This is a genomic window from Gluconobacter oxydans, from assembly GCF_006539685.1.
Taxonomy (GTDB): Bacteria; Pseudomonadota; Alphaproteobacteria; order Acetobacterales; family Acetobacteraceae; genus Gluconobacter; species Gluconobacter oxydans.
In genome coordinates, this window is sequence record NZ_BJNM01000017.1 from 1 (window position 1) to 56,923 (window position 56,923).

Below are 56,923 nucleotides of genomic sequence, written 5' to 3' on the forward strand. Positions count from 1 at the left end.
AAACACCTAGTCGCCGGCGCCGCAGGCGGAAGCGCCATTGCATCAAGCGCCAAAATGGCTCTGCTGTCCCTATATGGCGCACATACCATCGGTGAATATGGCGGCTTCCCAAGCTGGAGCCGCAGTCAGGAAGAGGAAGCCGATACCCTTGCTGTCGATCTGATGGCAAAGGCCGGATATTCGGTTTCGATGGCGGAAACCTTGCTGGATGCTCTCAATACAGCCGACCAGCGCGATGCGGCGCGGGCCGAACTGAAAGCAAAAGCAGCACAGGAAAAGGCCCGGCAGGAAGCTGAGAAAAACCAGAAAGACAATCTGACGGCCGCAGTGCTGAGCCCCATCCTGACACCCGGCTTCTCACTTCTGGGCTCCGGACTGAACTATGTCGGAAAAGGCATGGTCTACGTCAATCTCGATCATCCTCACGCCGCTGAACGCAAGGCGGAACTGTCACATTACATCAATCGCAATTATGCAGATCTGATCCCGATCCTTCACAAGGCGCCCTTCCAGAAGTGGATCCGAAGCCGGGAAGTGCAGAAATTCCTGCATGAAAGCCAGGCCATCAATGACGTTGCCGATACGGCAGCGACAAAGAACTGGCAGAAAACCCGACAGCTTCTGGCGGGGATCGGCAGTCCGGTGCGCTCAAGCCAGATCTGGCTCTATTTCAACATCCTGACGGAAGCCGGGCTTGGCCAGAACAGACAGGCCATTGCGGATCTTCAGGCCGCCAGCCAGCGTGACGACGTCATTCTGCAAACCGTCTCCATATGGGCCGATTATCTCGACAGCCAGGGCAAGACCGATGACGCCCTTGCCTATCTGGCCCAGGAACAGAAACTGTTCGATGATCCGGCGACACTGCCCCAACAGATCACGATCGCGAAGAAGGCCAAGAAAACGATCACCGTCAATGAGCTGGTAGTGGAATGTCAGATGACTGGTATAGACCGTCTTCAGCAGCAATGCTCAGCCGCGAGCAAGTCCTGAACCAAAATACCGGGGAGAAGACTGATGCTTCTCCCCGGCAGGATATCAGCCCCGGAAATCAGGCAGTTCGTTGACTGTCACGACGCGCCACAGGCAGTCGATGCGCTCCAGAATGGTGATGGACAGGTTCTGGATCGAAAAGCGCAGCGCCGTATCGGGATGAACGCTCAGCGCATGCGCCAGAGCCGCCCGGATGGCGCCGCCATGGCTGACGACAACCATGTCCTGACCTTCATGTGCATTCGCCAGATCCTCAAGCCCATGCCCCACGCGCGCGCAGACATCCAGCATGCTCTCCCCGCCCGGCGGAAGCTCACAGGCGGAAATGGACCAGAACGGATTGGGCGGCAGACGCAGCAGGGACATGAACTCCGAATGCGGCGTGCCATGCCATTTCCCGATCGACTGCTCGATGAAGCGCCCGTCAATCGTCACATCCTGCGAAAACGCCCCGGCTTTACGGATTTCAGCCGCAGTATCCTGCGCCCGCTGCAACGGTGAACTATACCACAGCGCATCCGTCGGCAGACGCCGCGCCAGCGTGGCATAGCCGCCCTGCTGGCTCGCCATCGCTTCACGGCACAGCGGCACGTCGAGCGCGCCATACATCGTCTTTCGCGCACTGGCTTCCACGACCGCATGCCGGATCAGCCAGAACCGGGTGACGCCCTTCGGCAGCTCCGGCGTATCGAGAAAATGCCCGTGCGGGACCGCTTTGTCTGTCTGGGTCATGACAACGGGGCGTAACGGGGGACAGGGTTCGCGTCCAGCAGAACATCCCAGTGCTTCAGGATCAGCTCCAGTTTTCCGAGCACCCGGCGCGCATCCATGCACTCGCGCTGAAGCCGGCGCTCCTCGTCCAGCCCTTCATGCGACGGCTCACCCGACACAAGGCGCGCCCCAGCACACAGACGCAGCGCTCCGGCCGGCCCATCCACCCTCGGATGAGGCACCGGCACCGGCTGCCCCAGCACACAGAGCAGGCTGCCCTCGCCTTCCGTCACCCAGGGTGACAGATCCGCATTCAGCCAGCGATGCAGCCGCCGCGCATCTTCCAGCGCCAGCGGACGGCCGGGCGCATGCGGATCTTCAACAAGAAAGGACAGGATGGTCGGCACCGCATCCCAGCGCCCGTCATCAAAAGGCGTGCCCATCGGCAGCATGGTCAGCGCCGGACGGGCCTTAACCATGGCCACGGCTTCCGTCATGAACCGGGTCAGACGTCCACGAATGACAGGATCGGGCAGCGCAAACAGCGCATCCATTTCCGCCAGTGCTGCATACCAGCGGAGCGCCAGTCCGATATTGTGACCGTTATTGAGGGCTGACGCATCCGCGCCTTCCGGCCATTCATCCCGATTGCCATAGGCCCGCAACCCTTTGGGAAGCGACAGGCACGACAGACGGTTGCGAATTGCAGGAGGAAGGAGAATGGCCCCGCAGAAAGGCGGGCCGGTAAAAAATTTGGAGCCGGTAATCATAACAATGATCCCCCGCTCTACCCATTCCGCCACACGCGACGGGCTCAGCCGCGCCTGACAGACATCAACGACGACGCTGAGCTGATCGCCCAGCTCCGTACACAATTCCCAGACAAGATCCATGTCCGGCGCCGCAAGCCCGGTCTTCGACTGGTCTAGCCGGTGCAGCAGAACATGCCGCCCATCGGCCACTTCCCGCCGCACAAGTTCCGCACATTGCGTGTTGATTTCAGCCACGGGTCGCGCCGTCCCGTCAGCCGCACGGATATCGACACCGATCAACCGCGTCTCGGGCGAGAACCCTTCGATCACCTCACCCTTGCCCACAAGCGTGGCACAGGCACTGTCCGTCGCGAAATGCCGCCCGCAGGCCGCAAGCGGAACCCCGCTGCCCGTCTCATCGGGTGCCAACAGAATGGACGTGACCGGCCGATCCGTTCCCGCCGCAACAAGCGCCAGAACCGCCAGCTCACAATCCGTCCCGGAGGCCGAGAGCAGAACGGCATCTTCCGGCAGACCGAAATGCGCCCCGATCGCCTCGCGCGCCCGGCGCACGACACCTTCCTGCACCAGATCCGGGTCCTGCTTGGCCAGAAGCGCGCTCATCATGCCGCGTCGGGCTGCTTCCGCTCCCCCGAAACCACGCTCGGACAGCGAAGACGCAGTCGATGACCCAAAAGTGATCGCCCAGGGGCGCGGACGATGGGAGCTCGAATACCGGTTCAGCCCGGTATGCGGGTCAACAGCCAGCCGGGAATCCCCGCCGCTGCTCATCAGGCTCTCGGCCGGCGCAAGAACAGGCCACAGACGGGTCAGAACCCCTTCCAGCCGCTCTGCCTCATGCTGTGTGAAAGATGGCAGCTCCGGCAGGAACGCACTCAGTGTCTCCCAGCTCTGCATAAGAGCCGATGCATCCGGCACAGCATCGCTGAAAACCGCAAGCCAGGCCGGAAGCGGCGCAACATCCCCCGTATCGAGCGCATGGAATAACGCCGCCACACGCGCTGCGGCAAAGCTAGCCAGATACGGATTGGCACCCGGCTCCAGCAGGCGCATCAGCTCGATGGCATGCCGCAGGAAAGTCGGCGCCAGACGCGGCGCCTCAAGACACGGACTGCCCAGTTTGAGCGTCGCCGCCTGAAGGCAGAAAGGCTGCCCCGGTTCAAGCGCTCCCTCGATCCTGAAAGGCAGGGGCAGTAACACATCCAGGATCGGAACCAGCCCGTCCGCAATCACCCGAAGATCGGGCCGCTCCAGAACATCCGTCAGGGAGCGTGTCAAAGTATCAGCCAGCATGCCTGCCTCTCCTGCCTCCGCACGACTGTGGGATTAGCCCATCAGTCCGGACAGCGCGAGAGGTGAAAGCATTTCCCAATGTCACCGGTCCGGCGTGTAAAGAAACGTACCGGCGTTATTTGCGCTGTTTCAACAACGCTGTAAGATAAAAGTTATTCTGTCGGGGTTCAGACCCTGAGCAAATATCATGAGGTTCAAATGCGGATTCTGCTGACAGGCGGCTGTGGTTTCATCGGATCGGCCGTTGTACGCCATCTGATCCGGAACACTGAACATTCGGTTCTGAACGTTGACTGCATGACTTATGCAGCGTCGGAAGACACGGTCAGCGAAGTCGCAGACGATCCCCGGTATTCCCATGCCCGCGCGAACATCGTGAATGGCGTGGAAATGCAGCGCCTGTTCGAGGAATACCGCCCGGACGCCGTCATGCATCTCGCAGCGGAAAGCCACGTGGACCGCTCGATCGATGGCCCCGGTGTCTTCATCCAGACGAACGTCGTCGGCACGTATTCCCTGCTCGAAGCCGCCCGGAAATACTGGAACACGCTGGGAGATGCCGAAAAGAAGGCCTTCCGCTTCCATCACATTTCCACGGACGAGGTCTTCGGTCATCTGGAGCCGAACGATCCACCGTTCACCGAGACCACCCCCTACGATCCGCGCAGCCCGTATTCGGCCTCCAAGGCCTCGTCCGACCATCTGGTCCGCGCCTGGTTCCACACCTACGGCCTGCCGACCTTTGTAACGAACACCACCAACAATTACGGCATCTGGCACTTCCCCGAGAAGCTGATCCCGCTGGTCACGATCAACGCCATCGAAGGCCGCGAACTTCCGGTTTACGGCAAGGGCGAGAATGTCCGCGACTGGCTGTTCGTCGAAGACCATGCCGAAGCCCTGGTCAAAGCCGTCGAAATCGGCAAGCCGGGCGAGACCTACGCCATCGGCGCCCGCCAGCCGCGCACCAATCTTGAAGTCGTCAAGAAGATCTGCGCCGTCCTCGACGAGCTTCAGCCCGACCCGGCCGGCCCGCGCGAGCGCCTGATCCGCTTCGTGACCGACCGCCCCGGCCATGATTTCCGCTACGAGATCGACCCCTCCCACGCCGAGAAGGAACTCGACTGGAAAGCGGAGCACGATTTCGAACGCGGCATCCGCAAGACCGTTCAGTGGTATCTCGACAACCGCGCCTGGTGGGAAGGAATCCGCTCCAAGCGCTACACCGGCCAGAGACTGGGAGCAAACACGTGAGCACCATCGAGACAAAGCCCATGAAGGGCATCATCCTTGCCGGCGGTTCGGGCACACGCCTGTATCCGATGACGATGGCTGCCTCCAAGCAGCTCCTGCCCGTCTATGACAAGCCGATGATCTATTATCCTCTTTCCACGCTGATGCTGGCGGGAATCCGGGACATCATGATCATCACGACCCCGCATGACATGCCGCAGTTCCAGCGCCTGCTGGGCGATGGCTCCCAGTTCGGCGTCACCTTCGAATACCGCGTCCAGCCGTCGCCGGACGGTCTGGCGCAGGCGTTCCTGATCGCCGAAGACTGGATCCAGGGTGCTCCCTGTGCCCTGGCGCTGGGCGACAACCTGATCTTCTCCGAACATCTGGGCGTTCTTCTGCGTGCAGCGTCGAACCGTCCGCAGGGTGCGACGGTCTTCGCCTATCAGGTCCGCGATCCCGAGCGTTACGGCGTGGTCTCCTTCGACGAGAGCGGCCGGGCCCTGAAGGTCGAGGAAAAGCCGACCCATCCGGAATCCCACTGGGCCATCACGGGTCTGTATTTCTACGACAACCGCGTCGTGGACTTCGCCAAGAAGGTGAAGCCGAGCGCCCGCGGCGAGCTGGAAATCACCGACCTCAACCGCATGTATCTCGAAGAAGGCACCCTTCAGGTAGACCGTCTGGGCCGTGGCTGCGCCTGGCTCGATGCCGGCATGCCCGACAGCCTGATGCAGGCCGGAACCTTCGTGCAGACCATCCAGTCCCGTCAGGGCATGCTGGTTGGTTCTCCCGCCGAAGTCGCGTTCCGCAACAAGTTCATCACCGCCGACCAGCTCCGCGAACACGCAAAGAAAATGGGCAAGACCGAACTCGGTCGCCTGCTGCGGGAACTGGCCGACAGCTGATTTCTTCATACGGTTCCGGTTTTCTGCATCTTTTTGCAGCCGGAGCCGTTTTTTCGTGACCAATTTTCACGACCCCATCTTCAAAACAGGGATTTTCAGAGCATGAAAGTCGAACGTCTTTCCATTCCAGAGGTCATTCTCGTCACGCCTCCCCGTTTTGGTGACAATCGCGGCTTCTTCTCCGAAACCTACAATGTGGAGCGCATGGGCGAAGCCGGTATCGACCTGCCTTTCGTTCAGGACAACCAGAGCCTGTCCCGCCAGAAAGGCGTCGTTCGCGGCCTGCACTGCCAGCTTGCGCCTTACGAGCAGGGCAAGCTCGTCCGCGTCACGCGCGGTGCCATCTGGGACGTGGCCGTCGACGCCCGCACGGGCTCGCCGACCTATGGCAAATGGGTCGCCGCCGAACTCTCCGCCGAAAACTGGTCCCAGCTCTGGATTCCGCCCGGCTTCCTGCACGGCTTTGTCACGCTCGAAGAGAACACCGAAGTGCAGTACAAATGCACTTCGCTCTACAGCAAGGTCTCCGAACGCGCCGTCATCTGGAACTGCCCGGAACTGAAGATCGACTGGCCCGTTTCCGAAGCTGACGCCATCCTGTCCGACAAGGACAAGGTCGCACCGCATTTTGCAGAAGCCAAGGGCTGGTTCTCTTACGAAAAGTGAGCATGACGATGTCCAGCACAGGTCCCATTCTCGTCACGGGCGGCAACGGCCAGCTTGCGACGTCTCTTCAGAATCTCGGCAACGAGCGCATCATCCGCGTCGGCCGTCCGGAATTCGATTTCGACCGCCCGGAAACCATTGCCGCCACGATCGAGAAGTACAAGCCGTCAGTTGTCGTGAACGCAGCCGCCTGGACGGCCGTCGATCTGGCCGAAACGGAAAAGGACGGTGCCGAACGCGCCAACAATTCCGGCCCGGCAGCGCTCGCCGCAGCCTGCGCCAAGGCGGATATCCCGTTCATCCATGTCTCGACAGACTACGTTTTTTCCGGTGATAAGGGCACGCCCTATACCGAAGAGGATGCCACCTCTCCCGAGACGGTCTATGGCAGCACCAAGGCCGAAGGCGAACAGGCCGTCCTGACCGCCAACATCAAGAGCATCATCCTGCGCACGTCCTGGGTCTATTCGGCCCACGGCAAAAGCTTCGTGCGCACGATGATCAATGCGGGCGCCAAAAACCCCGTGCTCAAGGTCGTCGGTGACCAGAAGGGCAACCCGACCAGTTCGGACGATCTGGCCGAAGCCATTCTCGCCATCATCGCCCTGATCGAGCGCGATGGCTGGAAGCCGGAATATCGCGGCATTTTCCATGCCAGCGGAACGGGTGAGACCACATGGCACGGCCTGGCCGTCGCCGCGCTGGAAGAGGCCGCAAAGCATGGCCAGACCATGCCGCAGGTCAACGCCATCCGCACCGAAGACTGGCCTACGCCGGCCAAGCGTCCGCAGGACTCCCGGATGGACAATTCGAAGCTCCATCGCGTCTTCGGCGTAAAAATGCCGGACTGGCGCCACAGCGTGACGCATATCGTCCACAAGCTGTTTTCTCCTGAAGCCTGACCGCCCGTTGCCCTCTCCCCGCGGGAGGGCAACCGACCCTCACATTCTCTGCCGTTGCGTCCGAATGATTCCCTTTTCCTTTCTTTCGGCCTCATGCCCAGGTGCCGAAACATGACACAGAAAAGGGCCGAATCTTCCCGTCAGGTCGCCATTCTCCTGTCGCTCTACAATGGCGAAACCTATCTGGACGCCCAGCTTGCCAGCATCCTGGCCCAGACCCATCCTGACTGGACGCTCTACTGGCGCGATGACGCCTCGACTGATCTCTCACGCGACCGGATGCGCGCCTTTGCCGATGGCCCAGGCCAGGGCCGCTGCGTCGAAATCACGACCCGCCACGGCCGCCTGGGCGTCGCAGGTTCCTACGCGCATCTGCTCGACGCCATCCCCGATACGCCCTATGTCGCCTTCGCCGATCAGGACGACATCTGGGAACCGCAGAAGCTGGAATGGGCCCTCGATGCCGTCAGCCGTCGCCCGGCCGAAAAACCGACCCTGTATTGCGCCAGGCAGTATCTGACAGACGCGGATCTCGTCATTTTCCAGGAATCCGCCCCCCTGCGCCGCAGACCCGATTTTCCGGCTTCCCTGACGCAGAACATCGCAACCGGCCACACCATCCTGCTGAACGCCGCAACCCACAGCCTGATGCGGAACACGCCGCCCCCGCCTTCAGTCCTGCATGACTGGTGGGCCTATCTCCTGACAGCCGCAGCCGGCGGAGAGGTCATTTTCGACAACCGCTGCGTCAGCTACTACCGGCAGCACGCCCACAACACCGTTGGTGCAACCGGCTCCTTCATCAGACGCGCCTGGGCCGCCTGCCGTCGTGGACCAAAAGTCTTCATGACGATCTTCCACTCCAACGTGACGCATCTGCTGAACAATCCGGAAAACCTGTCCGCTCCGGCCCGGCGCCTGTTGACGGACATCGCAGCCGCCCGCACATTCCGCGCCCGACTGCGCACACTTTTCAGATATCCGTCCCTCCGGCGACAGCGGTTCTCCGAAACCACCGTCTTCCGGATCTGGTATCTGCTTTCACGCTAGATCCAGATAACGCCGCATGGCCTCCATGAACGGGCCGTCCTGTTCCAGACTGAACGGCCGCGCTGCGTCGTAGTCATAGACCGTCCCCGCCGGACGCGTGGCTTTCTCCGGATCTTCAGAGGCATAGCGCGGGACAATGTGAGTGTGCAGGGACGGCGCCAGATTGCACCATGTCTCGTAATTGATCCGCACCGCATCGGTGACAGCCAGCAGCGCATCCCCGACCGCCGCCATATCCGCGAGATACTGCGCCCGCGCCTCGCCCTTGAGATCATTGATCGTCGGCACGACCGGATCGGCCAGAAGCTGGCAATAGCCCGGCAGAGGCTGGGTCTGCCCAATCACCAGCCAGCCCGATTTCATACGCCCGATAACAGAAGGGTTGCTGCCACATCGTGCGGCAGCAACCCTTTGTGCGATAACATCCGTCATGGTCAGTTCCCCTTCTGCGTGAAGAGGAAAGCGTATCATGCAGCGGCTTCGGCGTCCCCGTCATCGCTCTGCACGATCCGGGTATTCCCCGGCGTCGGGCGGAAGCGCTTCTCAAGCAGCGCCTCTTCAATGTCCTCAAGCGACGCACCAGCCGTTTCCGGCACGAAGAAGAACACGAAGACCACGGACGCCAGATTGACGAACGCATAGAACCACATCGTCCAGCTCAGCCCGATGGCTTCGGCCATGCTCAGCGCCGTGCTGGTCACCAGCAGATCGGCCCCCCACAGCGTCGCAGCATGCAGAGACGTCGCCTGTCCACGCATCGACAGCGGGAACATCTCGGCCCCCAGCAGCCAGCCGCAGACCTGGATTCCGCCAGAATTGAACATCATGAACAGCAGCAGGAACACAACGATCATGTAGGCGCCCACGCTGCCAGGAGCCGGATGGCTCAGGAACATCACACCAAGCCCGACCAGCGACAGAGCCGCCCCCGGTCCCATGATGAGCATCAGACGACGACGGCCGATCCGGTCCACGAACATGCAGCCCAGGAACGTCATGATGCAGTAGATCACCGCCACTCCCAGCGACGCCAGAAGCGCCGAGGACGTGCCGAAACCCGCATCATTCAGGAAGGTCGGCGTATAGTAGATCATCATTTCCAGACCGCCGCACTGCGTGAAGAACGCAACGCCAAGAGCGGCCACGAGTGCGGGACGCACCCAAGGCTGGAACAGACCACGCCAGCCACGGTTCTTCGGATCAATCCCTTCCGCGTTCTCACGGATGGTCTGAACCTCGCGGCGGATGGCCCGCTTGGTCGTACGGATCCGGCCGAGCTGGATGATGGCACTCTTCATGCCTTCGTTCTCAGCAGTCCAGCGCGGGCTCTTGGGCATGAAGAACATCGAGATGAACACGATGGCCGCCGGAATGGCCGCAACACCGACCATCGGACGCCAGCCCCAGTTCACGCGCTCCGTAAAGCCGATGATGTTGGCGATCAGAATGCCCAGACCGATGGCCACGTTGAACATCGTGACCAGCGTGCCACGACGTTCCTGCGGCGCTAGCTCGGAAATATACATCGGCACGACCTGCGTCGAACCGCCAACCGCCAGCCCCAGCACGAAGCGCGCGCCAATCAGGCTCCACACATCCGGCGCCAGAGAACAGGCCGTGGCACCCACCACGAACAGACCACTCACCATGCAGGTGGTGTTCCGGCGCCCGAATTTCTCCGAAAGCCCTCCGGCCGCAAATGCGCCGAAGATGGCACCGAGCAGAATGGCGGATGCAACCCACTCCTTCATGGTGGCACCCAGGCGGAAATCATCCCCGATCAGCGGCAGCGTGCCGGAGATGATGCCCGTGTCATAGCCATAGAGACCACCGCAGATCGCGGCGACCACAGCGGCCAGAATCAGCATCAGCTTGGCGTTGGAAGAAACTTCGATGGACGCGGGATCGATGTGGTCCCGTCCGGTTCGGACTGTTTTCGTATCGTTTTCCATAGTGGGATAACATATCACAAAACGGATGGTTTTTCAGGCCCGGGAGAAAACCGCCACAAATCCGGCCTGAAACACAGTCAGGAAAACACGATCAGGATTGACTATCACACCCGAAGACCGTCAGGATACGCCCCATGCAGACACCTGACACAACCAATGATGTTCCGGTTATTGGCACGAAAGCGCTGATCATCATGCATGTGATGCTGGTCGCATTCATCATGCTGATCCATTTCAAGCTGTCCGGCCTTACAGACTTCTGAACCGCCGCCACAGATCGGCCAGCGCGTAGGACAGGGCGGCTCCAAGCCCGATCCAGAACGGCACAGGCGCGTCCGTCACCCAGGACAGCATCAGCCCGCCCCATGACAGTGCGAGCGCCAGCCCGACCGAGAGCGCAATCCCGGCCAGCGGCCCAAGCCCGAGTTTCAGCGCCGTCGCGGCTGGCCCGATCATCAGACTGAACGCCAGAAGCGCCCCGGCCACTTCCGCACAGGCCGCACAGGCCAGCGCCGCCACGGCCATGAACACCACCGAGACCAGACGCGCCGGCACACCCCGCGCCCGCGCCACTTCCGGCGCCAGACTGGCAAACAGCAGCCGCCGCCCCAGAAACGCCAGCAGTCCCAGACACAGTACGGCCACACCGCACAGCGCCTCCAGCGTCCGCAGATCAATCCCCAGAACATCGCCAAACAACAGCGTGGTCGCCAGACTGGAACCCCGGTTGCTCATGTGCAGGAACCAGGCCCCAAGCCCGAGACTAGCCGCGAGAACAAGCCCGATCGTACTGTCCCGCTGGGCCGGAATGCCGCGCTCCCCTTCCCGCTCGGCCCCGATGACAAACCCGGCCATCAGGCTGAACACCACCATCCCCGACAGCGGCGGAAACCCGAGCCAGACCGCCCCGGCCGCACCGCTGAAACCGATATGCGAGAGCGCATGGGCCGCAAACGCCTGACGCCGCAGCATCAGGAACCAGCCAACCGTCCCCGCCAGAACCGACACAACCGCCGCGCCCACAAAGGCATGGCGCATGAAATCAAACTCGAACATGCAGCCCCCCGTCCGCAAGCTGCACCACGCGCGTCACGGCCCCGGCCAGCGCCTCCGTCTCATGCGATGTCAGGACAATCCCGATCCCCAGACGCTCTGTCAGATCCTCCAGCAGACGCACCGTCTGCTCCTGCCCCGCCTGATCGAGCGCCGCCAGAGGCTCATCCAGCAGCAGCAGATCCGGATTCCCCGCCAGAGCCTGCGCCAGCCCCACCCGCTGCCGCTCCCCGCCGGACAACAGCCCGAGCGGACGATGCGCAAACGCCGACGCCCCCGTCAGCGCCAGAAGCCGGTCCGCTTCCTCACGCCGTGGCCGCAGACGCAGCGGCAGCCCCCAGCGCAGCCCGTCCACCGCCGCCCGGACATGACTGACCGCCGGAAGCAGCAGCGCCGCATCCGTCACACTCTGCGGCATGTAACCGATATGCTGCCGCGCCTGCGCCGGTGGCAGACCATGGCTCAGGATCTCACCGCCCTGAAGCGGAATCAGCCCCAGCATCGCCCGCAGCAGCGTGGACTTCCCGGCCCCGTTCCGCCCGGACAGAAGCGTCATCCCCGAGAGCGGCACCGTCAGGGACGCATCCCGCAACACGCAGGTCGATCCCGCCGTGAGCGTCACATCCCGCAGGACCAGACCCCGCTCCGGCTGACAGCAGACCTTTTTAGCGTCCACCATCACCCAGCGCCTGCTCCACAGTCTGAAGAATCCCGTGAACCCAGCCCTGCCAGGACTGCCCTTGCGGCAGCGTCTCGCCAATCGCCACAACCGGCAGCCCCACCGTCTGCGCCCGATCCACCAGCCGGTCGATCTGCGGGGAATGAATGGCCGGATTGGTGATCAGCATCCGCACCTTCCGCCCGTCGATCAGCGTATCAACCTGCGCCACATCCCGCGGAGACGGTTCGGCATGGTTCATGATCGCCAGCGCAAAACTCTCATCCACGACATCCAGCCCCGCATCCCGGAGCAGCGTCTCCCCCACCGGTTCGACGGCCGCCACAGGCACGGACTCATGACGCGCCTTCATCGCGGCCAGACGGGCTTTCACACCGTCGAGTTCCTTCAGGAACGCCCCCAGCCGCGCTTCCACAGCCGATGTCGAAATCCCCGGCTGATGCGCCAGCATGTCCGCAAAGACATGCGCGACTTTCCCCACCGCTTCAGGATCAAGAAAAAGATGCGGATTATCGCCGGGCTGCCATCCGGCAATCCCCGCCACCACGATCTTTCCGGGCACGGACGCCGCAAACGGCAGCGCCCAGTCGTCATAGGTCGCCCCGTTCACCACAGCGATCGTCGCCCGCGCCATGGCGCGGGCCATGGAAGGCGACGGCGTCAGATCATGCGGATCAATGCCCGGTGTCGCGAGCAGGGCATGGGTCTGCACATCCGCCCCGCCGATCTGCGCCGCCACATCGCACCACGCCGCCTCCGCACACACCACGGATACCGGAGTTCGGGAAGGCTCGGCCTGAGCAGCGGCCAAACCGCTCCCAAGACTGCCCAGAGCCAGGCCAGCCAGCAGAAAAGCCGGGAAACAGCGCATCATTTTCCTCGGGAAAGCGTCATGGGTGTAGCGTTATAAAGTAACACATCCCGCCTGACCACCTCACCAGAACCCCTCACCCCTGACGCAGATAGAGCGCCGCAGCAGCAGCCACCACCTTGCGCTGGTAATCCAGATTGAGCGGCAGCGTCCGGGAATGATAATCCCCGATCGCCTTCATCAGATTGCCATGCTCGTCATCCAGCGCCCTGCGCAGGATCATGGCCGCCGCCGCGATGTTGAAACACGGATCAAGCGCCAGTCGCGCCGCAACCTGCGGCACAGGCTGATGGATCATGGACGCAATGGGCAAAATCCAGCGCGAATTGATCTGCATGAGCCCGATATCAACCGACCCGTCCGTATTCGTGCTGACATGCCCCATCGTCCCGCCCTCGACCCGCTGGATCGCAGGCAGGATGCGCGGCGGCAGCCGGTAATGCAGGGCCGAAGCCAGCATGCAGGCCAGCAGACTAGCAGCCATGGTTACGGACGAAACGCTGTTGAATCATGGTCCTGACCCTAGCATCGGACGCCCGCGCCTGCCATCCTGAACCCTTCAAGATGACCGCACAGGACAGGAGGACAAGCGTGCAGGACACATCCGCGACCCTGACACTGGACGCTCTCGGCATTTCCTACGAACGCCATGTCTATGATTACGATCCCTCGGCCGGAAAACTCGGTGTGGCCGCTGCCGCAGCACTCGGCCTGTCGCCGGATCACGTCCTCAAGACCCTGATGGTGCAGATCGACGGCCGCCCCGCCTGCGTCGTGCTGCCCGCAGACCGCGAACTGGATTTCGCCCGCGTGGCGCAGGCCTTCGGCGGCCGCAAAGCCAAGATGCTCTCCCGCCCCGATGCCGAACAGCGCACAGGCTACCGCATCGGCGGCGTCAGTCCCTTCGGACAGCGCAGCACCGTCCCCACCGCCTTCGAACAATGCGGCATGGACGGCCCGCCCGTCGTCATCAATGGAGGCAGCCAGGGACTCCTGATCGAGCTTTCACCCCAAGACGCCCTGACCGCCACGAACGGCATCACGGCCGATCTCGTCAAACCGCTTTGAACCATCCCAAACCGGACGGTCGCGAACGCGACCACCCGGAACACGGATGCCTCAGAGCAGATTCTTCGCGCGGCTGAGGACCATGTTGCAGACTTTCTGCTTCATCTGCCCCTTCAGGCTCGACAGCGAGAACGCATTGCTGTCCCCCGTCAGAAGCTGCCCCTGCTGACCAGCCGTGTAATCGCTGGACGACGTCACGTCCTGCTTGCCGGTCAGGCTGCTCAGGGCCGAGGTCGCGCCGCTGCCGCTCAGATAGTTGTTCTGCACACAGTAGCTCAGAACACCGGCGACATTGCCCGTGCTGGCGGAAGAGATGTTCGGCAGCATGCTGCTCATCATGCCGGTGCACCGGTCATGCCACTCATGCCCGACATGCCGCTCATGGCATTGCCCGCACTGCCAACGCCCGGAATGGACTGGGCATGAGCCGACGAGACAACAAGACCAGCTGCCGCAAGAACCGCGAAAATACCGTTTGAGTAACGCACCGTATTTCTCCTTCAGAGAACGTTCAGGGCAGCACCTGCCAGAAGTCGGAAACCGTCGCTGCCAGAATTCATACCGACCCGGGGTTACGCTAACATAGCTGGACAGCAGGTCCACCCTTGCCGTCTCAGCAGAACTCCCGCGCCGCGCCATAGATATGGTAAAGCGAACTGGCCGGCACATCCGCAACGCTCGCCCTTCCGGACGCATCAAACCGGTCGATCCACACAGCACGCGTGCTGTCGGGAATGAACGTCGCAAAGAAATGCTCCGTCAGGCCCCGCAGGATCTCCGGGCTCTCGTTCCGGCAGATCAGCAGGCGGCACAGCTCGGTCTGCGGCCAGATCCGCGTGGCGTTTTCCAGGGAGCGTCCATCATCCGCAATGACATCCCGCACCGCGGCCCCCTGCACATCCGACCGCACGCCGTGACGCATCCCGAACGCGAACAGCCCGTCCGCAGCCTGCCGGATCGCCCCGGAGTCCTGCGCCCCAGAATTCAGTCGCAGATAATCCCCCAGCAGCCAGGACCATTCGAACAGATGCCCCGGCTCCACCCGGTTTTCCCCCGAAGCCGCCACAGGCCGCCAGTCCGCCCCGAATTCCTCGGGCAACACCCCGGCCCCCGGCTGGATCAGCCGCTCCAGCGCCAGACGCACCAGAGCCGTCGCCTCATCCAGATAAAAGCTGTCTCCCGACACCTCGAACAGCACCAGAAACGCCTCAAGCAGATGCATGTGCGGGTTCTGATGCCGCACAGCTCCCGTAACCCCCGGTGCCGTCAGCGACACTTCATCCAGAAATCCGCCATGCTCCGCCGCGAAGATCTGGTGAAGCTCCACAACCGTCTGCCGCGCCACCGCGAGGAAATCCGGATTGCCGCTCACCCGGTAAGCCCAGCCATAGGCAAAGAGAATGAAGGCATGCGCATAAAGATCGCGCTGCGTCCCGACCGGCGACCCGTCCGGCGCCACGGAAAAGATCCACCCCGCCTGGCCATCCCGATGCCGGTAAAGCCGCTCGACTTCTTCGAGACATGCCAGCGCCTGCGCCGAAGCATCATGCAGCCCGTCCAGCGCAGCCCGACAGAATGTCGAGATCTGCCGCGCCTGCACCATCAGCCGCGAGGCCGGCAGAACCAGCGGTTCTCCGGAAAATGTCAGTCGCTCATGATAAAGACGCCGCCCGCGATCAAACCCGACGCCGCTCCAGGCTGGCAGCACCGTCCGCGTGAGCCAGCCGCTCCACAGCGCCCGCTGGTCAACATCCATGAAGGTGGGCAAGGGGGCGTGTCGCGTTCCGGTCTGCATCCGACTGCCGTATGAGAGCTGAACGCCCGCGTCAACAGATCGCGAGCTGCTACGGCGGAGCTGAAACAGAAATTTCAGATTTTCAGGGAAACTGGTGGAGCCAATCGGGATCGAACCGACGACCTCCTGAATGCCATTCAGGCGCTCTCCCAACTGAGCTATGGCCCCACGTGTTTCAAGCGGCCCCTTTGGGACGGGGCCGGATGAGGGCGGTATATCGTCATGATTTCGCCCTGACAAGCCTGAAAAACAGATTTTTTAGGCCGCAAGGACCTTCAGTTCCCGCAGTTCCTCCAGGAGTGGCAACAGCGGCAGTCCCATCACGGCATCCTGCACCCCCTCGACAGCCGAAAAAAGCTGTATCCCGGGGCCTTCAAGCCGATACGCCCCTACACAGGACAGGATCGCCGGTCCTTCACGCTCCAGATAGGCCTTCAGAAAGTCGTCAGAGAAATCCCGCATCGTCAGCCGCGGCGAGGCCAGATGCTCCCAGACCTTCTCGCCCCCCTTATAGAGAACGACTGCCGTGCGCAGGACATGCGTCCGCCCCCGCAACCGGCGCAGATGCTCCGCCGCCTCGGCCACAGACCCTGGCTTGGCAAACGCTACCCCGTCCAGATCGAGGATCTGGTCCGCCGCAACCGTTAGCTCATCAAAGCCCACATCCCGCGTCGCAAGATTGGCTTTTGCATCCGCCAGCGCGATGGCCGTTTGGGAAAGCGTGTGGCCCTGCTCTTCGCAGGATCGCCGCAACGCCTCCTCGTCCAGATCGACCGGTCTGGCCTGCACGGCCAGCCCCGCATTTTCGAGCAGCATGCGCCGGGCCGAAGAGCCGCTGGCAAGAATGAGGGAAGTACTGAAAGACATCATGAAGTACGACTCCGTACTATCGACTGTTGGAACAGGGACGAGTACTGCGGATCACCCGGTGAAGAGATTGCGTCAGTACTGGGGTACATGGGGATAGTACCTGCCCTTGCGAAAGGAGTACCGAGTACCGTGGATTGTACGGTACACCAGCCGGAACTGGGGGTTGTACACAGGCTCTCTGTGGGCAATTCGGGATTGAATCAACGACTCCCTTGCAAAGTGCGGCTTCCGGAGTTGTACACAGTGTGAGTAAGACGGGGTACATTTTCAGAAAGCCGGGTACCCCGGTATCCACAGGGATCATCTTAACCTCCAGCATTTCTTTCTTTTTTCTTTTATGATTAGTGGGCGACATGATTTCGGAAAACGCACCTTCCTCACCCTCGTCGAAACCGCTTCTGCGGGCCCTCCGTGGTGAAGCCGTCTGGCCGCCTCCGGTCTGGCTCATGCGTCAGGCAGGCCGATATCTCCCCGAATTCCGCGCCATGCGGGACAGGGCCGACTTCCTGACCCGATGCATGACCCCGGACATGGCCACCGAGCTGACGATCCAGCCGATCCGCCGCTACGGCATGGACGGGGCCATCCTGTTTTCCGACATCCTGATCCTGCCCTGGGCGATGGGTCAGTCCCTTGAATTCATTGACGGACGCGGCCCCGTGCTCGGCGCCATCCGCTCCGAAGCCGACCTCGCCAGACTGGACCCGAAGCGCGTACAGGATGCCGTCGCACCCGTGCGAGAGACCTTGTCCCGCCTCACAAAAGAGCTTCCGGACGTCACCACGCTTCTGGGCTTCGCAGGCAGCCCGTTCACGGTGTCCTGCTACATGGTCGAGGGCGGCGGATCGCGGGATTTCGCCGAAACCCGCCGCATGATGCAGACCAACCCGGCCCTGTTCGATCGCCTGATCGACACCCTGACCTCGAGTACCGCCGAGATGCTCTGCGGCCAGATCGAAGCCGGTGCGGAAGCCGTAATGCTGTTCGATTCCTGGGCCGGAATCCTGCCGCCCTCCGCGTTCCGCCGCTACGTGATCGAGCCGACGCGCCAGATCGTCGAGTACATCCGTGCCCGTCACCCCAAGACGCCGATCATCGGTTTCCCGCGTCTTGGCGGCATCATGGTCCGCGAATATGCCCAGAAAACCGGCGTCAACACGCTCGCCCTCGACACCGTCGCCGACCCGGCCCAGATCTCCGAACTGGTCTCCGAAGTCCGCCCCGGCCTGACGCTTCAAGGCAACATGGATCCGATGATCCTGTTCTCCGGCGGCGAGACAATGATCCGCGAAGCCCAGGCCATCCGGGACGCGATGCGCGGAAAACCGCATGTTTTCAACCTCGGACACGGCGTCATGCAGCACACGCCACCTGAAAACGTGGCGGCCCTCGTCGAGGCGGTACGCGCGGTATGACAACCGCCCTGGACCCGGCAGGCCAGCTGAAACTGGTCATTTTCGACTGCGATGGCGTTCTCGTGGACAGCGAAGGCCCGTCCTGCCGGGCCACGGCGGAATTCGCCCGCTCCAAGGGGCTGTCCATTTCGGATGACGAGGCGCATAAGCGTTTTGCGGGCAAGGCCCTGCCGCAGATCGTGACAGAACTCGAGCAGGAACTCGGGCATTCCCTACCGGAAGAAACGGCATTCAAACTGCGCGAAAATCTCGTACAGATGATGCGAAAAAGCGCAGAACCCGTAAGCGGAGCGCTCGAAATGCTGGCAGGCGTTCGGGCTTTGGGAATGCCGGTTCGCGTCGGCTCCAATTCTTCCGTCCGGGAGATGGAAGCCAAGTTCGAGCGCACCGGAATGTCGCAGTATTTCCCCGAAAACCGCATCCATTCCGCCAATGACATGGGCTGCCCCAAACCCGCTCCGGACGTCTATCTGTACGCCGCAAAGGCCGAGAGTGTACTGCCAGAAAACTGTGTCGTCATCGAAGACAGTAATACCGGTGCGGAAGCAGCCTGGAAGGCCGGCATGGCCTGTGTGCTTCTTCGCCCCGATGATGTGCCTCTGCCGCCGTTCTGGCCCGTCGAAGGCTCCGTCCGCATCACGCATCTGGACGAGCTGGTACCCCTGCTGCGCCGGACGCTGGAAAGCCAGAAACACGCATGACCGACTTTCTCGCGACCTATCAGAGCTGGATCCTGTCCCTGCACATCATGGCGTTCATCGCCTGGATGGCCGGGACGTTCTATCTGCCGCGCCTGTATGTCTATCACTGTCAGGTGGTACCGGGCTCGGCTGAAAGCGAGCGCTTCAAGGTCATGGAGCGCAAGCTCCTGCGCCAGATCATGACCCCGGCCATGATCGTGACCTTCCTTGCCGGTGGCGCGCTGGCCTCCATTCCCGGTCTGATCGACTGGAATGCCGGCTGGTGGTGGACGAAGCTGATCTGCGTTCTGGGGCTTGCCGGTTTCCACGGCGCCTGCGGAGCCTGGCGTCGCGCCTTCGCCGAAGACCGTAACCAGCACCCGGAAAAGTTCTACCGGATCGCCAACGAGGTCCCCACAATCCTGATGATGATCATCGTCATCATGATCATCGTCCGCCCCTGAAAAAGATCCTGAATAAAAGTTTTTGGTGAAGCTTTTTCCAAAAAGCTTCAAAGCCAGGAAGCGTCAAGGAACGTCACCTTTTTGAAAAAAGGCGACACCCAAAAACTTTTATTCGTCTCAGACTAGTCCGTATTTTACGCCCGTCATCTGTTCGGAGACGGTCCACAGACGCTCCGCCAGTTCGGGTACATGCGCCAGAGCCGGCAGCCCGGCGATCCCCGGAACGCCACGGCGCTCTCCCGGGCCCTGCGGCCCGTAATAGCCGCCGTCACGCGCTTCCGGACTGGCCAGCGCATAGAGCAGCGGCCAGGCGCCTTCCTCGACCGTCTGACCCATGGCGTGAAACACCGGACCGGCCACACGCCGCGCCAGCCCCCGCATGAACCGCGCCGCCTTGTTGGCGGACTGATCCAGACTGCCATTATTGGCGACGATATCGCTCGCCGCCCAGCCCGGATGCGCGGCCCGCGAATGGATGGGCCAGGGCGCCTTGAGCGCCCGGCGATTCAGCTCCAGCGCAAACAGCAGATTGCACAGTTTGCTCTGCCGGTAACGCACCATCGGATTGTAGGAATGCCGCGCGTTCAGATCGCCAAACGGGATTTCCCCTTTCAGCGCCGCCAGAGACGCCACTGTCATGACCGTCGCATTCCCGGCTGCCAGTAGCGGCAGAAGCCGTCCGGTCAGCGCAAAATGCCCGAGATGATTGGTCCCGAACTGAAGCTCGAACCCGTCCTTCGTCGTCAGCCGTGTCGCCGGCCCCATAACTCCGGCATTGTTCGCCAGAAGATGGATCGGCTCGCCCCGGCTGCGCATGGCAGACGCAAAGGCCTCGATCCCGGCCAGCGACGCCAGATCCAGAAGCTCGAAGCGCGCTTTTACGAACGGCACCCGCTCATGCAGCCGCGCCAGAGCCGCCTGACCCTTGTTATGATTGCGCCCGCTCAGAAAGATCGCGGCGCCCTGCTTCGCCAGCCCGCAGGCGACCTCGAAGCCCAGACCCCCCGTCGATCCGGTAATGAGCGCCGTCTTCCCGTCCAGACGCTCAAGGGAATCCGTGGACCATGCGGGTGCGGCGGTCTGTGTCATCGGGTCTGTCCTTCCAGTGTGGGTCAGCTCGGTTTCGTCTCTGCGCGGGCCTCGTCGCGTTTTTCATCCGCTTCGGCTTCCTTGAGGGCCTCATCCGTCAGGCGCTTCTCGTTCTTCTTGAGGAAGATGAGCCCCCCGATCAGACAACTCACCCCCAGAATGGCCATGACCACACCCACAGGCCCCGAGATCTTTTCGATCTGCTTGCCCAGTTCATAGGTTACGAAGGCATAGCCTCCCGCCCAGCAGATGCCGCCCATCGCATTGAAGAACAGAAACGAATGCCAGGGCATCCGGTTCGCTCCGGCCAGCAACGCCACGAACACACGCAGCACTGCGATGAAGCGGCCGAGGAACACGACGATCCCGCCATGCTTGCGGAACAGATACCGCCCCAGCATCAGCCGCTCTTCCGTCATGCCGACCTTGTGGCCGTGCTTTTTCAGAATGCCGTAACCGAAGTGATGGCCGATCAGATACCCGATATTGTCACCCATGATGGCGCCAAGCACGGCGGCCAGGGCGATCCAGCGGATTTCCAGATGATGGGTACTGCCCGCATAGAGCGAAGCCGCGATGATGACGCTTTCCGCCGGAAGGGGAAGGCCCATGCTCTCGAACATGACGATGACGCCAACGACGCCGTAGCCGTAATGCACCAGCATGTGGTCGAGAAAATGACTGAGGTGAAACAGTGTCCTGGTCCCGTTCAAGCTGTGGCGGAAAGGAAGGCCGCCGGTTACGATACTACGGCATCGGAGACAGGATGAAAAATGACGACATCGCCTTCCCCCACAGTTTCCCCCCGCGCTCCCAAATCCGCATCCGGAAACTGGCCGTCCTGGGTCACGCCCGAACTCGTGGCCGGCCGCACCCTGTCCTTTTCCGAACTGCGCACGGTTGGAAACTGGATCATCTGGCTCGAAAGCCGCCCGGATGAACAGGGCCGCTCCGTCATTACCGCCCGTGACCCCGAAGGCCACATCCGCGATCTGAGCCCGGCCGGATATTCGGTCGGCACCCGCGTGCACGAATATGGTGGCGGGGCCTGGGATGTCCGTCTGAAGAATGGTGCCCCGCAGGTCGTCTTCAGCGACCGCAAACTTGGCGGACTCTGGTTCAGCGACGGCACCACTGCCACGCAATGGACACAGGCAGGCGAAAACCCCGAACACCGCTACGCCGACCTGACCTTCGACCCTGTTTCCGATGCCGTGTTCTGCGTGCGCGAAAGCCACGGCGAAGGCACGCCCGTCGCAACCCTCGTCCATGTGCAGTCCGACGGCGGCGAAACCGTGCTGGCCAAAGGCGCGGATTTCTACGCCGCCCCCCGCCCCTCACCCGACGGACGTTTCCTGGCCTGGTTCAGTTGGAACGACCCGGCCATGCCCTGGACCGTCACAACCCTCTCCGTCGCTCCCTTCGACCGCACAACCGGCACACTTGGCCCCGTCACCGATCTGACCGGCCCCGAACAGTGCAGCATCATCGAACCCTGCTGGTCCCCCGACGGCACGCTCTACGCCACGTCCGATGCCTCAGGACGCTGGACGCCCATCCGCTTTTCCCACGATGAAACCGGCTGGCACCCGCACAGATTCAATGGCGCCAACGCCGAAATCGGCCTGCCGCACTGGGTCTTCGGTCAACGCACCATGGCCCCGCTGCCCGGAAACAGACTGCTGGCCCTCGGCATCCGCCACGGCCTCAATCACGTCCTGCTGCAAGACAATGGAAACTGGACGGACGTCTCCCTCGGCACCCCGGTTAACGTCCCGCAACCGCTCGAAGACGGACGGTTCGCCTGGATCGACGCCCCGACCGATGCGCCCGCTGCCATCGCCGTCGGCCGTCCCGGCGAACCGTATGACCGCTTCCGAACCAGCGTCACCCTCCCGCCCGGTGTCACAAAGGCCGATATCGCAACTCCCACCCCCTTGACCTTCCCGACCGCCAACGGCGCCGAAGCCCACGCCCTGTTCTACGCTCCCGCCAGCAGCACCAGCGCTCTTCAGCCCGGCGAAAAACCCCCGCTCGTCGTCATGGCCCATGGCGGTCCGACCGGCCGCGCCAACCCGTCCTTCGCTTTCAAGGTGCAGTGGTGGACGTCGCGCGGTTTTGCCGTCCTCGACGTTAATTACCGCGGCTCAACCGGCTTCGGCCGCGCCTACTGCGAAGCATTGGACCGCCAGTGGGGCGTCGCGGATATCGAAGACTGCCTCGCAGGCGTGCAGGCCGTGCTCGACCGCAGCCTTGCCGATCCGGCCCGCTGCGTCATCCGCGGCAGCAGCGCCGGCGGCCTGACCGTCCTCGGCGCTCTCGCCCAGTCGGACCTCTTCGCCGCCGGGACGTCCCTCTACGGCGTCACCGATCTGCGCGCCCTGGCCGAAGAAACGCACAAGTTCGAAGCCCGCTATCTGGACGGCCTGATCGGTCCTTATCCGGAAGACGAGGCCGTGTATCTGAAACGTTCCCCCATCACGCAAGCTGAAGGGATTACCGTTCCCGTCCTGTTCCTGCATGGCGGCGCTGACAGGGTCGTCCCCCTTTCACAGGCGGAATCCATGCGCACAAAACTCGAACATTCCGCCCTGCACGTCTATCCGGAGGAAGCCCACGGCTTCCGCGCCCGCGAAACCATAGAAGACGCCCTGCAAAGGGAACTCGCTTTCTATCAGCAGGTATTCGGTCAGTAATTTTCAGAGTGGGTATGCATGCAGGGACTCCCATCCCTGCATGAAGCGCTCCGGAAAATCAGTCGTCCGAAAGCCCGAACTGGCTGGGATAAGGCATCGCATTCCGGCCGAGCTTCTTCTTTTTCCACTCTGCCAGCGCGCGATCATATTCGACATGACGCAGCGCGAACTGCAGTGCTTCGACATGCCGCTCGTTCTCAGGATCCATCAGGTTCCGCCGCCACCCCGCCGTGATCAGCCAGTATTCCCCGGCCAGCCGCCACTCTCCGGCCGCGTGATACTCCAGCGCCAGCCGCTCAAGCCCATGATATTTGTTCTTCGGATTGGCGAGCGCTTCCGGCGTGAGGATGAAATCATCCCCTTTCCACAGAAAATTCGATTTCATGTAGGGAAACTGCCGGGTCATGACACCCGGATCCCCGAAATGCTCCTTAATCAGCATCGGAACCAGCCTGTCGTAAGACCTACGCCATTCGCACTGCACAGACCGTTCCCCTGAAAACAGCATTGAAGAGTGCCGCTTCTATAACGGGCACCTTCACCAGAGTCGATTTCGCCGGCCGGACCGGAACACACCAGACGTAGCATCAGGTGTGAATTAATAACCTTTTCAGTGTTATATATAAATAATTATATGTTATAACAAAATATATCCACAGTTATAAAAGAAAATACTCGTCATTCCGGAAACGGGTTTGAATTTCCATAATACTTCTTCTAAGAAGCCTGACCGAGATTACTGGTGCCCTGTCTCAGGACTGCACGTTTCCTTCTCTCTCCCGTCAGAGTCCCCGCGCCTTATGGACACCAAAACCCTCTTCTCCGGAATGGCCCTGGCCTTCGGTGCCTATTCCGCGTTCGCCATCAGCGACGCCTTTTCCAAACTGCTGGACGGAAGTCTCGACCCCTTCGAGGTCGCGTTTTTTGGCGGTGTGTTCGGGTTCCTCATCCTTCCCTTCATTCGCAAACCGACTGAATCCTATCTCGACATCGTGCGTCCGAAGCTTCGGGGCATGTGGCTGCTGCGGGCCGTCTGCGTCTTCGTCGCCACAGCCGCCAGCGTCAAAGCCTTCATGCTGCTCTCGATGCCCGAGGCGCTGTCGATCACCTTCCTGATGCCGCTCTTTGTCACGATCCTGTCCGTCGTGCTGCTCAAGGAGAAAGTGACGTTCTGGGCCTGGCTCGCCGTCGCGCTCGGTTTTGCAGGCGTCCTGATCGTCCTGCGCCCCGGCGTGCGTCCCCTTAATCTGGGCCATCTGTGCGCCCTCATGGCCGCCTGCGCGAATGCGGGCAGCGTGATCGCCTACCGCATCGCCAGCAAGGAAACCGTCCGCCTGTCGCTCTTCGGATCGAGCCTGATGGGCGCTCTGGTCGGCAACGGTCTGCTGATGATCGCCCACGCCACATGGCCGTCCAACACAAAGATCTGGTTCTACCTGTTCGGATACGGCTTCCTGACGGCTCTCGGACAGCTCTGCATGATGCTCGCCACCGCCAGGGCCCCGGCAAACCGCGTCGCCCTGCCGCAATACAGCCAGATGGCCTGGGGCGTTGCGCTGAGCTACTTCCTCTTCAAACAGCCGCTCGACCGCTGGACTTTCGTCGGCATCGCGGTTCTGACAGCATCCGGCATGCTGAACTGGATCCGTCAGCGCATCCGCTACGAGAAAATGGCGATGAAAGAGCGTCTCGAACGCCTCAAGGCGCGCAAAATCGCCAAGGGCAACCTCAAAGCCGCAAAGAAAACGGCGCTCTCCGCCCGATAAATCCAGCTCCCGCCGCTGCACATACGGTCAGAACACTGGCCTCAGTCGCAGCGGCAACCCCAGCACCGCTTACGGCTTCACAATCCCCGGCTCCAGCTTCCGGATCACCCGGAACGCCGTCACGACGGCCAGACTGCCAAACAGCACTACGCCCAGCGACTGCCCGACCAGAATCCCGACCGGCCCGTAAGCCGACCCGAACCACACGAACGGAATGGTCCCCAGCGTCGCCCGGCCCCAGTTGAACCCCGTGGAATAGAACGGGTGCCCCAGATTGTTGAACGCCGTATTGGCCACAAACAGCAGTCCGACAAACATGTAACTCAGCACCAGCCAGCAGCAGAACAGCCGCACGATATCCACGCCGACACCCTGAAGCTCGAAAAGCTGGATGATGTAACTGTGCGTCGCCGCCAGAATCAGCCAGGTCACCCCCACACACAGCGCCGTCAGCTTGAGCGCCGCCAGAAGCGCTTCCTGCACGCGATGGATCTGCCGCGCCCCCAGATTCTGCGCCATGATTGGTCCCACCGACCCCGTCAGCGCAAAGACCAGCGAAAACGCCACCGGCACGATCCGGTCAATCGTCGCCTGCCCCGAAACCGCATTGAGCCCGAACCGCGCCATCGCATGCGTCACGAACAGCGCCCCCGTCGGCGTCGCCAGATTGGTCGCAATCGCCGGAACCGCAATCCCGCCAATCAGCCGCGTGGACGGCCCGAACGCCGACCGCTCCGGCCATTCCAGCATGGCGTGACCCCGCAAATTCAGGAATCCGCTCGCGGCAATAGCCAACCGCGCCAGAACCGTGCTGATCGCCGCACCCTCAAGCCCCAGATGCAGCCCGAAAATCATGACCGGATCCAGACAGGCCGAAACCACAGCTCCGGTCAGCGTCACCCGCATCGAGCGCTTGGCATCCCCGACCGCCCGCAGAAGTGACGACAGCGCCATCCCCAGACAGACCAGCGGCAACGCCGGCGAGACAATATGCAGGAACGTCGCTGCATGTTGCTGCGCCTCGCCATGCGCGCCCAGCAGCCCAAGCAGAGGCATCGCGAACGTCGCCGTCACCAGCCCCAGCACAGCGGCAATCGCCACCATGACCACCAGAAATGCCGAGGCCATCCGTCGTGCCTCGGCATGTTGCCGCGCCCCGATCAGCCGTCCCGTACAGGCCCCAAGCCCGATCGTCATGCCAATGGAAACAGAGACCTGCACATAACTGACCGCCGTCGCAAACGCGATCGCCGCCGTCAGCGTCTTGTCATGCAGATGGGAAATATAGCCGTAATTGAGCAGATCGACGGCAAAGACCGCCATCAGCCCGATCGCCCCCGTTCCGGCCATGGTCACGACATGACGCATGATGCTGCCATGAACGAATCTGGCAGGTCTGACCGGAGAATCGTCAGGAATACTGGGCTTTTTCGGGTCGTCGTCTGGCTGGGGCATGCTCACACATATTGCCCGTTCCAAACCCGGAGAACCAGAGGCTGAAAGCGTTTTTCCCGCCCGGGTTCCAAGGAATTCCATAGCCGAATCCGGCCTTCATGCAGGCTGGATGGCTCTTTTTTGCCTCGTAAGGACTTCCTTAACATCCATCGTGGAATCCTTGGCCGTGATGCTCGGGCATACGACCCGCAGCCTGTTCCATGTCCGGGAGTATGCCATGTCCTCGATCATCAACGCGGTCCACACGGCCGTCAGTGGCCTGAACGCCCAGTCCCACGCCTTTACCGACCTGTCCAACAACATCGCCAACAGCCAGACCACCGGCTACAAGGCGAGCACCACCAGTTTCGAGGACTACGTCACCAATAACGAACTGGCCAATGACGGTGAATCCCTGAGCGACAGCGTCGCTGCGACCACCCGACAGCACATCGACAACCAGGGCATGGTCACAACGTCGACCAACAGCACGGCCCTCGCCATTTCCGGCAACGGCTTCTTCAACGTCGTGCAGGCCACCGGCCAGAGCAATGACAGCACCCCCGTTCTGGGAACGCAGCAGTATTACACCCGCAACGGTGACTTCTCGCAGGACAAGAACGGCTATCTGGTCAACACGTCCGGCTATTACCTTGAGGGCTACAACGTCGACGCCACCTCAGGCACTCTGGGCACCTCTCTCTCTGCCATTCAGGTTCCTTCCACCATCGCGTTCCGACCGACCGAGAGCACGAAACTGACCGCAACTGGCACGCTCGACAGCAGCAGCAGCAAGACTGTCGATATGTCGACGACAGCCTATGACAGCACAGGTGCGGCCTCGACGGTCGATCTGAGCTGGACGAAGCTCAGCGACACGACCTGGGCTGTTAAGGATGTCAACGACACCACTGGCACCAGCAACAGCGCAACCGTGACGTTTGATTCCAGCGGCGCCGTTTCCTCCGTGACGTCCCAGGACAGCACTGGAGCCAGCAGCACTTCCAGCTCAAGCTTCAATTATACAGGCTCTCCTCAGGACATGACCGTGAGCCTCAGCGGCGTCACCCTCGGCTCGGCAAACACAGTTTCCATGACCTCTGACAGCGTCACCACCGGCACTTTTTCCGGCATTTCCATGGAGACGGACGGCTCTGTCATGGCAACATTCGACAACGGTTATTCCCAGCTTGTCGCCAAGATCCCGCTGACAACCTTCGCCGATCCGAACAGCCTGTCTGCCCAGAACGGACAGGCCTATACCGCCACGTCGCAGTCCGGCAGCCCGCAGATCAACGCCGTCAACACCAATGGTGCCGGCACCCTGACCACGGGCTCCATCGAGGAATCCACCACGGACCTGACCGGCGATCTCAGCAAGCTGATCGTGGCGCAGCAGGCCTACGGCGCAAACACGAAAGTCGTCTCCACGGCCGACCAGCTTCTTCAGACCACCCTGGCGATGATCCAGTAAGCCGGACTGAAGGGATACCTGCCTCATGGGACTGAACAGCGCACTCTCGATTGCAACGTCCGGCCTGAATGCCGTCCAGAACGCCATGGCCGTTGCGTCCAACAACGTCTCCAATGCCGGGACAAGCGGCTATATCAAGGAAAACGCCAACGTTCAGTCCACCGTGGCTGGCAACATGGGCACCGGCGTGCGCACTGCCGCCACAACCCTGGCCACGAACGAGCAGGTCCAGAAGGCGCTCTACGCCCAGAATGCGGACGTCGCGGCCTACACGGCCACGAGCAACTCCCTGTCCAACATTACCGCACTTCAGGGCTCCACCAGCGCCACCTCCGGCAGCAGCGGAACGCTCTCTGACGAACTGGGCAATCTTCAGTCCGCCCTGACGTCCCTGACGTCCACGCCCGACAGCGCCTCGGCCCAGAGCACGGTCATTTCCGCCGCCTCCACCTTCGCGCAGTCCGTCAACACCCTCGCCTCGGCCTATCAGACCCAGCGCCAGACGGCCCAGGATACTGTCGTGTCCTCGGTTTCGGACATCAACACCGATCTTACCACGATCGGTGCCCTGTCCACCAAGATCATGAATCTCAAAAGCATCGGTCAGGATACGGCCGCGCTGGAAAACCAGCGCTACACGGCCCTGTCGTCGCTTTCCTCGGAACTCTCCGTCTCCTGGTCCGAGTCCGCAAATGGCGACATGACCATCTCCACCGCAAATGGCGTGACCCTGCCGACGCGGGATACCAGCAGCACCCAGGGCGCAACCGTCTCCTCCACCTGGCCCCTCAGCACGTCCTCAGCCCAGATTTCGGTCAGCTCGACCTATTCCGCCACGTCTGCCGACAGCAGCATTCCTGCCATCACCCTGAACGGCCGGGATGTCACTGCGGATCTGACCGGTGGAACGCTGGGCGCGAACATCACCCTGCGCGATACAACGCTCCCCACCATGCAGGCGCAGCTGGACTCCCTGACATCAACCGTTGCCACCCGCCTGAGCGATCAGGGCATGCCCCTTTTCACATCCGGCACAGATGGCGACGTTCCGGGCACATCGCGGACGGACCTCACGCCGACCGGAAGCGTCGGCTTCTCGCAGGTCATGAGCGTTTCCAGCACCTATTCCGATGATCCGTCCAAACTGCTCGACAGCAGCACATCCGGAACACAGACCATCCAGAAGGTTCTGAGCTACGGCTTCGGAACCACATCCGATTCCGCCGGCACCTCCCAGACGGCAGCGCCGAGCACGAACCTCGGACTGACCGGAACCCTGTCCACGGGCTATACGGGAAATCAGGGGATCATCTCCCTTGCGACATCCCTGACGGCAAAACAGGCCGCCACCGCCAGCGATGCCAGCAGCGGCCTCGCCCTCTCCCAGACAACACAGACCAGCCTGACGTCCAACCTTTCCGGAACATCCACGGTCTCCGTGGACACGGAAATGGCCAATATCGTCACCCTGCAGAACGCCAATGCGGCCAATGCCAAAGTCGTATCAACCGTCCAGACAATGTTCAGCGCCCTGCTGAGCGCAATCGGAACCTGATCATGACCGGAACCATCTCCAGTTTCGGCTTCGGAGGAATCTCCAGCCAGCTTCTTCTGGGTGTCCAGAACCTTTCGCAAAGCCAGAGCTCGCTCCAGCTCGAAGCCTCGACCGGCGTGCTCTCCAGCAGCTATGCCGGCCTCGGCGCATCCAGGACACAGGCCCTCGCCCTTCAGCCGGCCATCACGCAGGTGTCCGCCTGGACGAGCAACGTCACGAATGCGCAGAACACCCTGACCACGACACAGACTGCCCTGTCGCAGATCTCCACCATCGCCCAGGATCTGACGAGTTCGCTGTCCACGCTCGGCAGCACGCTGACCTATTCAACCGTCACGACGGCCGCAACTGCCGCCCAGTCGGCCCTGACGTCACTCGGCAATCTGCTGAATACGAAACAGGGCGACAGCTATGTCTTCGCCGGGCAGCAGAACACGACCGCCCCCGTAAGCACCGATCTGGGCACATCGGATCTCGCTACCCAGATCGAACAGGCCGTCAGCCAGCTCGGCTCCACCAGTGCGGACGACGTGCTCAGCACGACCGAGGATCTGGCCAGCAATACCGCCGCCGGGCAGCCCTTCTCCGCAGCGGTGTCCACGTCCCCCGATCAGGCCTACCAGCAGAAAATGCAGGTCGTCGTCGGTCAGTCCGAAACGGTCTCCGTGGGCATGGTCGCCACCCAGAGCGCAACCTCGACCTCCACCACCTCGCCCATCCGCGACCTGATGCGCAACCTCATGGTGGTCGCCTCCCTCGGCGCGTCTTCCACGAGCGCAAGTGACTATTCCAGCCTGATTTCAGGCCTCCAGAGCTCCATGGAAACCGTAACGAGCGGCCTGGGAGACATGAGCGGCCTTCTCGGCGTCCAGCAGAACAGCCTGACAACCCAGGCCTCCATGCTGAGCCAGATGTCTTCCGCCCTGACCACCCAGCTCGGGCAGGTCAAGGATGCCTATCTGGCGCAGGTTTCCACGCAGGTGACGGACACCAACAACCAGCTTCAGGCGTCCTATTCCCTCATCGCCGACATGAAGGGCATGACGCTCGCATCTTACCTCTGATGCCGGTTGAAAATCCGTTTGTGACATCGCATATCGAAGTCACTTTCCTGTACGGAGACTGATGAGATGAGTGAAACGAACACCCAGAAGGCAGCCGAAAAGCACGAGTTCAGTGCCGAAGTCGGACGTCTTCTGGATCTGGTGGTCCATGCCCTTTACTCGGATCGTGAGATCTTTCTGCGTGAGCTCGTCGCCAATGCGGCCGATGCCACGGACAAGCGCCGCTTCGAGGCCCTGACGGACAGCGCGCTGGCTCTTCCGGAAAATGCGTCCATCCGCATCAATCCGGACAAGAGCCAGAAAGAGCTGACCATTTCCGATGATGGCGTGGGCATGACCCATGACGAACTGGCCCAGAACCTTGGCACGATTGCCCGTTCCGGCACCCGCGCCTTCGGTGAGAAGCTGAATGCCGCAAAACCGGAAGACCGTCCGAGCCTGATCGGCCAGTTCGGTGTGGGTTTTTATGCGGCTTTCATGGTGGCTGACCGTGTGGACGTCACGTCCCGCAAGGCCGGTTCCGACGAAGCCTGGACCTGGTCGTCCGACGGCAAGGGCGCCTTCACGCTCACCCCCGCCTCCCGCTCCACGCCGGGTACCGACATTGTCCTGCACATGAAGGACGATGCTGACGAGTTCCTGGACAGCTGGCGTCTGCGTTCGATCATCCGCAAATGGGCAGACCACATCTCCTGGCCCATCACCCTGCGTGAAACCAAGGAAGACGGCACCACCGAAGACCAGGCTGCCAACGAAGGCACAGCCCTGTGGAGCAAGCCGAAATCCGAGATCACGCCGGAACAGTATGCCGAGTTCTACCGGCACATCTCGCATGCTTTCGATGAGCCCTATGCGACGCTGCACTGGCGCGCGGAAGGTGTGACCGAATTCACGGCCCTGCTGTTCCTGCCCAGCGCCCGCCCGTTCGATTTCATGGAGCAGTCCCGCGAAAGCCGGATCCATCTGCATGTCCGCCGGATGTTCATCACCGACGAAGCCGAACTGGTTCCGAACTGGATGCGCTTCGTGCAGGGTGTGGTCGACACCGAAGACCTGCCGCTCAACGTCTCGCGTGAAATGCTTCAGGCCACACCGGTCCTGGCCCGCATCCGCAAGGCCGTGACCAAACGCGTCCTGAGCGAGATCAGCAAGCGCGCGAAAGAAGCCGATAGCGGTTTCAACTCGTTCTGGGAAAACTTCGGCGCCGTCATCAAGGAAGGCCTGTGGGAAGACGCCGAACACCGGACGGAAATCGCCGGTTTCGCCCGCTTCCACTCCACCTACAGTGACGACCTGATCACGCTGGATGATTACATCTCCCGCATGAAAGATGGTCAGGACGCCATCTATTACCTGACCGGCGACAGTCTCGACGCGCTCAAGTCCTCGGCCCAGCTTGAAGGCTTCCGCGCCCGCGGCCTCGAAGTCCTGCTTCTCTCCGATCCGGTGGATGGCTTCTGGCCGGAGCGTCTGTCTTCCTATCAGGAAAAGCCCCTGCGCTCCGTCACCCACTCCCATGGCGATCTGGAAAAGTTCGAGTCTGTGGAAGCAGACACGACCGAAGCCGCAGACGTCGAAAAGCTGGTCCCGGCCCTCAAGGACGCGCTTGGCGATCAGGTTAAGGACGTCCGCAGCACCGTCCGCCTGACGGGCAGTGCCGTTGTCATCACGTCCGATGGTGGTCCGGACCTGACGATGCAGCGCCTGATGCGCCGTTCGGGCCAGGCCATGCCCGCCATGCCGCCGATCCTCGAGATCAACCCGAAGCATCCGCTCATCAAGGCCCTGGCCGAGCGTGTCGCAAAGGGCGAGAGCGTCAAGGACTATGCGACCGTCCTGCTGGATTTGGCCCGCGTGCAGGAAGGCGAGCCCCTTCCCGATCCGACCGGTTTCGGCCGCTCGCTCGCAACGCTGCTGGCCGGTCCTGCCGCAGAATGAGCAAAGACCCGGAGCAAGCCATGTCTCCGGTCCGGTTCGCAAAAGGCGAGGGTGTCATCCCTCGCCTTTTCTTTTTGCGTACTCCGGTGAAATATGAACCGCCGCGCATGACTGAAGGAGAAGCAGGCCTGTGATCGACGATTTCCGCTTTGGCCGCATTACGGTAATCGGTGACCTGCTGCTGGATCAGTATATTTCAGGCGGCGTCAGCCGGATTTCCCCTGAAGCCCCCGTTCCCGTCGTCCTGCATGACGGTCTGCGCTGTGTGCCGGGCGGTGCGGCGAATGTGGCGGTCAACGCCGCTGCCCTAGGCGCCCAGGTCCATCTTGTCGGTCTCGTAGGCGAGGATGATTCGGCCGCGCGCCTGAAGGAAACCCTGAAACTCTGGCCCACCATCGAGACGGACGGCATCGTCTCGTCCCCCGACTGGACCACCATCACCAAGACCCGCGTCGTCAGTGGCCGCCAGCAGATCGTGCGCATCGACGTCGAAAAGCTCACCCCCCTTTCCGAAACACTCCAGCAGCGCCTCGTGGAAGAAGCCTGCCGTGCGATCGCCGTCTCGGACGTGCTCGTCTGCTCGGATTACGCCAAGGGCGTCCTGACGGATGAGGTCCTGCGCGCCATCATCGCCGCCGGCCGCGAAAAGGGCATCCCTGTCATCGTCGATCCCAAGCGCCACACCTTCGAAGCCTATGCCGGCGCCACGCTCGTCACACCCAACCGCATCGAGGCGCAACAGGCCAGCGGCCTGCCGGCGCGCACGGATGGCGAGGTCCTGAAAGTCGCGGAAACCCTGTCCGGCCAGTTCGGCGGCAACGTCCTCGTCACGCGTTCGGAAGACGGCATGACGCTCTGGCAGCATGACGCCAAACCGCTGCATGTTGCCAGCCGCAAATCCGAAGTCTTTGACGTCTCGGGCGCCGGAGACACCGTCGTCGCCACGGTCGCCGCCGTGCTTTCCGCCGGTCAGACGCTGGAAACAGCCGTCGTCATCGCAACCGCTGCCGCGGCCCTGTCCGTCAGCAAGTTCGGAACCGCCACGGTCTCGCGGGAAGAACTCTCCCGCGAACTGCTGCAGGAAATGCCAGAAACAGGCGCCCTTGTGCCCGTCGAACAGGCAGCCCGCATCGTGGAAAGCTGGCACCGGCACGGCGCGAAGGTTGTGTTCACCAACGGGTGTTTCGATCTGGTCCATCCCGGCCATGTCAGCCTGCTTCAGGCGGCGGCCCGTGAAGGAGACCGGCTGGTCGTGGCCCTCAACACGGACCGCTCCGTCAGCCGGCTGAAGGGCCCGACGCGCCCGGTCCAGAAGGAAGAGGCCCGCGCCCGGGTCATCGGCGCCCTGCGCTCGGTCGATCTCGTGGTACTGTTCGACGAAGACACCCCCCTGGAGGTCATCCGCACTCTGAAGCCGGATATTCTCGTCAAGGGCGCGGACTATACCGAAGACCAGGTGGTCGGTGCCGATGTGGTTAAAAGCTATGGCGGCAAGGTCGTGCTGGTGGACCTTGTCGAAGGCCAGTCCACCACCCGCCTCGTCCGGGGCATGCAGTCAGCCCCGTCCTGATTGGCCCCGTCCTGGTTAGCGTCGCCCTGACGATCCCGTCTGTTCCAGCCGCCCCAGCCGCAAGGCGGAACGCTGCCGGATTTCCCGCGGGGACGCCCCGAATTTCTGCCGGAAACGCCGGGAGAAATGCGCGGCATTGCGAAAGCCATGGTTCAGAGCGATCTGCGCGATCGGCAGTGCATCATGGGCCGGGTTCGTCAGATCCGCATGGATCCGCTCAAGCCGCCGGTTGAGGATCCACCCCGCGACCGCCCCCTCCTCGCCATCGAAAAGCTGATAGAGCGCCCGGGTCGAAATGCCCGACGCTTCCGCAATGCTCTGTGGCGTCAGATCATGCTCGTGCAGGCGTGTCTCGATATAGTGGCGGATATGCTTCTGCCGATGCCGGCGCCGTCCCGCGACACTGACTTCCAGCTCCAGACAATCCAGGATCGTCGTGATCAGCAGATCCGTGACATGCTGCATAAGGCGCTGGCGTGTCTGCGGAATCGTACCTTCCAGCACACCGGCCTCGAGCATGGACCCCGCGGAAAGCAGGAACGCCCCCGGCCCCTTCTCCATATTGAAAGACAGGGGCGGTAGCCCCGCAAGCATCGGAAGATACCGCAGCAGTGCACTGCGCGTGACGCTCAGCAGAAAGACATCCGCCGTAGGCTCGACACGTGGCGGCGTGGCCAGCGTCGAGAACTGGTGCTGATCCAGATAAAGCCTGCCCGTAGACTGCCGTGACAGCACCAGAACCGCCCGCTCCTGCTCCAGAATCTCCGCAACGCCCGCTGACAGGGCTGTGCTGAGACGAACGACGATCGGCTCCATTCCACGGGGAGGTGCCGCAAGGGTCGCGAGCGGGATGATGCGCTGTGCATTCAGGCTACCGCGGGGGCTTTCAGTCACGACTGTGCTCCGTGAAGGAAAGTGGGAATGCCGTTAAACACCATTTTTAATAGTAAAACCAGTCAAAACACCCATGTCAGGATGGCTATATGGAAAATCAGCTCAAAGGAAAATAGCCAGACTGTATTTCATACTATTTCGTCACTCGGTGTCATTCACGAAACTGCGAAGCATTGGAATGTTATAAAGTAAACATTTTTTTAGAAACGGAATTATAGTTCCGTAAGACAGCCAATTTCTTTCGATTGATTTAAGATATACCCATGGTGGGTAAAAAACAGAACCTGCGTTTTTTCCGAAATCTCCGCCAGAATCTTCAGACCCGCCTCCGTGCGCTCCTCATCAAACGTCACGAACAGATCATCCGCAAGGAAAGGCAGACGGATTCCACGCTCCAGCGCCTGCTCGACCGACGCCAGACGCAACGCCAGATAAAGCTGGTCGCGCGTGCCCTCGCTCATGGCATGAACGGGAACAAGCGCCGTGTTCCCCGGCCGGCATCCCGCCAGAACCAGCCCGTCCGACCCGTCCTCTTCTGTCGCAAGCCCCACATAACGCCCAAGCGTAAGCCGCGAAAACAGTGCTCCGGCGCGGGACAGCAATGGCCCGTGAGCCTGCTGCCGCCCCTGCTCCACCAGCCGCGACAGCATGAGCTGCTGAAGCCTGAGCGAGACATAGCGGCTGGCCCGCTCGGCAATATCCGCTTCCGTCTCCTGGATTTCCTCGGCCGTCTCATGAACGCCCCGGGCATTTTCCAGATCGTCCAGAACCTTGCGCGCGGTAAACAGACGTTCGTCCACCTCCGACCTGCGGGTGTTCAGTGCCACCGTTTCCGCCTCGATGGCCTCGAATTCCTCTTCCAACTGCGCCGGGTCCGTTTCGCGGGCCTCTTCCAGAAGCACATCAATCGGACGGCCATTTCCGGCCTGCAGGATCTGATCGCGCAACTCGTCACGCCTGTCGCACAATGCAGCCCGCTCGCACGCCCGCGACAGTGCATGACGCAGATCATCGTCCGGCCCCAGACCCAGCGTTGACCGCACAGGCGCCAGCTCCGCCACCAGCGATGCAATCTTCAGATCCTTCTGCGTAACCTCGGCCTCAAGCGCGGCATGAGCCTGAACCACATTCTGCCGTTTCTGCTCGCGGGCCAGCGCCTGCGTCAGGAAAGCTTCCAGTTCGGCCGCCGATCCTTGTCCGTGGCGCTGAAGGAACGTCCCCAGTTCCGTGCGGAACGCCGCAATATCGCGCGTTTCGGCGGCCTGTTCCTTCTGTTCGCTTTCCATCCGTGTCTGGATTACGCGCGCATCATGCACATCCCGCAGATCCGCCCGGTCCGGCCGTCCCGGATAACGACAGGCCTGACAGGCCAGCGCCCAGTCTTCGGCCCACTGCGCCAGTTTGCGCTCCAGTCCGGCCTGTGCTGCCTTGCCTTTTGCCACAGCCTCCTGCAACCGGCGCTGATCCGCATTCCGGGCCTCATTCTGCTTAGCCAGAGCCTCGTCGCGCTCCAGGACCGATGCGGCCTGCCGGATCTGAACCGCCAGCCGTTCGGACGGACACGCCGGCACGAAAGCCTGCAACCGCCGGCTCATATCCGCCCGGGTCTGCATGGCGGCCTGCAACTGCGCCCGCATGCCCTGCAACTGCTCCTCGGCCGCAAGCGCCGTCTGACGGCGCGTAATCCAGACCTGAAGCGGAGCAGGAGGCAGCACCGGTGCGCCCAACGTCCCCAGCAGAGCCGCCCATGCGGCATCGCGCCGATCCAGTTCCGCTTCCGCATGTGCTGCCCTGCGCCGGGCCTCTCCCGCCTTCAGAGTCAGATCCTCAACCTGACGCGATAGCGCCGCAAGCAGCGCCGACTGCTCGGCATGGTCATGACGCCGATCCGCCAGACCATCCGCATTCTGGACCAGAACGCCAAACGCCTCCCGCATCGCCGGAGATGGACAGGCCCCGGACTGGAAATGACGCTCCATTTCCTGCCACAGCCGGTCGCGTTCCTGCCGCGCCGCGGAAAGCTGCTCGCGTGAAACGGCCTGGCCGCCTTCCTCAAGCCGCCGCCGCTGCTGTTCCAGATGCGCGCGGTCCGTCTCCGCCGCCTGCTCGTCCTCGCGCGCCACCCGGCGCTGCTCTTCCAGCCCCGCCCGGAGCCGCGCTTCTTCTTCGAGCGCCGCCATGTCCGGTAATGCAAGCGCCGTCAGCTCGGCCTTCCGGTCCGCACCTGTCGCACGCCAGGGCAACAGCGCCCCATAAGCAGAAGCCGTGACGTCTTCCTGCCGCGCAATCGCCTCCGAAAGACCGTCGATCCGCTCATCCAGCGGACCAAGGCTCCGCGCCTCATCCAGTTCCAGCCGGAAGAGACGCAGACGCTCCCCGTTTCCATTTTCATCCGCTTCCGAAACGGATTGCGGATGAAGCGCATTCAGCGCCTGCTCCGTCTCCCGAAGCCTGTCCCGCAGATCCTGTTCCTGCGTGTGCAGCAGCGCCCGCTCCTGAAGCCGCCGGTCCAGATCATCCAGCTCCGACAGGTCTGGCAGCACGTCCGGCTCACAGCCATGCCGTGCCCAGAACTGCTCAAGCCAGATCCCGTCCCGCGTCAGCCGCGCCTGACGGTCCCCCGCTGCCGCCTCAAGACGCTCAACCAGAACACCCCGACCCAGAAGTGCGCGGATGGCATCCTGCTCCGCCAGAACGGGATGCGGTTCGCCACAGTCCCGGACCTGCCCGGACACCGCCTCAAGTTTCTGGCGCGCAGCCGAAAGTGCTTCCTCTTCCCGGTGCAGGTTTTCCAGGATTTTTTCAATCCGTGCGCAGTCCTGAACCGTCAGATCCCAGTGCGGAAATGCGGCGATCTCCGCTTCCGTTTCCATCAGTTTCTGAATCGGAACGGATGTCATTCTCAGACGCGAGTTGGTCCTGCGACGCACCCCAAGAGCCTGCGCTTCCTTCTCACAAGCCAACCGTTCCGATTCGGAAACGGACAGCGCCCGGTTCGCGGTGGAAAGCTGCCTCGCCGTCGTCGTGTCCTGACGCAGCGTCTGCTGCAACTCCTTCAGCTTCAGCTTCGCCTGCTGCAGGGCCGAGCGCGCGCGTCCGGATTTCCATTCCGAATTGACATCGTCCTGAAGTGTCGCAGCCAGCTTCCCCACGCCCTCAAGACCCAGACCCGCCGCTAGGATCTGAAGCCCCGCATCGTCCTTCAGCCGACGCATTTCTTCGCCACCGTCCCGCAACCGCGCATGATCCAGCGCCCAGGCTGCCTCGAACCCCTTCGCATCCAGTCCGCCCAGCCAGGTCCGCAGCGGCAGATCATCCAGAGGTGTTTTGTCATCGGCTGCAAAAAGCGTCTGGTTCCGTCCCCGACGCCGCATCCCCTCAAAAACTGTCCCGTCCTGCTCCAGACACGCCCCGACCCGCAGCAGCGGGGCCGCCGTCATCCAGTCTCCGGCAATATGATGCGGAAACCCGAACAGGAAATCCCGGATCGCACAGAGCGTCGTCGATTTTCCAGCCTCGTTCGGCCCGTAAATGACATGCAGGTCCCGCTTCCCCTTCGGAAAGCTCAGCGTGACATCCTGAAACCCGCCATAGCGCAGAAGATCGAGACGTTCGAAACGCATTATTCCGTTTCCCCCACCAGCCGCGCCCGCAACGCCGCCCGCGCCTCTTCAAGCGGAAACCGCCCGTCCGGCATCAGACTGTCCCGCTCGACACAGGAGGGCAGGGCGGAGAAAAACCCTTCAAACGCCTCGGGCAGGGACGCGAGAAAATCCTCGTCCTGCATCAGCCCCTCAAGCGCCAGATCCAGCTCCCGCGTCTCCGCCACTCCCGCCCGATGCGCCGGTGCGGACGTCTCGTTGCGGATTTTCTCCAGCGCGATCTGGGCTGTCCCCTGTGCCATCGACACCGCAATGCCCCGCAGATCCTCTTTCCACGCCTGCGACGCGCACAGCCGGTCATGCAGGACGCTCCGCCCCGTCAGCACGATCCGCGCAATGACGGTCCGGCCCCCCGCATCGGAGAGCGCGTTTTCCATCGCCTGACGCGCCGCGCCCAGAACCGCATCCATGGTCTGCATCCCGCTGACATCCAGCTCCAGTCGGGCCCAGCGCACAACATCACATTCCACGAATTCAACAGACCGGACGATCCCATCCTCAACCGTGACCAGCTCACAGCCACACGCCCCGGTCTCCCGCGCATGACGCCCCTGAAGCACGCCCGGAAACACGATCCACGGATGCTCGCAGACGATCTCGCGCGCATGGACATGCCCCAGCGCCCAGTAATCATACCCCTTGGCCGAGAGCGTCTCGACGGAGCAGGGGGCATAGGTCTCGTGCTCCCCATATCCCGAGAGCGACGTATGCAGCACCCCGATATTGAAACACCCCGCCACCGGCGCGGGATAGGCGCGTGTCATGTCCTGCGTGACATGCCGGTCCCGGAAACTCTGCCCATGCAGCGCCACACCCAGTTCGGGCCAGTGCAGCGTCTGCGGCGCATCATAGGAGAAATGGTCGATCCCGTCCGGCAGCGGCAGTTCGCGCGCAATGACCGACTGGGCATCATGATTGCCCGAAAGCGTCACGACCCGGATGCCCACCTGAACCAGCCGGCTCAGCGCCCGGACCATGTAAAGCCCGGTTCCCACATCCTGCCAGGTTCCGTCATACAGATCGCCAGCCAGCACGACGAAATCGACTTTTTCGGTGAGTGCCGTCTCGACCATCCGGTCCAGCGCGCGCCGCGTGGAGCCGCGGATTTCCGCTTCGGGAAGCCCCTCGTAACGGCTCAACCCCCTCAGGGGGCTGTCGAGATGGATGTCAGCAGCATGAAGGAAGCGGAATGAGGACATGCCCGAAGTTTACGCCCTCACGGATGTCTTGCAAGCCGCGTTGAGCCGCTTTAGGCCGCCGCCAGATACTGCGCCACGATTTCCGGCATCAGCCCTTCAAGCGCCCCGGCCGCCGCTATTTCCTCATCCTTCAGACAGTCCAGCGCGGCCGCGTCCTGCGCAAAGCCAAGCTGCCGTGCCAGCACGATCAGCACCTGAAGCGAGGCGATCTGATGGGCGCGATACCCGCTCGCCGCCAGCACGTTCTTCAGAACGTCATGCTCCTCACCCCCATGCAGCAGCCCCGAGACGGTGCTGAGAATGGACGAGACGGTCTCATGGGGAACCGGGGCAGGGTGTCCGTGCCGGGACAGAAGGATCGTGATCTCCCGCGCATGGCTCCGGCCCATCGCCAGATCCTGCTCCATCCGGCTGCACAGCCCTGGATACTGCTCACATACCGGAAGCTCCGAAAGCGCGGTCTCGATCGCCTTGGATTCAATGGACAGGTGATCCCGCAGGGCGTCCAGATAGATATCCAGCGCTGATCTGGCTGTCGTTTTCGTTCTGCCCACCGTGGATCCTTTTCATCTTTGGCGCAGTCATAAATGGCCATATTGCAAGGTAGAGCGCAAGGGCACGACAGCCTTGCACAAAAGCCCTTCCAGGCATGAAAAACCCCATGCCGGAGACCGGCATGGGGCATTCAGGTTCAGCAGGGTCTGAAGGGATCAGAAGCCGGCGCTGATGGAACCCGTCGCAGCGAACGGTGCCGCGATCATGTAGGTCGGGGTGGAACCCTTGACCGTGTTGCCGAAGATGCCGCGCATCGTCGTGGCATTGGTCTGCAGACCAATCGGGAAGCCCAGATAGTGCTTGTTGGTGATGTTGGTCAGGTTCAGCTTGACGTTCGGGGCCTGGAGGAAGCCCAGGTTCTTGAAGCGGTAGCCCACGGTGATGTTCATCTTGACGTAGCCCGGGATGCTCTCGTCGTTCATGAACGTGGAATACTGCTTGGCGACGTATTTCAGGTTGTAGGCACCGAAGACATTGCCGTCGTCATAATCGAGGTTGAAGCCAACCTGATACTTCGGCGTTTCCGGAGCAAACTTGCCCTTGGTGGGCAGATAGTCGATGGACGAACCGCTGCCGGCACGCAGGTTGCTCGTCGTGCGGGCATCAACATACTCGAAAGAGACATACGGACGGATGTGATAGAAGATCGGACGCGTTCCGACTTCGGCATCCACACCGTTCGTGCTCTGGCCGCCAGCGTTGATGCTGCCGGTTGCGTAGCTGCTGCAGCTCTCGTCCAGACATTCGCTCTGGGAGAAGAAGCGGTTCGTGAAGTTGTAGTGGAAGTACGTGACCGAGGCCATGACCGTCGGACCCGTGTAACGCCAGCCGGCTTCTTCCGAAATCGAGATTTCAGGCTGCAGGTTGGTCGAGCCGTGCGTGGAATAGCCACCGTTCTTGTAGTAGGTGCCAGCGTCGTACAGGGAGTAGTTCGTCGGGATACGGAAGTTCGTGGAACCCGAGACGAAGACCTGCATTTCCGGATTGATCTGGTAACGGATCGCAGCGGTCGGCAGCGGCTGGTAATACGTCTTGTTGATGTACGGACCCGTGGACGTATCGGGCAGCATGTTGTGCGCATCGCGGGTGACGATGGCATATTTCAGGCCGCCGTCGATCGTCAGTTTGTTGTGCAGCAGCGACAGGCTGTCGCCGATGAACATCGTATGCGTCCGCGTCTGCGTCAGGCTCTGACGGTACTGGTAGGTCGTGCCGTCATTGAACACGAAGTTCGGGCCGGCGCCCCACAGGTTCCACGGCGTACCATCGGAAGCGATACCCGTTGCTGGTGCGGTCTGGGACTGCTTGGCATATTCGAACCAGTAACCGACCATCAGACGGTTCACACCCGTGGTCAGCGTCAGCTTCGTGACGGCACCCGGACGATACGTCGTCGTGATGGACGGCTCGTAGATCAGGCTGCCCTTTGTCTGCGTCTTGCCATCGAGCGTACCGCTCATGGACGTGGCGCCCCAGCTCGTCGGAAGGCTGTAGGCCGCACCGCCACTGCCGTCACCGTACCAGAAATACGGCGTTTCCGTCAGGACGAGGTGGTCCGTCAGCTTGAAGGTGGAAGGCGCACTGGCATAGATGTTGGTGAACGGGTTCTGATGCAGCTTGTAGTAGCTGGCGTCACCTGCCGTCGTCTTGCCGGTCGGGTCCTTGTAGACACCGTTATAAGAGGTGTTGGAAATCGTGGAGCCGGACGTGTTCTTGAACGTCGTGCCGTTCGGACGGGTACAGGTGCTGCCGCTGTAACAGGGCGCGATGTACTGGTCCTTCACACCGAAACCGTACGTCTCCCAGGACGCCTGGTTCACGCTCGGCGTCAGGTAGTTGTAAAGGCGGTTGCCGACGATCGCGAGCGAGACGCGGTTGCCGTCACCCCAGTCGTTCACGAACTTCGCTTCGGCATGAAGCTTGCGGTTCGTGGCCATGGAGTGGATGGCATCTTCGGTCGCATAGGAGCCGGAGAAATAGGCGCGCAGGTTGGTCTGGCCGATCTTGCCGGTATCCAGACGCAGGAAGCCGCGCGTGTAGTCGTATGACCCGTAGGAGACGTCGAACGCGCCGCCCTTCTTCATCTTCGGATCGATCATGTACATGTCGACCACGCCGCCGGTGGCGCTCAGATGCGGGCTGTCGAGGTCGGCGGAACCCTGTGCCAGGCTGACCTTGCGCAGGTTCTCGGAGTCCACGATTTCCTGGGAATAGACCGAGAAGGAACCGATATCGTTGATCGGGAAGCCTTCAAGCGTGAAGCCCATCTGCGACTGGTCGAGGCCGCGGGCGCTCATGTGGCTGCCCGTCAGACCTGCCGGATCGGAAGACGAAACGTTTGCGCCCGGAAGCAGTGCGATCAGCTGCATCGGGTCCTGACCCGGTGCCTGCTTTTCGATGTAGTCACGGGAGATGGCCGAAACGGACTTTGCGGAGTCCTGTTTCTGCATCAGACCACCACCGACATCGCGGCGCGTTACGCCATCGAAATAGGTGTGATGTCCGCTGACGGAGACATGTTCTTCATGTTCGTCTGTTGGAGCCGTATTGCCCATCATGGACGGAGCGGCAGCAGCGACTTTCGTGGGGCTCTTCTTGTTGGAAGAGGCCGTGCTGTCTGCGGGTGCGGCAAATGCCGACACCGTACCGAACGCAAACAGGGCCGAAGTCGAAAGCAGGCGAGCAAGGCGCATCGTATTTTCGGTCTTTCTCGGTCAGGTGAACTTTCAACCGAGAAAAAGCATGAGTACCGGCTCTATTTCAATCAGATGTAGAGTGATACAGTATGACATGAAAGGGATATGGCAATTTAGTCACATTTCGCTGATGTAACGGCACGAAATGGCAGGTAACTCCCTGCGTATTGTGACATTTGGAAGACATGACCCGTTTTTCTGGGGCGATCGTTTCAAAAAGTCATTCTGCCGGACGCAGTGCCTCGTCTGCGCTGTAGAGCTGTCGAGTCCTTTTTGCCTGCGCGGCCGTGGGGACGACATCGTGGCTGTTGCCGTTCAGATGGGGAATGGTTTTGCCCTTCAGGACAGGCACCAGATCGGGCAGGGACGAGATCCGGTCCATCGAAAACAGCTGATCGACGGCAAGCCGGCCATTGCGGTCGCAGACATACAGGGTCTGCGGACGGAAGACATGGTCCATCTCGTAAACCGACGAACAGGATTCCACGTGGTCGATGGCATGGTCCAGCGTGTGGAACGAGCGGTAGAGCGCGTTGACGGAAGGATGGATTTTCACCCGCGACGTGCCGCCACGACGGGCAAAGGCCCATGCGGAAACGAAACGCTTCACGGGATCGCGCCAGATCGCGAAGCTGGGAAGGGTCCGGCACAGATCGGGCGCGACATGCTGATAATAGCGCCAGGTCTCATGCATCATGATCCCGCCATACAGCAGGTCACAGATCGACGTGCCGCCGTTCTTGGGAACATGGATGAACAGCGCCCCGGCTTCGCGGATGCGTTCGATCCGCTGAAGGCGTTTGCGGCCCAGCGGCAGTCGCAGTTTCAGATCGGCGGCCCGGGCATGGACGTCGTTATACTGCCGGACCCGGAAGGTGCTGCACAACAGGCGCTGGGGAAGACCGGGCCCCTCTGCTTTCATGCCATCGCATCCTGTCGGAAGGTCGCGGTCCTGGTGAACCGTCTGGGCAGCAGAATGGGTCGTCATGATCGTGTCCTGATCCTGTATCCGATGGCAGGAACACTGACGTCCGGGGATATTCGAGGCAAAGGCCGTATTGTAACAGAATGAAAGCCATGTTGCAGAGTTGTGCGGTATCAAATCAGCCAGAAATGGATGTTTGTGTTTGACTTGTGTCGCCCGGGGCGCTTCATGACACCTGACGGTGCCCGGCCTGCCGGGTGAAAAGGGAACGCAGTGCAAAACTGCGGCTGCCCCCGCAACTGTAAGTGCTGACTGTCGCTCCGTAACGGGCGAACAGTACGGCTTCAGGAGAGAACCCACTGGCCCGGTGCCGGGAAGGGGCCTGAGACCGGAGCGCGAGCCAGGAGACCTGCCGTCAGCATGAGTTGTCCGAAGGACGGTCCGGGCGGGGTGCATCGGAACGCCGGGTCAGGCCCTGTCACTGCGGGTCTGCCTCCTTCTTGAGGGCGACGCAGAACGACGAGACATTACTATCGCCATGCCCCGTATTTCCTGCCTTCTTTTCGCGACGAGCATGCTTGTCGCCGTTCCCGCGCTGGCGTCCGTCCCGGCCCAGGAACCGGCACCGCCGCAGAAGCCCAAGGCACCCCCGGCTGTTCCCCGGACGACAGCCACCAGTGCCCCGCAGAGCACGCCGGACGCCGTGACCGCTACCGTCCCCGAGACCGTCACCGTAACGGCCAATCGCATCCCGCAGGACATCAGCAAGGTCGGCTCGCAGGTTACGGTTGTGACCCAGCGTGACATTGAACTTCTGCAGCGGCGCGACCTTGCGGACCTTCTGGCGCGTGAGCCGGGCCTGAACATGGTGCGCACGGGCGGCCCCGGCGGGACGGGGTCGATCTTCATGCGCGGGGTCAATTCCAATGAAGTGAAGGTGCGGCTGGACGGGATGGACATCAATGATCCGTCCACGCCGGCCGGGGCATTTGATACGGCGCAGTTCCTCACCGATGGTCTGGCCCGGGTGGAAATCCTGCGCGGACCGCAGAGTGGTCTTTATGGTGCAGATGCGATGGGCGGCGTCATCGACATGACGACCAAGCAGGGGCAGGGACCGCTGCACGGTTTTGTCCGTCTTGAAGGTGGCAGCTATTCCACCAAGAACGAGACGGCCGGGTTTTCAGGTTCGCTCCATCGTTTCCACTATATGGTTGAAGTCTCGCATAACCATGTCGGCGACTATCAGGCCGTGCCGAAAGCCATCCGCGCGCAGGTCCAAGGCCATGATGTCGCGTCCAACCGCAACGACAACCGTACGGCCAATGTACGCCTCGGCTATGACGTGACGGACAATTTCGATCTCGGCTTTACGGCCCATCTGACGCAGGCGGATTACGAATACGTCGCCGACGATTACAGCTCCTACCCTACGCTGCCGTCAGCCCAGCAGAACGAGAGCGACCTCAAACAGGCCATCCTGCGCGGTACCGCTCATCTGAAGTCCTTCAAGGGCGTGTTCGAGCAGACGCTGGGCGTTGGTTACATCACTTATGACCGCCATGACATTACGGCTGGCGATCCGGATATCTCGTCCAATCGCGGTGACCGTCTGAAAGTGGACTGGCAGGGCCTGACCCATCTCGGCCATAATGGCTCCTTCCTCGTCGGATACGACTATATCCGCGAGCGGATCATGACCCCGGTTTCCGCCCAGACCACGACGAACGCCGCCTGGGGACAGCTCGAAGGCCACTGGCACGACATCCTCTTCGGCTCAGCCAATATCCGCTACGACAACAATTCCCGTTACGGCAATTACGTGACCTGGCGCGTCGCTCCTGCCGTGAAGATCCCCGGCACCGGCCTGACACTGAAGGCCAGCGGCGGCTCGGGCTTCCACGGTCCGTCCCTGAACCAGCTCTTCGTCAGCTACCCGACCTATTACTTCCTGGCCAATCCGAACCTGCGGGCCGAGCGTCTCCTGGGTTTCGATGCCGGCTTTGAAGAGCGCCTTCTGGACGGCAAGCTGACCTTCGGCGCCGATTATTACGGCAACCATGTCCGCAACCTCATCAACACGGCGCTGTCGGGCTACAACTACACTTATGTGAATGTCGCCCGCGCCCAGACGCATGGTGTGGAAGCCTTCGTCGATTACCGCATCATCAAGAGCGTGGATCTGCGCGGAACCTATACCTGGACGGATGCCACGAACCGCAGCACCGGCGCTGCCCTCGTGCGCCGGCCCCGCCACAAGGCCACAGCCAGCGTCATCTGGACGCCGACCAAGCGCCTGAGCATCACGCCAAGCCTGCTCTATGTCAGCGGCTGGCACGATCTCGACCGTTACACGTCCATGAGCACGATCGGTCATGACTACGTCACGGTGAACATCGCTGCGGAATACAAGCTGGCCGACTTCGTCACCCTGTTCGCGCGCGGCGACAATCTGGGGAACCGGTATTATGAAAACCCGGTCGGCTATCTCCAGCCGGGCCGGTCCTTCTATGGCGGTGTGACGTTTGGCCTTTAAGGCGTTCCTTCACGCCCTTTCAGCCCCGATGGCAGTCCTGCTGCTGTCGGGCCTGATGACGGGTGCGATCGCCGGATCGGCCTGTGCCGGTCCGGTGCGGACCCGTATCGTTTCCCTGAACCTGTGCACGGACGAACTGCTGCTCGAACTGGCAGACCCGTCCCACATCCTCGGTCTCAGCCCATTGGCCACGGACTGCGCGGAATCCGTCCGCTGCGAGATCGCGGCGACCTATCCCGTCCAGCGCCCTGACGGCGAAAACCTCGTCGTCACCCACCCCGACGCCGTTCTGGACGGAACATGGCACCGCCCGACGGTCCCGCTCGTGACCAATGCCCTGCACGTCCCGTTCGTGCAGCTTCCCTCCATTGGGTCCCTTGCGGATATTCCCACGCAGATCCGCACCGTCGCCCATGCCATTGGCGAGGACGCACGCGGAGACAATATGATCCGCGCTTTTGCGGACCGTCTGGAAAGTCTCCATCCCGTCCATCCGGACCAGATCCTGACAGCCACGGTCATCGGCGCGAACCTTGCGGGAGAAGAAGGGGGCCTGATTTCCGATCTGCTGAAGCGTGCCGGATTCCGCCTGTCTGCTTCCGAACGCCCGGACGGCACCATCGCGCTCGAAACACTGATCGCCCATCCGCCCGACCTTCTGGTGACGGGCATGATTTCCGAAGGTGCGTCCCTGGCGGAAGATGCCGTGCATCATCCCGCCCTGCGGGACCGCTTCACGGGCGCGCATCTTCTGGCGCTTCCCGGCCGCCTGACCATGTGCGGCACGCCCGATACTCTCGATGCGCTGACCGCCCTGATCGCTGCGCATGACCGTCTGACCGGCACGGAGCCCTCGCCATGAGCCGCTATACATTAACCGTCGCCATATTGAGCGCCGTGGTTCTGGCTCTCGCCATCCTGTCACTGGCCGCAGGCCCGGCGGGGATCAGCGTCGTGCAAGGCCTGTCCGACATGCTGCATGGCCGCGAGACGATCGCCGCAACCATCATCGGCCAGATTCGCCTGCCGCGCATGATCCTGGCCCTGCTGATCGGTGAAACGCTCGGCCTGTCCGGCGCAGCACTTCAGGGACTGGTCCGCAACCCGCTCGCCGATCCGGGCGTACTGGGTATTTCGGGCTGCGGTGCGCTCGGCGCCGTACTGGTCTTTTATACCGGCGTTTCGGCAGTCTGGGCGCCCGCGCTCCCGCTGGCGGCCCTGTCCGGCGCTGGGCTCGCAACGCTCCTGCTTCTGGCCCTGACCCGTGGCGGCACGCTCGTTCTGGTGCTCGCCGGTGCAGCGCTGGGCTCCATGAGTGCCGCACTTCTGGCCCTGACGCTCAACCTCGTGCCAAGCCCCTATGCATCCTACGAAATCATGCACTGGCTCATGGGCTCCCTGTCCCGCGCCAGCCTGCATGACGTGCTGATCGCCACACCCGGCCTCCTGATCGGCTCGGCACTACTGTTCAGCACCGGACGCTCCCTCGACGCGCTGACCCTTGGCGAAGACGTCGCACAGACGATGGGCTTCCCCCTGCGTGCGGTGCAGTGGCGCGTCGTGCTCGGAACGGCGCTCGCGGTCGGCAGTGGCGTCGCCGTGGCAGGCGGGATCGGGTTCGTCGGCCTCGTCATGCCGCACCTGCTGCGTCCGCTCGCAGGCGCCCGACCGTCACGCCTTCTCCTGCCCTCCGCACTCGGTGGCGCGGCGCTTCTGCTGGCCGCGGATCTGTTCGTGCGCCTGCCCGTCAGCGGTGCCGAACTGCAACTTGGTGTCGTCACCTCCCTGATCGGAACGCCGGTCTTTTTCTGGCAGGTCTGGCGCCTGCGCGGCCGGCCGGTATGAGGAGCGCGCCATGATCCTCCAGACAGACACGATCAGCCTGACCCTTCAGGGCAACAGACTTCTCAATGATATCGCGCTCGACGTCCGCCCCGGCGAAGTCCTCGGCCTGATCGGCCCCAACGGTGCGGGCAAGAGCACCCTCCTGCGCATCATGGCCGGACTGCTCCGCCCCGAGACCGGCCGCGTTCTGCTGGACGGACAGGACCTGTTCACCATGCCGCCCGAAGAGCGCGGCCGGCATCTGGCCTATCTCCCGCAGGAAGCGCCCGCTGCCATCGGCATGAGCGTGCGGGATGTCGCAATGCTCGGGCGCCTGCCCCATCGGCGCACGGCCTCGGCGGAACAGAATGAAACAGCCGTGCAGCAGGCTCTCGATGCGGTCGGGACGAGCGCATTCGCTGACCGCTCCTCCGCCCGTCTCTCAGGCGGCGAACGCGCCCGCGTCCTGCTTGCCCGCGCGCTGGCGGTTCAGGCTCCCATCCTGCTGGCGGACGAACCCGTCGCGGCCCTCGATCCCGCGCAGGCCCTGACGGTCATGGACCTGTTTGGCCAATGCGCTGCACAGGGTCAGGCCGTCGCCGTCGTTCTGCACGATCTGGCGCTCGCGGCCCGCTTCTGCACGCGCATTGCTGTCCTGTCGCAGGGCCGCCTCGTCAGTATCGGCACGCCTGCCGAAGTCCTGACAGACGCCCTGTTCGCCGAGGTTTACGGCGTGGCGGTGCGACGCTGCGGCGAGGTCGCCGTGCCCTGGTCGCTGGTCTCGAGTGCGCGACGCCCATAACGTCGCGCCAGCAGCGTGCAGGTGAAGAGCTGGATCTGGTGATAGATCATCAGTGGCAGGACGATGATGCCAACCGAAGCCGCCGGGAAAATCACGCTCGCCATCGGCACGCCTGACGCCAGCGACTTCTTCGAGCCGCAGAACTGAAGCGCGATCTTGTTCTCCGTCGTCTGCCCCAGCCCGTCGCCCATCAGATGCGACAGCACCAGAACCAGCGTCAGCATGAAACTGTCGAGCAGTGCCACTTCCAGCAGATGCGCCCCCGAAACCCGGTGCCAGATCCCTTCCACAACGGCCGAGCTGAACGCCGTATAGACGACCACGATGATGGACCCGCGATCGGTGAACGAGATCAGGATCTTGTGTTTCCAGACGATCGGCCCGACCCATTTCTGAAGGATCTGCCCGAGTGCAAACGGAAGCAGCAGTTCCTTGCCTACATCCAGAACGGATTCCAGCGGTGAATGTCCGGCCCCCACATGCCCGAGCACCACGCCCGTCAGCAGCGGCGTGAGCGCAATGCCCGCGATGTTGGAAACCGTCGCCGCACAGATCGCCGCCGGAACATTGCCCTTCGCGATGGAGGTCAGCGCGATGGAAGACTGCACGGTGGACGGCAGGCAGCACAGGAACAGAATGCCCGACCACAGCTCTTCACCGAACAGCGCATCCGGAAAGACCGCCCGGAACAGCAGATGCAGCCCGATCCCCAGCAGCGGAAACAGCGCGAACGTGCAGAGCAGCACGCTTCCCTGAAGCTTCCAGTCCTTCACACTGTCCACAATGGCGTGACGTTCGAGCTTCGCGCCCTGGAAGAAGAACATGAACGTGATGAGGATCGTCACGACATGCTGGAGAATGTGCTCCATCTGCCCCCGGCAGGGCAGGAAAGAGGCCAGCGCGATCGCGGCGATGAGGGACAGGAGAAAGGGGTCGAGACGCTTCATGCCGCACTATGTCTGTATCCGGGCCGGACATGCAACGTCCTGCCCCGGGCTCACGCCCGCTCTTTTGAAAACGGGCGTCTCATGTATCCTGTCCGCCATGACAGACCATAATGACCTGCCAGTCCCGGGCCGCCGCCGCGCCCTGACATCCCTTCTTGCCGCCGGAACCGTTGCCGGCACCGTCGGCAGCAGCCTGCGTCTGACGGGGAATGCCAGCGCTGCCGATGAACCGCCGAAAGACGCGCTCACGCCTCACGGCCATCAGCCGAGCAATGCGCATATCGAACCCGCCGATCAGCCCGGCGCAAATAACAAGCCTGTCATCCGCACCCAGAGCGACTATTTCTATCGCCCTTCCATTCATTTCTCGCCGCCTACCGGCTTCATGAATGACCCCAACGGCCTGATCTTCGACGGCCAGACCTACCATCTCTATTACCAGTACGACCCGACCGCCCCCTACGCCGGACGCGTCCACTGGGGCCACGCCACCAGCACGGATCTCTACACCTGGCAGGACCAGCCCATCGCCATCGACCAGACGGCAGCGGGCGAGGCCTATACCGGCTGCGTCGTGCTGGACCGCAACAACGTCTCGGGTCTTTTCCCGCCCCGCAAACCGGAGGCCGCCGCTGCTCCTCCGGCGACCCCGACGGCCACGCAGGCCGCCGTGCAGGCGCTCGCCCCGGAACTGCGGAAAACCACATCTGACACGCCTTACGCGCCCGACAAAATGCCCGCGCTCGGCCCGAATGAGTCCGCCCCGTTCGGCTCGGTCTATGCTCCTTCAAGCAGCGCCGAAACCCATGCTGCCCCGCCTGCGCTCCCGCCCATGCCCGGCGGACTGGTCGCGATCTACACGCGCGCCACACCGCAGAGCCAGACGCAGTACATCGCCTGGAGCCCCGATGGCGGCCAGCATTACATCGACTACGACCACAACCCGATCCTGAATATCGGCGTCAATTCCTTTCGCGATCCCAAGGTCTTCTGGCACGAGGCCAGCGGCAAATGGATCATGGTCGTGGTCAGCGCACGCGCTCACAAGGTGCTGTTCTACGGCTCCATCGACCTGCTGCACTGGATGCATCTCAGCAGCTTCGGTCCCGCCGGCCTGTTCGGCGTGGACTACGAGTGTCCCAACCTGATCGAACTCGACATCGAGGGCGATGAAAAAGGCAGGCGATGGGTGCTGTTCGTCTCCGTCAATCCGGGCGGCCCGCTGGGCGGCAGCGTCACGCAGTATTTTGTGGGCGATTTCGACGGCGAACGCTTTACGCCCGACAACACGGTGATCGGCCTGACGGACTTCGCCAAGGACAGCTACGCCATGCAGGTCTATGACAGCATGCCGGACAACAAGGCGGTCTATTTCGCCTGGTTCGGCAACTGGCAGTACTGCGAGGAAGTTCCCAACCGGAGCTGGCGCGGCCTCATGACGCTGCCGCGCCGCATGTTCCTGCGCCGGGATGAAATGAACTGGCTGCGTCTGGTCCAGCGCCCCTACGGGCTCGAAGCCTTCCGTGGCGAGAAAATCCCGTTCAAGGTGGAGCGTATCGCGGCCCAGAGCGGTGTCCAGGTTGCGCTGCCCACCGGCACCGCCATCGAACTGCTCCTGACCGTCACCGTCGATGAGCGCAGCAACCCGCAGCCGGACGGCGAACAGGGCCGTGCGGGCCGCTTCGTCATTGTGTTCTCGAACGGGCAGGGAGAGTCCCTCTCCATCGGCTTCGACGCCTTCTCAAGCCAGCTCTGGCTCGACCGTGGTGACCTGCACGGCTTCTCCCAGCCCTTCTTCACGGAGCGTTTCTCCACGCCCCTGATCGCCAACAGCCGCCGCTTTTCCCTGCGTCTGGTGCTGGATGCCTGCGCGCTGGAACTCTTCGCCAATGACGGCCTCTCCGTCGCCACGGCCCTGGTCTTCCCCGCCAATCCGCTGACGACGCTGGGCCTTCAGGCGACCAATACCGGCGCGACCATTGAAGAGCTGGCGCTGTATCCGCTGCGCAAGACCATGGACCGTCCGACGGCGTTGTGATGCAGGGCGCTGCCCTGCACCCGGAAGGGGGCTCGCTCCCTTCACCCCTTTTAGCAATGGGGTGGCAGATAGGTGAGGTAGGTGGCTTCCGAGAACAGCCCCATTTCCGCCCGCCGTTTGTCCAGCGTCTTCGGATCGTCGCCGCCCGCATCAAGCGAACGGGGTGCATAGTGATGGTTCTGGCACGAAAGCTGGGAGCCATAATGCTGCTTGCCTGTCGTTGCCAGCATGACCCGGTCTGTCAGCAATGCATAATCCGGCCTGTTGAATTTGCCAGCGTGAACATAGGGCGCAAGCTGACGCAGCGCCCTGGCCTGAAAGGCCGGATCCTCATCGGCATGCTGCACTATCAGCCAGACCATTTTTGCAGTTCTCGGTCCCGCCTTTATCACGGCTGACCATCCCTTCGTGTCCAGCAGATGCCGCACCCAGTGACTGTTGTCCCAATCCACATCTTCAAATCTGTGTACAGTACGGTTTTTCAGCATTCTGAGTGTATCGGCATCAACGCCTGACAGAGTGTCTAATGTTTCCATCCCAAGGGGTCCCCGCCAGGCCTGATCGGGAATGATGCGTGCTGTGGCCTCTTCTTCGAGCGTGTTCTCTTCTGCCCCCTGAATGGCATTGACTGAAGCTGTGATCCCGGCCGCGTAAGTCTGGAAATAGGGAAGGCTGCGGGACAACGCTGTCTGGAACGTCTCCCAAGTTGCAAAACCTTCCGGCGCAGAGATGACGTTAAGGATCTGCGAACACAGCCGGTCCTGATAGCCGCGATCTTTCGGAACGGACGCGATAATCCCGAGCTTTTTCAGCTCCGCATCCTGTACAAGTGCCGCATTCTGCATGCAGGCCTTGCCGTAAGCCTTAATGGCCTTCCAGTCCGCGACCTGCTGCGTGGTCGCACCCGGAAAAGCACCCCGGACCAACCCGTAATCGCCGGGCTCGAAACTGCCGTCATGAATAAGCGGCGCCAGAACTGGCGGCGGCGCAGGAGCCGCGGATGCTGCTGCAAACGCGCCCAGACCGGCCAGTAGGAAAAGCATACGAAAACGGGCCATCATGACGACATCCGGTAAGGAAATGTTTCGTCACGATGGCCCGCATCAGAGGCTCAGATCAAGACCGTAACGGTCTCAGCCGCCCGTGATCCTGTTCTTCAGATTGTGAAGGCTGGTCGAAACCTGCTTCTGCCACTCGCTCATACGGTCGTGCCATTCGGTCGAATGCTGCTGCACGAGGACGCGCTCGGCTTCTGCGGCTGCAGCGGCCTGGGCCTTCTGCTGGGCCAGGACCTCGCGCTCCACGGCCTCGATCGGCCGACGCAGCACCAGCGATGCACCCAGCGACGCCGCCAGATCGTCCACGACCTGCGGCACATATTCCTGAACCGTCGCGATCACGGCCGTCGTCCCCACGGGAATGACGGAGGCGATCTGTGCCAGAAGGCTGCTGCGGATGGCCGCATCCTCAACCGACAGGCTCGATCCCACGAGCGCACCCATGGACGCCCCAAGAAGCACACCCAGTGGCCCCAGAAGAAGCCCGACGAGCGAGCCCAGAAGTGTTCCGTTCAGAACCTGCTCGCCTGAAGATCCGTTGGCCCAGTTGTCATGAATGGTGATGTTGCCGTCCGTGGTACGCTCAACGACAGCCTCGTTGATGACGACCAGCTTCTGGTCTGCAGCCCGTTCCCGCAGTTCGGAAAACGCCTGGAAGGCCTTGCTCTGCTCGGTGAAGGAGAGAACAAGAATGTTGGTATCCATGATCTGTCACGCTCCGCTCCCCCGCGAAAAAATGCAGGAAGAGCCGGGCACGCGGGGGAAGTGTCCGGCCTGTCACCGCAGCCTTCCCGGAAGGCTGCGGCAGGAGGACACCAGATTATCGGCTCAGCGTAAAGGTCAGACCCTGCGCACCCGCAGCCAGACGCGCACCTTCGGTCGCCGTCTCGATCTTGATGCGAACGCCGTTGCTGTTGGACAGGACAGCGCCACCCAGACCCTTGTCCAGCGTCGCTTCCCCGGCGAGGGAGCCGTAGCTGCCGTCGAAATCATGCAGGTGCTTCAGGTTGTAGACGGTGCCTTCGGCCTTCAGGGCGGAGAAGCCGACGGCGGCGATGTTCCCGCCGCTGACCTTGAAGTGATAGGTATGATGGCCGTAGGTCAGGGTGCCGTCACCCCAGGTGTAACCCACGCCGACATCCGCCGAATGGGCGGTGAGCGTGACATGTCCGACAGGGGCCCCGAGCGTATCTTCAGCGCGTACGGCAGGAGCTGCGACAAGACCGGCACCGAAAAGGACGGCTGCAAGGGCGACGCCACGGCGGCTGATATTGAAAGACATCATGAAACCTTCTGTCTGTTTTCATAGTCAGGCCCTGCGGGTGCAAACCCGTGTGACACTGACACTTGAGAAGACAACGCTCCGACGCGGGTTCGGATGCATGCGAAGGGAGAATTCATGTTCCTGTCCTCAGTCTCTGGTCAGGGGATGCTGAAATTGAAGTGCATCCTGTAGTGTGAACTGACGGGATGACCGTTTCTCATCGCGGGGAAATAGGATGCCTGAACCACATAGTCGCGTGCGGCCTGATTCAGCTCCGCATAATGCCCTTCCTGGACCAGACAGTCATGGGAATGGCCCTGTGCATCGATCGTACAGGCCATCGTGACGTGATCTTCGATATGCCGGTCGACCATGTCCTGGGGATAACGGGGCGTGCCGGACACGGCGCGGTTGAGCCGGGCGGCGTGGGTGTTGTCCTGATGGTCCGATATGCCGAAGAGCCTGCCCGGGCCGATATTCAGATGGGCGATCTGCGGCACCAGAACAGCAACCTGAAACAGGCAGATGCAGAGCAGGGGCAGCAAAAACCAGACTGGCGGCTGGCGACGTCGCCCGTTGGCATCAGTCTCGGGACAGGGCTGGAGTTCAGGCTGGGGGCTCTGCTCCGGTTCCATCCGGGGTGGAATGTCAGGGTCGTGATGCCGGGAAAGGGGATCGTCCATTTTTCGGTTCCCGATATCTCCGGGCGCGAGAGATGAGGCCTGTTTCAGACGGCGATGGCCTGCCCGGCGTCATCATGGAAGATCCGGCTGTCAGAACGCCAGAGGGAATCGCGCCATGACAGAGGCAGCCATTCGCGTGAAGCGCTGATCAGAAGATGATTTTTCAGGGGAAAAATGGTGCCCAAGGGCGGAATCGAACCACCGACACTGCGATTTTCAGTCGCATGCTCTACCAACTGAGCTACTTGGGCACCGAGCTTCAGGGCGGACCCCGTTGCGGAGATGGGGTTTAACTGATGATTGAGGCGGGATCAACCCTCCCTGTCGCGATATTCGTCGTGCTCTTCGTCATTATCCTGACGAAAGGACGGAACGCGGTAGGTCCCGCTGAACCAGCGGCCCAGATCGACATCCGCACAGTGACGGGAGCAGAAAGGCCGGAACTGCGGATCGGTGGGCCGATGGCAGATCGGGCAGGTGGCGTTGCTCATGACAGGCTCCAGCTTGCGGGTGGGGCATTGGGATCAAGGACAAGGTCCAGCGGCCGGGCGCGACGGGATATGAAATCCGCCAGGGCGTCGGGGTCGTTTTCCAGCGCCCTGACGAGTCCGATCGAGGCGGTCAGCGTTTGGCCGGGACGGTTTTCGCGCAGGATCGTCCTGAGGATGGACAGTGCCTGCCCATGTGGGGAGGACAGGAGTTCATGCAAGGGGGGACGGCGGCGCGGGCGCGTCAGTTCCAGCAGGCCGGAGGGGGTGGCGCCGAGGACGTCCGGTTTCAGGGGATCGCCAGCCAGAGCCTCACGCAGGAAGGGGACGAGAGCCGGGCGTTTGCGCGTCTTCACGCCCGCCGGATCTACAAGAATCGTGCCTGAGAGGTTCCGCAGGCGGATCTGTCGGGCCAGTTCCGGGAAGGCTGCGATATTGCCCTTGAAGTCCGGGGCGCCAGTGCTGTCGAGATCGATGGCGACAAGGGCGGGGGTTGGGAAGATGCTGGCGGTCAGGAGGCCCAGATCGGCCTCGGGGCTGCCGAGACTGTCGAAATCTGCCTCAAGCGCACCGTCGAACGCCTGCTGGCAGCGCTGAAGGCGCGGACGCAGCCGGGCGGGGAGTTTTGCCGCAATGCCCGGATCGTCCACGAAAATCGGAGCCTCCGGATAGCGGTCTGCCAGTTCATCGAGCGGGGTTGGTCCGCGTTCGAGCAGTTTGGGGCCGGAGGGGGCCCCAGTGGGTATGTCCGCACGGCGCAGGCGCAGGCCTTTGCCGTTCTGGGCGGCGCGGCTGACGCGCGCTGCGGTCAGGGCCCCTTCGATCAGGGCTTCGCGGGTGGAGAGGAAGCCGCTCTGACCGTCTTCGAGCAGGACGAATGCACCGCCCAGAGCGGGAGCGGCTTTCTGGACGCGGACGACGTGCCAGTCTTCCAGACCATCCGGGCAGCCGGGACGCCAGATCGCGGCATCCAGCAGGGTGTCATGGTCCGTGACAGCAATCCGCACTTCGCCCGGAGAACAGGCTGCGCGGATTTCGGTCATGCGATCCAGCCACCCGAGGGCTTGCCGACCGGCTGTCCGCGCAGGAGCTGGGCCGTTTCAAACAGTGGCAGCCCCACGACGGCGGAATAGCTGCCGCCGATCTGGCGGATATGGGCGGCCGCGGCGCCCTGGATGGCATAGCCGCCCGCCTTGCCCTGCCAGTCTCCCTGCGCGATCAGGGCGTCGATCTGCGCGTCCGTCAGGCGATGGAAAATGACGGAAGTTTCCACCAGCCGCTCGCAGGGCGTGCCTTGTGGCCAGCCCGCGCTCGGGCGCAGGACCACGGCCGTCAGCACCTTGTGGCGCCGGCCGGAGAGCAGCTTCAGGCAGGCGCGGGCCGTCTTTTC

At 62.2% G+C, this 56,923-nt stretch carries 52 protein-coding genes, 2 tRNA genes, 1 pseudogene and 1 riboswitch (1 of these 56 cut by a window edge); of the genes and pseudogenes, 23 read left to right on the forward strand and 32 right to left on the reverse strand.

What is annotated here, in order from left to right:
* The coding region (locus tag GOX01_RS08275; RefSeq protein WP_218023016.1) for a M48 family metalloprotease at positions 1–993 on the forward strand (993 nt) is incomplete at its 5' end.
* 45 nt (positions 994–1,038) lie between these two features.
* Here the strand turns inward: GOX01_RS08275 and GOX01_RS08280 are convergent.
* Positions 1,039–1,725, reverse strand: a complete 687-nt coding sequence (locus GOX01_RS08280) for a histidine phosphatase family protein (protein ID WP_011252617.1) — start codon at positions 1,723–1,725, stop codon at positions 1,039–1,041.
* The gene (locus tag GOX01_RS08285; RefSeq protein WP_062269624.1) at positions 1,722–3,770 is read right to left on the reverse strand and encodes a hypothetical protein; all 2,049 of its coding nucleotides are present in this window, start codon (positions 3,768–3,770) and stop codon (positions 1,722–1,724) included. The genes GOX01_RS08280 and GOX01_RS08285 overlap by 4 nt, the downstream gene beginning before the upstream one ends.
* A gap of 198 nt (positions 3,771–3,968) precedes the next feature.
* On the opposite strand from GOX01_RS08285, the gene rfbB reads away from it, so the two are divergent.
* From rfbB to GOX01_RS08310, 5 genes are all read left to right on the forward strand, one after another.
* Positions 3,969–5,024 carry a dTDP-glucose 4,6-dehydratase gene (gene rfbB, locus GOX01_RS08290; protein WP_011252615.1) on the forward strand — a complete coding sequence of 352 codons (1,056 nt, stop codon included), beginning with the start codon at positions 3,969–3,971 and terminating at the stop codon, positions 5,022–5,024.
* Positions 5,025–5,044: 20 nt separating this feature from the next.
* Positions 5,045–5,911, forward strand: coding sequence for a glucose-1-phosphate thymidylyltransferase RfbA (rfbA, locus tag GOX01_RS08295; RefSeq protein WP_024717001.1), 867 nt, complete (start codon positions 5,045–5,047; stop codon positions 5,909–5,911).
* Positions 5,912–6,013: 102 nt separating this feature from the next.
* Positions 6,014–6,577, forward strand: coding sequence for a dTDP-4-dehydrorhamnose 3,5-epimerase (gene rfbC / locus GOX01_RS08300; RefSeq protein ID WP_011252613.1), 564 nt, complete (start codon positions 6,014–6,016; stop codon positions 6,575–6,577).
* Entirely contained in the window at positions 6,574–7,479 is a 906-nt protein-coding gene (gene rfbD / locus GOX01_RS08305) for a dTDP-4-dehydrorhamnose reductase (RefSeq protein ID WP_371858532.1), read from the forward strand. The genes rfbC and rfbD overlap by 4 nt, the downstream gene beginning before the upstream one ends.
* Before the next feature lie 111 nt (positions 7,480–7,590).
* Complete coding sequence (locus tag GOX01_RS08310; RefSeq protein WP_011252611.1) at positions 7,591–8,529, forward strand: glycosyltransferase; 939 nt, start codon at positions 7,591–7,593, stop codon at positions 8,527–8,529.
* Here GOX01_RS08310 and GOX01_RS08315 read toward each other — a convergent pair.
* Together GOX01_RS08315 and GOX01_RS08320 are read right to left on the reverse strand one after the other, a co-directional pair.
* Positions 8,521–8,961 (reverse strand): HIT family protein, encoded by a 441-nt coding sequence (locus GOX01_RS08315; RefSeq protein WP_011252610.1) that lies wholly within the window; start codon positions 8,959–8,961, stop codon positions 8,521–8,523. The genes GOX01_RS08310 and GOX01_RS08315 overlap by 9 nt on opposite strands.
* Positions 8,962–8,996: 35 nt before the next feature.
* Positions 8,997–10,481, reverse strand: coding sequence for a sugar porter family MFS transporter (locus GOX01_RS08320; protein ID WP_011252609.1), 1,485 nt, complete (start codon positions 10,479–10,481; stop codon positions 8,997–8,999).
* A 134-nt stretch (positions 10,482–10,615) separates the two neighbouring features.
* On the opposite strand from GOX01_RS08320, the gene GOX01_RS13155 reads away from it, so the two are divergent.
* Entirely contained in the window at positions 10,616–10,744 is a 129-nt protein-coding gene (locus tag GOX01_RS13155; RefSeq protein WP_255314065.1) for a hypothetical protein, read from the forward strand.
* Here the strand turns inward: GOX01_RS13155 and GOX01_RS08325 are convergent.
* From GOX01_RS08325 to GOX01_RS08340, 4 genes are all read right to left on the reverse strand, one after another.
* The gene (locus GOX01_RS08325; RefSeq protein ID WP_011252608.1) at positions 10,731–11,537 is read right to left on the reverse strand and encodes a metal ABC transporter permease; all 807 of its coding nucleotides are present in this window, start codon (positions 11,535–11,537) and stop codon (positions 10,731–10,733) included. The two genes, GOX01_RS13155 and GOX01_RS08325, sit on opposite strands and share 14 nt — an antisense overlap.
* Positions 11,524–12,213, reverse strand: a complete 690-nt coding sequence (locus GOX01_RS08330) for an ATP-binding cassette domain-containing protein (protein ID WP_011252607.1) — start codon at positions 12,211–12,213, stop codon at positions 11,524–11,526. Before GOX01_RS08330 ends, GOX01_RS08325 begins: the two co-directional genes overlap by 14 nt.
* The gene (locus GOX01_RS08335) at positions 12,200–13,087 is read right to left on the reverse strand and encodes a metal ABC transporter solute-binding protein, Zn/Mn family (protein ID WP_024716999.1); all 888 of its coding nucleotides are present in this window, start codon (positions 13,085–13,087) and stop codon (positions 12,200–12,202) included. Before GOX01_RS08335 ends, GOX01_RS08330 begins: the two co-directional genes overlap by 14 nt.
* Before the next feature lie 73 nt (positions 13,088–13,160).
* Positions 13,161–13,568 carry a lytic transglycosylase domain-containing protein gene (locus GOX01_RS08340; protein WP_011252605.1) on the reverse strand — a complete coding sequence of 136 codons (408 nt, stop codon included), beginning with the start codon at positions 13,566–13,568 and terminating at the stop codon, positions 13,161–13,163.
* 80 nt (positions 13,569–13,648) lie between these two features.
* Here GOX01_RS08340 and GOX01_RS08345 point away from each other — a divergent pair, with 80 nt between their 5' ends.
* The gene (locus GOX01_RS08345; protein WP_034954160.1) at positions 13,649–14,152 is read left to right on the forward strand and encodes an aminoacyl-tRNA deacylase; all 504 of its coding nucleotides are present in this window, start codon (positions 13,649–13,651) and stop codon (positions 14,150–14,152) included.
* Positions 14,153–14,203: 51 nt separating this feature from the next.
* Here GOX01_RS08345 and GOX01_RS08350 read toward each other — a convergent pair whose 3' ends face one another.
* The 5 genes from GOX01_RS08350 to GOX01_RS08365 form a co-directional block, all read right to left on the reverse strand.
* A complete protein-coding gene (locus GOX01_RS08350) occupies positions 14,204–14,491 on the reverse strand; it encodes a YjjA family protein (protein ID WP_228119146.1) in 288 nt (95 codons plus the stop codon).
* Entirely contained in the window at positions 14,488–14,640 is a 153-nt protein-coding gene (locus GOX01_RS13160; RefSeq protein WP_228119147.1) for a hypothetical protein, read from the reverse strand. The genes GOX01_RS08350 and GOX01_RS13160 overlap by 4 nt, the downstream gene beginning before the upstream one ends.
* Before the next feature lie 125 nt (positions 14,641–14,765).
* Positions 14,766–15,920, reverse strand: a complete 1,155-nt coding sequence (locus GOX01_RS08355) for an AGE family epimerase/isomerase (RefSeq protein WP_157774481.1) — start codon at positions 15,918–15,920, stop codon at positions 14,766–14,768.
* Positions 15,921–16,039: 119 nt separating this feature from the next.
* Positions 16,040–16,115 (reverse strand) — tRNA-Ala (locus GOX01_RS08360).
* A gap of 90 nt (positions 16,116–16,205) precedes the next feature.
* Complete coding sequence (locus tag GOX01_RS08365; RefSeq protein WP_011252601.1) at positions 16,206–16,817, reverse strand: Maf family protein; 612 nt, start codon at positions 16,815–16,817, stop codon at positions 16,206–16,208.
* A gap of 353 nt (positions 16,818–17,170) precedes the next feature.
* On the opposite strand from GOX01_RS08365, the gene hemE reads away from it, so the two are divergent.
* The 3 genes from hemE to hemJ are packed head-to-tail and all read left to right on the forward strand — an operon-like array spanning position 17,171 to position 19,376.
* Positions 17,171–18,232, forward strand: coding sequence for a uroporphyrinogen decarboxylase (gene hemE / locus GOX01_RS08370; RefSeq protein WP_011252600.1), 1,062 nt, complete (start codon positions 17,171–17,173; stop codon positions 18,230–18,232).
* Positions 18,229–18,933: an HAD family hydrolase gene (locus GOX01_RS08375; protein ID WP_062269628.1), complete on the forward strand. Its 705-nt coding sequence runs from the start codon at positions 18,229–18,231 to the stop codon at positions 18,931–18,933. Before hemE ends, GOX01_RS08375 begins: the two co-directional genes overlap by 4 nt.
* Positions 18,930–19,376: a protoporphyrinogen oxidase HemJ gene (hemJ, locus tag GOX01_RS08380; RefSeq protein ID WP_011252598.1), complete on the forward strand. Its 447-nt coding sequence runs from the start codon at positions 18,930–18,932 to the stop codon at positions 19,374–19,376. The genes GOX01_RS08375 and hemJ overlap by 4 nt, the downstream gene beginning before the upstream one ends.
* A gap of 117 nt (positions 19,377–19,493) precedes the next feature.
* Here the strand turns inward: hemJ and GOX01_RS08385 are convergent, their stop codons facing one another.
* Positions 19,494–20,465: an SDR family oxidoreductase gene (locus GOX01_RS08385; RefSeq protein ID WP_062269630.1), complete on the reverse strand. Its 972-nt coding sequence runs from the start codon at positions 20,463–20,465 to the stop codon at positions 19,494–19,496.
* 23 nt (positions 20,466–20,488) lie between these two features.
* Positions 20,489–21,130: a DedA family protein gene (locus GOX01_RS08390; protein WP_049750729.1), complete on the reverse strand. Its 642-nt coding sequence runs from the start codon at positions 21,128–21,130 to the stop codon at positions 20,489–20,491.
* A gap of 108 nt (positions 21,131–21,238) precedes the next feature.
* On the opposite strand from GOX01_RS08390, the gene GOX01_RS08395 reads away from it, so the two are divergent.
* Positions 21,239–23,161, forward strand: coding sequence for a S9 family peptidase (locus GOX01_RS08395; RefSeq protein ID WP_024716997.1), 1,923 nt, complete (start codon positions 21,239–21,241; stop codon positions 23,159–23,161).
* A gap of 58 nt (positions 23,162–23,219) precedes the next feature.
* Here GOX01_RS08395 and GOX01_RS08400 read toward each other — a convergent pair whose 3' ends face one another.
* Entirely contained in the window at positions 23,220–23,567 is a 348-nt protein-coding gene (locus GOX01_RS08400) for a hypothetical protein (protein ID WP_062269641.1), read from the reverse strand.
* A gap of 394 nt (positions 23,568–23,961) precedes the next feature.
* On the opposite strand from GOX01_RS08400, the gene GOX01_RS08405 reads away from it, so the two are divergent.
* The gene (locus GOX01_RS08405) at positions 23,962–24,927 is read left to right on the forward strand and encodes a DMT family transporter (protein WP_024716738.1); all 966 of its coding nucleotides are present in this window, start codon (positions 23,962–23,964) and stop codon (positions 24,925–24,927) included.
* Between the two features lie 69 nt (positions 24,928–24,996).
* Here GOX01_RS08405 and GOX01_RS08410 read toward each other — a convergent pair whose 3' ends face one another.
* Complete coding sequence (locus GOX01_RS08410; protein WP_011252592.1) at positions 24,997–26,382, reverse strand: MATE family efflux transporter; 1,386 nt, start codon at positions 26,380–26,382, stop codon at positions 24,997–24,999.
* Positions 26,383–26,551: 169 nt separating this feature from the next.
* Between GOX01_RS08410 and flgE the strand changes: the two genes are divergently transcribed.
* The 5 genes from flgE (at position 26,552) to rfaE1 (ending at position 33,962) form a co-directional block, all read left to right on the forward strand.
* On the forward strand, positions 26,552–27,835 hold the full coding sequence (gene flgE / locus GOX01_RS08415) for a flagellar hook protein FlgE (RefSeq protein ID WP_228119149.1): 1,284 nt from the start codon (positions 26,552–26,554) through the stop codon (positions 27,833–27,835).
* A 25-nt stretch (positions 27,836–27,860) separates the two neighbouring features.
* On the forward strand, positions 27,861–29,390 hold the full coding sequence (gene flgK, locus GOX01_RS08420; protein WP_062269632.1) for a flagellar hook-associated protein FlgK: 1,530 nt from the start codon (positions 27,861–27,863) through the stop codon (positions 29,388–29,390).
* A 2-nt stretch (positions 29,391–29,392) separates the two neighbouring features.
* Positions 29,393–30,454, forward strand: coding sequence for a flagellin (locus GOX01_RS08425; protein WP_062269633.1), 1,062 nt, complete (start codon positions 29,393–29,395; stop codon positions 30,452–30,454).
* Between the two features lie 66 nt (positions 30,455–30,520).
* A complete protein-coding gene (htpG, locus tag GOX01_RS08430; protein WP_011252588.1) occupies positions 30,521–32,392 on the forward strand; it encodes a molecular chaperone HtpG in 1,872 nt (623 codons plus the stop codon).
* Positions 32,393–32,522: 130 nt separating this feature from the next.
* Entirely contained in the window at positions 32,523–33,962 is a 1,440-nt protein-coding gene (rfaE1, locus tag GOX01_RS08435) for a D-glycero-beta-D-manno-heptose-7-phosphate kinase (RefSeq protein ID WP_011252587.1), read from the forward strand.
* A gap of 15 nt (positions 33,963–33,977) precedes the next feature.
* On the opposite strand, the gene GOX01_RS08440 is transcribed toward rfaE1, so the two are convergent.
* From GOX01_RS08440 to GOX01_RS08465, 6 genes are all read right to left on the reverse strand, one after another.
* On the reverse strand, positions 33,978–34,856 hold the full coding sequence (locus tag GOX01_RS08440) for a helix-turn-helix domain-containing protein (RefSeq protein WP_011252586.1): 879 nt from the start codon (positions 34,854–34,856) through the stop codon (positions 33,978–33,980).
* A gap of 212 nt (positions 34,857–35,068) precedes the next feature.
* A complete protein-coding gene (locus tag GOX01_RS08445; RefSeq protein ID WP_062269635.1) occupies positions 35,069–38,479 on the reverse strand; it encodes a YhaN family protein in 3,411 nt (1,136 codons plus the stop codon).
* Complete coding sequence (locus GOX01_RS08450; RefSeq protein ID WP_011252583.1) at positions 38,479–39,717, reverse strand: metallophosphoesterase family protein; 1,239 nt, start codon at positions 39,715–39,717, stop codon at positions 38,479–38,481. Before GOX01_RS08450 ends, GOX01_RS08445 begins: the two co-directional genes overlap by 1 nt.
* 50 nt (positions 39,718–39,767) lie before the next feature.
* A complete protein-coding gene (locus tag GOX01_RS08455) occupies positions 39,768–40,271 on the reverse strand; it encodes a ferritin-like domain-containing protein (RefSeq protein WP_011252582.1) in 504 nt (167 codons plus the stop codon).
* A 156-nt stretch (positions 40,272–40,427) separates the two neighbouring features.
* Positions 40,428–42,965, reverse strand: coding sequence for a TonB-dependent receptor (locus GOX01_RS08460; RefSeq protein WP_011252581.1), 2,538 nt, complete (start codon positions 42,963–42,965; stop codon positions 40,428–40,430).
* A 223-nt stretch (positions 42,966–43,188) separates the two neighbouring features.
* The gene (locus GOX01_RS08465) at positions 43,189–43,956 is read right to left on the reverse strand and encodes a sulfotransferase family protein (protein ID WP_062269638.1); all 768 of its coding nucleotides are present in this window, start codon (positions 43,954–43,956) and stop codon (positions 43,189–43,191) included.
* 159 nt (positions 43,957–44,115) lie between these two features.
* Positions 44,116–44,324: riboswitch (cobalamin riboswitch) on the forward strand.
* A gap of 107 nt (positions 44,325–44,431) precedes the next feature.
* Between GOX01_RS08465 and GOX01_RS08470 the strand changes: the two genes are divergently transcribed.
* The 4 genes and pseudogenes from GOX01_RS08470 to GOX01_RS08485 all read left to right on the forward strand — a co-directional run.
* On the forward strand, positions 44,432–46,429 hold the full coding sequence (locus GOX01_RS08470; RefSeq protein WP_024716736.1) for a TonB-dependent receptor plug domain-containing protein: 1,998 nt from the start codon (positions 44,432–44,434) through the stop codon (positions 46,427–46,429).
* A gap of 28 nt (positions 46,430–46,457) precedes the next feature.
* Entirely contained in the window at positions 46,458–47,291 is an 834-nt protein-coding gene (locus GOX01_RS08475) for an ABC transporter substrate-binding protein (protein WP_011252578.1), read from the forward strand.
* On the forward strand, positions 47,288–48,274 hold the full coding sequence (locus GOX01_RS08480; RefSeq protein ID WP_011252577.1) for a FecCD family ABC transporter permease: 987 nt from the start codon (positions 47,288–47,290) through the stop codon (positions 48,272–48,274). Before GOX01_RS08475 ends, GOX01_RS08480 begins: the two co-directional genes overlap by 4 nt.
* 73 nt (positions 48,275–48,347) lie before the next feature.
* A pseudogene (locus GOX01_RS08485) lies at positions 48,348–49,055 on the forward strand (ABC transporter ATP-binding protein); the annotation flags it as partial.
* Here GOX01_RS08485 and GOX01_RS08490 read toward each other — a convergent pair.
* Positions 48,980–50,002, reverse strand: coding sequence for a bile acid:sodium symporter family protein (locus tag GOX01_RS08490; RefSeq protein ID WP_011252575.1), 1,023 nt, complete (start codon positions 50,000–50,002; stop codon positions 48,980–48,982). The pseudogene GOX01_RS08485 and the gene GOX01_RS08490 sit on opposite strands and share 76 nt — an antisense overlap.
* Before the next feature lie 97 nt (positions 50,003–50,099).
* On the opposite strand from GOX01_RS08490, the gene GOX01_RS08495 reads away from it, so the two are divergent.
* Positions 50,100–52,040, forward strand: coding sequence for a glycoside hydrolase family 32 protein (locus GOX01_RS08495; protein ID WP_174787480.1), 1,941 nt, complete (start codon positions 50,100–50,102; stop codon positions 52,038–52,040).
* 50 nt (positions 52,041–52,090) lie between these two features.
* Here GOX01_RS08495 and GOX01_RS08500 read toward each other — a convergent pair whose 3' ends face one another.
* The 8 genes from GOX01_RS08500 to GOX01_RS08535 all read right to left on the reverse strand — a co-directional run.
* On the reverse strand, positions 52,091–53,101 hold the full coding sequence (locus tag GOX01_RS08500) for a DUF6624 domain-containing protein (protein ID WP_011252573.1): 1,011 nt from the start codon (positions 53,099–53,101) through the stop codon (positions 52,091–52,093).
* Between the two features lie 72 nt (positions 53,102–53,173).
* A complete protein-coding gene (locus GOX01_RS08505; RefSeq protein ID WP_011252572.1) occupies positions 53,174–53,803 on the reverse strand; it encodes a DUF1269 domain-containing protein in 630 nt (209 codons plus the stop codon).
* A gap of 115 nt (positions 53,804–53,918) precedes the next feature.
* Complete coding sequence (locus tag GOX01_RS08510) at positions 53,919–54,380, reverse strand: hypothetical protein (RefSeq protein ID WP_011252571.1); 462 nt, start codon at positions 54,378–54,380, stop codon at positions 53,919–53,921.
* 140 nt (positions 54,381–54,520) lie between these two features.
* Positions 54,521–55,045: an energy transducer TonB gene (locus GOX01_RS08515; protein ID WP_011252570.1), complete on the reverse strand. Its 525-nt coding sequence runs from the start codon at positions 55,043–55,045 to the stop codon at positions 54,521–54,523.
* 175 nt (positions 55,046–55,220) lie between these two features.
* Positions 55,221–55,296 (reverse strand) — tRNA-Phe (locus GOX01_RS08520).
* Positions 55,297–55,356: 60 nt separating this feature from the next.
* Positions 55,357–55,536: a DNA gyrase inhibitor YacG gene (locus tag GOX01_RS08525; RefSeq protein WP_024716732.1), complete on the reverse strand. Its 180-nt coding sequence runs from the start codon at positions 55,534–55,536 to the stop codon at positions 55,357–55,359.
* Complete coding sequence (locus GOX01_RS08530; protein WP_011252569.1) at positions 55,533–56,576, reverse strand: ribonuclease E/G; 1,044 nt, start codon at positions 56,574–56,576, stop codon at positions 55,533–55,535. The genes GOX01_RS08525 and GOX01_RS08530 overlap by 4 nt, the downstream gene beginning before the upstream one ends.
* On the reverse strand, positions 56,573–56,923 hold the 3' portion of the coding sequence (locus tag GOX01_RS08535; RefSeq protein ID WP_011252568.1) for a Maf family protein. It continues 306 nt past the right edge of the window; only the last 351 of its 657 coding nucleotides appear in the window; its start codon lies beyond the right edge, outside the window; the stop codon is at positions 56,573–56,575. The genes GOX01_RS08530 and GOX01_RS08535 overlap by 4 nt, the downstream gene beginning before the upstream one ends.

Bases quoted from the DNA above. Each gene is read 5' to 3' on its own strand.
- hemJ (WP_011252598.1), top strand. From the start codon at position 18,930: ATGACCGACTTTCTCGCGACCTATCAGAGCTGGATCCTGTCCCTGCAC.
- GOX01_RS08495 (WP_174787480.1), top strand. From the start codon at position 50,100: ATGACAGACCATAATGACCTGCCAGTCCCGGGCCGCCGCCGCGCCCTG.
- GOX01_RS08465 (WP_062269638.1), bottom strand. From the start codon at position 43,956: ATGACGACCCATTCTGCTGCCCAGACGGTTCACCAGGACCGCGACCTT.
- GOX01_RS08480 (WP_011252577.1), top strand. From the start codon at position 47,288: ATGAGCCGCTATACATTAACCGTCGCCATATTGAGCGCCGTGGTTCTG.
- GOX01_RS08400 (WP_062269641.1), bottom strand. From the start codon at position 23,567: ATGACCCGGCAGTTTCCCTACATGAAATCGAATTTTCTGTGGAAAGGG.
- GOX01_RS08310 (WP_011252611.1), top strand. From the start codon at position 7,591: ATGACACAGAAAAGGGCCGAATCTTCCCGTCAGGTCGCCATTCTCCTG.
- GOX01_RS08390 (WP_049750729.1), bottom strand. From the start codon at position 21,130: ATGCTGGTGCATTACGGCTACGGCGTCGTTGGCGTCATCGTCATGTTC.
- hemE (WP_011252600.1), top strand. From the start codon at position 17,171: ATGATTTCGGAAAACGCACCTTCCTCACCCTCGTCGAAACCGCTTCTG.
- GOX01_RS08515 (WP_011252570.1), bottom strand. From the start codon at position 55,045: ATGGACGATCCCCTTTCCCGGCATCACGACCCTGACATTCCACCCCGG.
- GOX01_RS08345 (WP_034954160.1), top strand. From the start codon at position 13,649: ATGACCGCACAGGACAGGAGGACAAGCGTGCAGGACACATCCGCGACC.
- GOX01_RS08450 (WP_011252583.1), bottom strand. From the start codon at position 39,717: ATGTCCTCATTCCGCTTCCTTCATGCTGCTGACATCCATCTCGACAGC.
- htpG (WP_011252588.1), top strand. From the start codon at position 30,521: ATGAGTGAAACGAACACCCAGAAGGCAGCCGAAAAGCACGAGTTCAGT.
- GOX01_RS08410 (WP_011252592.1), bottom strand. From the start codon at position 26,382: ATGCCCCAGCCAGACGACGACCCGAAAAAGCCCAGTATTCCTGACGAT.
- GOX01_RS08320 (WP_011252609.1), bottom strand. From the start codon at position 10,481: ATGGAAAACGATACGAAAACAGTCCGAACCGGACGGGACCACATCGAT.
- GOX01_RS08285 (WP_062269624.1), bottom strand. From the start codon at position 3,770: ATGCTGGCTGATACTTTGACACGCTCCCTGACGGATGTTCTGGAGCGG.
- GOX01_RS08470 (WP_024716736.1), top strand. From the start codon at position 44,432: ATGCCCCGTATTTCCTGCCTTCTTTTCGCGACGAGCATGCTTGTCGCC.
- GOX01_RS08335 (WP_024716999.1), bottom strand. From the start codon at position 13,087: ATGATGCGCTGTTTCCCGGCTTTTCTGCTGGCTGGCCTGGCTCTGGGC.
- GOX01_RS08525 (WP_024716732.1), bottom strand. From the start codon at position 55,536: ATGAGCAACGCCACCTGCCCGATCTGCCATCGGCCCACCGATCCGCAG.
- GOX01_RS08385 (WP_062269630.1), bottom strand. From the start codon at position 20,465: ATGACACAGACCGCCGCACCCGCATGGTCCACGGATTCCCTTGAGCGT.
- GOX01_RS08365 (WP_011252601.1), bottom strand. From the start codon at position 16,817: ATGATGTCTTTCAGTACTTCCCTCATTCTTGCCAGCGGCTCTTCGGCC.
- rfbB (WP_011252615.1), top strand. From the start codon at position 3,969: ATGCGGATTCTGCTGACAGGCGGCTGTGGTTTCATCGGATCGGCCGTT.
- GOX01_RS08425 (WP_062269633.1), top strand. From the start codon at position 29,393: ATGACCGGAACCATCTCCAGTTTCGGCTTCGGAGGAATCTCCAGCCAG.
- flgE (WP_228119149.1), top strand. From the start codon at position 26,552: ATGCTCGGGCATACGACCCGCAGCCTGTTCCATGTCCGGGAGTATGCC.
- GOX01_RS08330 (WP_011252607.1), bottom strand. From the start codon at position 12,213: ATGGTGGACGCTAAAAAGGTCTGCTGTCAGCCGGAGCGGGGTCTGGTC.
- GOX01_RS08445 (WP_062269635.1), bottom strand. From the start codon at position 38,479: ATGCGTTTCGAACGTCTCGATCTTCTGCGCTATGGCGGGTTTCAGGAT.
- GOX01_RS08490 (WP_011252575.1), bottom strand. From the start codon at position 50,002: ATGAAGCGTCTCGACCCCTTTCTCCTGTCCCTCATCGCCGCGATCGCG.
- flgK (WP_062269632.1), top strand. From the start codon at position 27,861: ATGGGACTGAACAGCGCACTCTCGATTGCAACGTCCGGCCTGAATGCC.
- GOX01_RS08475 (WP_011252578.1), top strand. From the start codon at position 46,458: ATGGCAGTCCTGCTGCTGTCGGGCCTGATGACGGGTGCGATCGCCGGA.
- GOX01_RS08500 (WP_011252573.1), bottom strand. From the start codon at position 53,101: ATGATGGCCCGTTTTCGTATGCTTTTCCTACTGGCCGGTCTGGGCGCG.
- GOX01_RS08460 (WP_011252581.1), bottom strand. From the start codon at position 42,965: ATGCGCCTTGCTCGCCTGCTTTCGACTTCGGCCCTGTTTGCGTTCGGT.
- GOX01_RS08530 (WP_011252569.1), bottom strand. From the start codon at position 56,576: ATGACCGAAATCCGCGCAGCCTGTTCTCCGGGCGAAGTGCGGATTGCT.
- GOX01_RS08350 (WP_228119146.1), bottom strand. From the start codon at position 14,491: ATGATGAGCAGCATGCTGCCGAACATCTCTTCCGCCAGCACGGGCAAT.
- GOX01_RS08505 (WP_011252572.1), bottom strand. From the start codon at position 53,803: ATGGATACCAACATTCTTGTTCTCTCCTTCACCGAGCAGAGCAAGGCC.
- GOX01_RS08325 (WP_011252608.1), bottom strand. From the start codon at position 11,537: ATGTTCGAGTTTGATTTCATGCGCCATGCCTTTGTGGGCGCGGCGGTT.
- GOX01_RS08280 (WP_011252617.1), bottom strand. From the start codon at position 1,725: ATGACCCAGACAGACAAAGCGGTCCCGCACGGGCATTTTCTCGATACG.
- GOX01_RS08375 (WP_062269628.1), top strand. From the start codon at position 18,229: ATGACAACCGCCCTGGACCCGGCAGGCCAGCTGAAACTGGTCATTTTC.
- GOX01_RS08395 (WP_024716997.1), top strand. From the start codon at position 21,239: ATGACGACATCGCCTTCCCCCACAGTTTCCCCCCGCGCTCCCAAATCC.
- rfbC (WP_011252613.1), top strand. From the start codon at position 6,014: ATGAAAGTCGAACGTCTTTCCATTCCAGAGGTCATTCTCGTCACGCCT.
- GOX01_RS08315 (WP_011252610.1), bottom strand. From the start codon at position 8,961: ATGACGGATGTTATCGCACAAAGGGTTGCTGCCGCACGATGTGGCAGC.
- GOX01_RS08405 (WP_024716738.1), top strand. From the start codon at position 23,962: ATGGACACCAAAACCCTCTTCTCCGGAATGGCCCTGGCCTTCGGTGCC.
- GOX01_RS08340 (WP_011252605.1), bottom strand. From the start codon at position 13,568: ATGGCTGCTAGTCTGCTGGCCTGCATGCTGGCTTCGGCCCTGCATTAC.
- GOX01_RS13155 (WP_255314065.1), top strand. From the start codon at position 10,616: ATGCAGACACCTGACACAACCAATGATGTTCCGGTTATTGGCACGAAA.
- rfbA (WP_024717001.1), top strand. From the start codon at position 5,045: ATGAAGGGCATCATCCTTGCCGGCGGTTCGGGCACACGCCTGTATCCG.
- GOX01_RS08510 (WP_011252571.1), bottom strand. From the start codon at position 54,380: ATGTCTTTCAATATCAGCCGCCGTGGCGTCGCCCTTGCAGCCGTCCTT.